The following is a 55,034-nucleotide window of genomic DNA, read 5'->3' on the forward strand; positions in this document are numbered from 1 at the left end:
GTTCAGGGCCATCGGTCAATTCATGATGAGGCTTGCGGGTCAGGGGCTGGGATGCGCGCGCGGCGGCAGACAGATCTTTTCGGGGCTCGATTTCGCAGTTCCGGCAGGCCAGGCGCTGGCGGTGACCGGCGCCAACGGAGCCGGCAAATCCTCGCTGTTGCGGATGATTGCGGGGCTTCTTCCGATTGCTGCCGGGGCTGTGGCGCTTGAGGGCGGCGGGGATGATCTCACCCTTGCCGAACAGGCCCACTATCTCGGTCATCGTGACGCGCTGAAACCGTCTCTCACCGTGCTGGAAAATCTGGAGTTCTGGCGCGACTTCCTCGGCGGTGAAAGCGCTGATGGAACCGGCAGTCTGGAGCAGGTGGGACTCAGCCATGCAACCCATCTGCCGGCGGGATTCCTGTCGGCCGGCCAGCGCAGACGGCTGTCGATTGCGCGGCTGCTTGCGGTCAGACGTCCGGTCTGGCTGCTCGACGAGCCGACCTCCGCGCTCGACATCAAGGGGCAGGCCATGGTCGCCGGCGTGATGGCGGACCATCTGCGCGGCGGCGGAATTATCCTTGCCGCCACCCATGGCCCGCTCGGGATTTCCGCGCTGGAATTGCAGATCGGGGGCGCGGCATGAGCAGCCATCAGCATAACGCACGCGCCTTGGATTACCCCCCTCCCCAACCCTCCCCCGCAAGGGGGGAGGGAGCAACTTCGCACATGGCGCGCGTTCACCGGCCTATCCTTGCCTGGGAATTGAAATCGAGATCCGCAAAGCCCGGATCAGCATTTGAAAGATCACCATCAAGCCCGCCTCGCATGTCCCCTCCCCCCTTGCGGGGGAGGGACAGGGAGGGGGGTGACGCACGCGCAATCCCGCACGACCGCTCCCTCGCAAATGAGAAGGCGCGATGACCGCCCTCGCCGCAATTATTCGCCGCGACGTCAGGATCGCGCTGCGCGCCGGTGGCGGCGCCATGATCGGCGTGCTGTTCTTCCTCTCGGTCGTGGTGGTGATGCCGTTCGCGCTCGGCCCCGATCTGGCGCTGCTGAAGCGCATCGGCCCCGCCATCCTCTGGCTCGGCGCGATGCTCGCCAGCCTGCTGACGCTCGACCGGCTGTTCACCGCCGATCTGGACGACGGCTCGCTCGATCTGATCGCCATGAGCCGCACGCCTTTGGAACTCACATGCGCGGCGAAAGCGCTGGCGCACTGGCTGGCCGCGGGCGTGCCGCTGATTGTGGCGACACCGATCATCGGCATCCTGCTCAATCTCGATGGCGATGCGACCTTCGCGGTGGCCTTGACGCTGCTGGCCGGCACGCCGGCGCTGACTTTTACCGGCATGATCGGCGCAGCGCTCGCAGTCACCCTGCGGCGGGGCGGATTGCTGCTCGCCGTGGTGGTGCTGCCGCTGTCGATCCCGGTGCTGATTTTCGGCGTCGCCGCCTCGAATGCCGCGGTGATTGAGCCTGGCGCGTTCGGCGCTCCGTTCTCGATCCTGTGCGCGCTATCGCTGGTCAGCTTCGTGGTGGGACCTTTCGCGGCCGCGGCCAGCCTGCGGCAGGGGCTCGACTAATGCGACATTGCGCCCGATCAACTCTCACGGAAACAGCGCAGCATAGGGTCGCCGCGCATTGCCTGCGGCGGCGGCGGCCATTATCAGGACCACCATGAACCTTATCGATCTCGCCAATCCCACACGGTTCCTCGCGCTGACCGCGCGCGTGCTGCCATGGCTGGCCGCGGCGACCGCGATCTTGCTCGCCGTCGGCCTGTATCTGTCGGCGCTGGCGCCCGACGATTACCAGCAGGGCGCGACCGTGAAGATCATGTTCATCCACGTGCCCAACGCGTGGCTGTCGATGTTCGTGTGGGGCGTGATGAGCGTGGCCGCGCTCGGCACGCTGGTATGGCGGCATCCGCTGGCGGACGTCGCGGCAAAGGCCGCCGCTCCGATCGGCGCGGCGTTCACCTTTCTCGCGCTGGTGACCGGTTCGCTGTGGGGCCGTCCGATGTGGGGCACCTATTGGGAATGGGACGCGCGGCTGACGTCGGTGCTGATCCTGTTCCTGATGTATCTCGGCATCATGGCACTGTGGCGCGCGGTGGAAGATCCCTCGCGCGCGGCGCGGGCCGCCGCGATCCTGACCTTGGTCGGCGCGATCAACATTCCAATCATCAAGTTCTCGGTGGAGTGGTGGAACACGCTGCATCAGGGCGCGTCGGTGATCCGCGCCGGCGGCCCGACCATGGACCGCGCGTTCCTGATTCCGCTGCTGGTGATGGCGGTGGCGTTTTCGCTGCTGTTCCTGACGCTGCATCTGGCGGCGATGCGCAACGAGGTGCTGCGGCGCCGGGTGCGCACCTTGCAGATCATGCAAGCCAGCCGGCAGGCGGCATGATGTCCTTCGGACCCTACGCCTCCTTCATCGTCACGTCCTACCTGCTGGCCGCCCTCGTGGTCGCCATCCTGATCGTCTGGATCGCGCTCGACTATCGCCGCCAGCAGCGCGCGCTGCGCGATCTCGAAGCCAGCGGCATCACCCGGCGCTCGGCGCAAGCTTCCGGCAAACCGTCATGAGCGACACCGGCGCAGCACGCACACGGCGCGCGCAACGGCGCTCCTGGCTGGTGGCGCTGCCGCTGCTCGCTTTCGCCCTCCTAGCTGGACTGTTCTGGTTTCGGCTGGGTTCGGGCGATCCGGCGCGGATTCCCTCCGCGCTGATCGGCCGCCCCGCGCCGCAGACCACACTTCCGCCGCTGGACGGACTGGTTGCCAACGGCGCGCAGGTGCCCGGACTCGACCCGGCGCAGTTCAAGGGCCATGTCAGTGTCGTCAACGTGTGGGCGTCGTGGTGCGTGCCGTGTCACGACGAAGCGCCGCTGCTGCTGCAGCTCTCAAAGGACCAGCGCATCCGCATCGTCGGCATCAACTACAAGGACAGCCAGGACAACGCCCGGCGCTTTCTCGGCCGTCATGGCAATCCGTTCAGCGCGGTCGGCGTCGACGCCAACGGCCGCGCCTCGATCGAGTGGGGCGTCTATGGCGTGCCCGAGACCTTCGTGATCGGACGCGACGGCACCATCGCCTACAAGCTGATCGGACCGATCACGCTGGACAATTTCGACAGCGTGCTGAAAGCCGAGATCGAGAAGGCGCTGCGCTAAGGCATGATCCCGAAAAGTGGGCACCGGTTTTCGGATCAGATCATGCCCCCCAAAATGCCGCGGCGGCGCATCAAAAATAATTATTCGCTTTTATCTGCCGTTCATTTGACGGCCATGGCGCGGCCACGAATTCCACCATAGCTTCGAAGCGTTGCAATCACTGTCCTGGAGGGACACCCATGCGTTATTCGAAACTTGCTTCATTGACTGCCGCGACCCTCGCTCTCGGTCTGCTCGCTTCGTCGCCGTCGTTCTCCCAGGCGACGCAGCCCGCCACCGGCGGCAAGATGGCGCCTCCACCCGCCGCGACCGCTCCAAAGGCTGACTCGAAGATGGCGCCGGCTGCAAAGACCGAGACCAAGGCCGCGCCGAAGGCCGAGCTGCTCGACATCAATTCGGCGAGCGCCGACGAGCTGAAGGCGCTGAAGGGTATCGGCGACGCCTACTCCGCCGCGATCATCAAGGGCCGCCCCTACAAGGGCAAGGACGAACTGGTGCAGAAGAAGATCGTCCCCGAGAAGACCTACACCGAGATCAAGGACAAGATCATCGCGAAGCAGAAGTAGGCTTCTTCACCTCTCCCCGCCTGCGGGGAGAGGCCGAAGTCTGAGCGCTGCGAAGACTTCGGGTGAGGGGCGAACTTGCCCCACTCACCACTCAGCGTTCCTGGAAATAACCCTCACCCCAATCCTCTCTCCGCAACAGCGGGGCGAGGGAGCAGCATCATCCCTTGGTAATATCGCCGCGCTCGATGTCGCCGGCCTCGTCGGTCGCGGGCGCGATGCTGTGGCGCTTGATCAGCGAGGTTTGCAGCATCGCGAACACCGCCGTGATCGGGATCACGCCGAACGCCTTGAACGACACCCAGAAATCCGTGCTCTGGGTGCGCCAGATAATTTCATTCAGCACCGCCATGCCCGCGAAGAAGATCGCCCAGCGGATGGTCAGAAGCCGCCAGCCTGCCGGCGTCAGATTGAACATCTGGTCGAACATGATGGCGATGAACGAGCGCCCGAGCAGCAGCCCGATGCCGAGCGTTAAGGCGAACAGCGCGTAAATGATCGTCGGCTTGAGCTTGATGAAGGTCTCGTCGTGGAAGATCAGCGTCAGCCCGCCGAACACCAGCACGATCACAGCGGTGACGATGGCCATCAGCGGCACATGGCGCGTGACAATGTAGGACGCCGCAATCGCCGCAACGATGGCGACCATGAAGGCACCGGTGGCGACGAACAGTCCGAACTTGGCGTTCGCCGCAAAGAAGATCACCAGCGGACCGAGTTCGGTCGCGAGTTTGAACAGCGGATGCGGCGCGGGTTTTTCCGAAGCGGCCATTAGTCGTCCTGTCCTGCAATCGCGCGCGCGAAGTCGCGTGCGGTGAACGGCGCGAGATCGTCGATCCCCTCGCCGACGCCGATGAAATGCACCGGCAGCTTGTACTTCTCCGACAGCGCCACCAGAATGCCGCCGCGCGCGGTGCCGTCGAGCTTGGTCATCACCAGACCCGTGACGCCCGCGGTCTTGTGAAACGCATCGACCTGCGACAGCGCGTTCTGTCCCACCGTCGCATCGAGCACCAGCAGCACCGCATGCGGCGCTGACGCATCGACCTTGCCGATCACGCGGCGGACTTTCTCCAGCTCGACCATCAGTTCGGTCTTGTTCTGCAAACGCCCGGCGGTGTCGATCAGCAGCACGTCCATGTTCTGCGCTTTGGCCTCTTCCACCGCCTCGTAGGCGAGGCTCGCGGAATCCGAGCCCTGCGCGCGCGCCACCACCGGAACCTTGTTGCGCTCGCCCCAGACCTTCAGCTGCTCGATGGCGGCGGCGCGGAACGTATCGCCCGCGGCCAGCATCACCTTGCGGCCTTCTGCCGTCAGCTTGGACGTGAGCTTGCCGATGGTGGTGGTCTTGCCCGAGCCGTTGACGCCGACCACGAGAATGACGAACGGCTTGTGCGCAGCGTCGATATTGAGCGGCTTCGCGACGGGCGCGAGCACCTTCTCGACTTCGGCCGCGACAATGGTGGTCACGTCATCCGCCGACACGTCCTTGTCGTAGCGGCCCTTGCCGACGGCCTCGGCAATGCGCGCTGCAACCTCGGTTCCGAGATCGGCGCGCAGCAGCACATCCTCGATGTCGTCAAGCATGGCGCGATCCAGCTTGCGCTTGGTCACCAGCGCGGCGACCGCGCCGCCGATCGAACTGGACGTGCGTTTGAGCCCGGCGGAAAGGCGCTTCCACCAGCTTTGCTTGGGTTGATCCTGCGGACTGTCGTTCATGAGGAGGGTGTGTTACCCGGTTCGGATCACGAACGAAAGTCAACATTGACTCGGGCTTACATGGATACGCCGCAACCGACACCGGAAGAAATGCAGGCCCGCGTGCTTCACCGCGACGGGCTGATGCTGGTGATCGACAAGCCGGCCGGTATCGCCGTGCATAAAGGGCCGAAAGGCGGCCCCAATCTGGAAGCCTCGTTCGACGCCCTCCGTTACGGCCTGCCGCGCCCGCCGGTGCTGGCTCATCGGCTCGACCGCGATACTTCGGGCTGTCTCGTGCTGGGACGCCATCGCAAGGCCACCGCCTCGCTCGGCCTGCTGTTCAAGCATGGCAAGATTTCCAAGACCTATTGGGCGGTGGTCGAAGGCGGGCCTCTGGAGGACGAAGGCGAGATCGACATTCCGCTCGGGCGTTTGGACGCGGAGCGCGGCTGGTGGCAGAAGCCGGACCCCAACGGGTTCCCGTCACAGACAAAATGGAAAGTGCTCGGACGCGGCCAGGACGGACGCGGTGCGCCCCTGACCTGGCTGGCGATGGAGCCGATCACCGGCCGCACCCATCAATTGCGCGTGCACAGTTCGGCGAGCGGCTGGCCCATCGTCGGCGACAACATCTATGGCAACGGCCCGCGCTTTGGTGAGCCGTCGCTGCACCTGCATGCGCGCGAGATCGTGATCCCGCTGTCGAAGAACAAGCCGCCGGTGCGCGTGGTCGCGCCGGTGCCGCTCCATTTGCAGGAGCGATTGAAGGCGTGCGGATGGAACGGCGAAGAGGCCGCTGTTCCAGCAATGGCAACAGCCGCTGTCTGAAGCGCAAATCTGAGAGCGATGTCGTCCCCGCGCAGGCGGGGACCCATAACCCCCGCACGCTGAGATGAAAGCAAGACGATCGCTCCAGCATCGCTCTTGATCCGACAACTCAGGGAGTATGGGTCCCCGCCTGCGCAGGGACGACATGGAGAGAGTTCACGCGATACGCGCAACAACAAACGAGCAAGCAAACAAAAAGGGCTCCGGAAATTCCGGAGCCCTTCGTTGTTTCGGCAGCCGCGTGACGCGGCGGCGATCTTACTTGTCGCGCTTCTTGAGCGCGTTGCCGAGAATGTCGCCCAGCGTCGCACCCGAGTCCGAAGACCCGTACTGCGCGATGGCTTCCTTCTCTTCTGCAACTTCCAGCGCCTTGATCGACACCTGGACCTTGCGAGCCTTCTTGTCGAACTGGATGACGCGGGCGTCAACCTTTTCGCCGACGGCGAAACGCTCGGCGCGCTGGTCGCCGCGATCGCGGGCGAGTTCAGAACGCTTGATGAAGGTGGTGAAGTCGGTGCCGGTGATCTGAACTTCGATACCGGCTTCCTTCACCTCGATGATCTCGCAGGTCACGACGGCGCCCTTCTTGACGTCGCCCGGCTCTGCGAACGGATCGCCCTCGAGCTGCTTCACGCCAAGCGAGATGCGCTCCTTCTCGACATCGACGTCGAGCACCACGGCCTTGACCATGTCGCCCTTCTTGAAGTTGTCGATGACCTGTTCGCCCGGCTGCTTCCAGTCGAGGTCGGACAGATGGACCATGCCGTCGACGTCGCCTTCGAGGCCGAGGAACAGACCGAACTCGGTCTTGTTCTTGACTTCGCCTTCCACGGTCGAGCCGACCGGGAATTTCTCGACGAACACTTCCCACGGATTGCGCATGGTCTGCTTGAGACCGAGCGAGATGCGGCGCTTGGCCGAATCCACTTCGAGCACCTGCACTTCGACTTCCTGCGAGGTCGAAACGATCTTGCCGGGGTGCATGTTCTTCTTGGTCCACGACATTTCCGAGACGTGGATCAGGCCTTCGATGCCCGGCTCCAGTTCGACGAACGCGCCGTAGTCGGTGATATTAGTGACGCGGCCGGTGAAGCGCGAACCCAGCGGGTACTTCGCCTCGATGCCCTGCCACGGATCGTCCAGCAGCTGCTTCATGCCGAGCGAGATGCGGTGGGTCTCGTGATTGATCTTGATGATCTTGACCTTCACCGTCTGGCCGATGGCAAGCACCTCGGTCGGATGGTTGACGCGGCGCCACGCGATGTCGGTGACGTGCAGCAGGCCGTCGATGCCGCCGAGATCAACGAACGCACCGTAATCGGTGATGTTCTTGACCACGCCGTCGATGACCTGACCTTCTTCGAGGTTCTGCACCAGTTCCTGACGCTGCTCGGCGCGGGTCTCTTCGAGAACCGTGCGGCGCGACACCACGATGTTGCCGCGGCGGCGATCCATCTTGAGGATCTGGAACGGCTGCGAGTTGTTCATCAGCGGCGCGACGTCGCGGATCGGACGAATGTCCACCTGCGAGCGCGGCAGGAAGGCGACAGCGCCGTCGAGATCGACGGTGAAGCCACCCTTGACCTGATTGAAGATGACGCCGTGAACCTTCTCGTTGTTGTTGAAGGCCTTCTCGAGCTTGCCCCAGCTTTCCTCGCGGCGCGCCTTGTCGCGCGACAGCACGGCTTCGCCGAGCGCGTTCTCGATCCGGTCGAGGAACACCTCGACTTCGTCACCGACCTTGAGGTCGTTCTCACGGCCGGGGCCGTTGAATTCGCGGAGAGCCACGCGGCCCTCGGTCTTCAGGCCGACGTCGATGACGGCCATGTCTTTCTCGATCGCAACAACAATGCCCTTGATGACGGAGCTCTCTTGCAGGTTGCCGCCTGCGAAGGACTCATCAAGCATCGCGGCGAAATCGTCGCGGGAAGGATTATAGGAAGTAGCAGTCGAAGCCATTTGTTCTCCAAATGCGGAATGCCGGCAGCGGGGTTAAGGGCGTATCGCGCATCCAGTGCCAAAGGTCCGCTGCCTTTGACGACCGCTTCCGCAAGAGAAATTGCGACAGCGGGCCGGCCTGTGCCTGCACGAGCGATACGATGCAAAAATTGGAATGACGCGCGGAAAGCGCGTGGTCTGCTGTCCGGAGCTGAGACGAAGATCGACCTCAAAGACCGGGAGCGGGCATTCCTCCAATGACGGCAGGGAGATCGGTTAGTCCCTAGGCCGGCCCGCTCGGACGGCCTCGACAATGTCGATGGCAGCCCGGACGCCGCTCTCTATATCCAACTGGGAGTTATCCAGCAAGTATGCATCCGGGGCTGCTTTTAAAGGCGCCGCGGCCCTGTTCCGGTCGCGCTCGTCGCGCTTGAGGATGTCCGCCAGCACGACAGCCTCGTCAGCCTGCTCGCCCCGCGCTCGCATTTCCAGGGTGCGCCGGTGAGCGCGGACAGCCGGGTCCGCCACCACGAAAATCTTCACCTGGGCATCCGGGCAGATCACGGTTCCGATGTCCCGGCCGTCCAGCACCGCGCCGGGAGGGCCGGCGGCGAAGTTTCGCTGGAATGTCAGGAGGGCCGCCCGCACCTTATGGTGCGCAGATACCACAGAAGCCGCTTCGCCCACCTGCTGGGTCTTCAAGATCGGATCGCCGAACGCCGCCGGATCGAGTTCCGCCGCCAGTATCGCCGCCCGCGCCTCGTCGGCCAGATCCGCCCCCGCATCCAGCATCGCCTTGGCGACGGCGCGGTAGATCAGCCCGGTGTCGAGATGGCGGAAGTGGTAATGCGCGGCGAGCCGCTTGCCCAGCGTGCCCTTGCCGGAGGCTGCCGGTCCGTCGATGGCGATAATCATGTGTCTCAAGGTCCCCGCTTCATCCCCTCGGGGAAAATTCGTTGCCGCAGCGGCTTATCAGCGACGGCCCGGCCCGTTCAATACCGGCAGCCGCACAACTTTCAAGCGATCAGCGGGATGGAATTCCCGCCCTGCTCGTTTATAAGGGCGCCAAATCCAGGCAGGCAGGGAATTCGCGTCGTCTCGGGCGCCCGCTGGCACTCCGTCGGTGAAACCTCATGGCCACCCCTGCTATCGTCAAACGTGTGCTGCGTACGAACACCGTGCAGTGGATCATCAGCATCCCGATCGCGATCTATTTTCATTTGGTCAACCGCACCAACATCGTCGACAAGCCGCCTTTCCCGATTCCCGAGCCCTACATCCTGGCGATCTGGCATGGCCGGCTGGTGATGCTGCCGATGTTCCGCAACGGCAAGAAGCCGCTGATCGCGCTGATCAGCGGTCATCGCGACGGACAGATCATCAGCAAGGTTGCCTCGCTGTTCGGCATCCAGACCGTGGTCGGATCGACCTCGAAAGGCGGCATGCGCGCCGTTCGTGAGCTGATGCGGTTTGCCCGCGACGGCCACAGCCTGTTCGTGACGCCCGACGGGCCGCGCGGCCCCCGCATGCACAGCAGCGACGGCATCCTCGATCTGGCGCGGCTGACCGGCCTGCCGATTCTGCCCGCGACCATGAGCGCGGGACGCGGCACCACCTTCAACAACTGGGACCGCTTTCTCGTCCCGTGGTTTTTCAGCAAGGTCGTGATCCGCTGGGGCGAGCCGATCTACATGCGCGCCGATGACGACAAGGCGAAAGTCGCCGCACGGCTCGACGCGGCGCTGATCGCGGTCCAGAATGAGGCCGATACGCTGGCGGGCCGCCCGCTGATCGAGCCCGGCTAGTATCTCAGGAAAAATCCGCTCCCAGCCCGCGCATCATCGGAATGAAATCCGGGAAGCTGGTCGCAATAAATCCCGTGTCATCGATTTTGACCGGCGCATCCGACGCCGCGCCCATCACCAGCGCCGACATGGCGATGCGGTGATCCATATGGGTGGCGACAAGACCGCCACCCGGCACGTGGCCCTTGCCGTTGACGATCATGTCGTCGCCGGAAATCTCCACCTCGACGCCGTTAACGCGCAGCATGTCGGCGGTGGCCTCCAGCCGGTCGGATTCCTTGACGCGCAATTCCTGCAGACCGCGCATGGTGGTGACGCCCTCGGCATAGGCAGCAGCCACCGCGAGCACGAGATATTCGTCGATCATCGACGGCGCGCGCTCCGGCGGCACGGTGACGCCGCGCAGCTGCGACGCGCGCACCCGGAATTGCGCCATCGGCTCGCCGGTGTCGTTGCGCTGATGGCTTTCTTCGATCGAAGCCCCCATTTCGCGCAATGTGGTGAAAAGCCCTATGCGCAACGGGTTTGTCATGATGTCCGTCAGCGTGACATCCGACTCCGGCACGATCAGCGCCGCGACAATGGGAAACGCAGCCGACGACGGATCGGCCGGCACGACGACGTTTGCGCCATGCAGCTCCGGCTGGCCGGTGAGTGAAATCTTGCGGCCGTGCGCGCCTTCCCTGACCGTCACGACCTGTGCGCCGAAATGGGACAGCATCAGCTCGGTGTGGTCGCGGCTGGCTTCCTGCTCGATCACCGTGGTCACGCCCGGCGCGGACAGCCCCGCCAGCAGCACCGCAGACTTGATCTGCGCCGACGCCACCGGGGTGCGGTACACGATCGGCAGCGGATCGCGCGCGCCCTGCAGGGTCATCGGCAGCCGCCCGCCATCGCCGCTGGAGATGACCCGCGCGCCCATCAATTCGAGAGGATCGAGAATGCGGCGCATCGGCCGCCCGCGCAGCGACGCATCGCCATCGAAAGTCGCGGCAATCGGGCATCCCGCCACCGCGCCCATGGCGAGCCGGCAACCGGTGCCGCTGTTGCCGAAATCGAGCGGTGCCTTCGGGGCGGCTAAACCGCCAACCCCGACGCCGTGGACCGACCATGCGCCCTCGCCGGTGCGTTCGACCCGGGCCCCGAGCGCCGCCATGGCCTTGGCGGTGTTGAGAACGTCCTCGCCTTCCAAAAGCCCCGAAATACGGGTTTCACCGACCGCCAGGGCCCCCAGAATCAGGGCCCGGTGCGAGATCGATTTGTCGCCTGGAACACGGACGCGGCCGCTCAAAGCGCCTGCGGCACGCGATTCCAGCGGTGTGGGATGGTCGGAATGGGTCAAAACGGCATTTCCTTCAATGTAGGCGGCTCCTACCACGGGCTTTGCGGCGCGTCACGGCCCGGTCATTTATCGTTCAAACCGCTATTGACAGCGGCGGCGCAACTAGCCAAGTGAAGCACCGCTTTTTCAAGACATTCTCAGGACTATAAGCCGTGGCCAAAGCCGATCTCGGAACCAAGCGCATTTGCCCGACCACGGGCAAAAAGTTCTATGACCTCAACAAGACTCCGGTGATCTCGCCGTATACCGGCGAAGTCGTGCCGATTGCGCCGATTCCTCCGCCGCGCACGCGCGCGGATGCAGCCGCACGCGCGGCCGCTGCCAGCGCCGCCAGCATTGTGCCAGAACCGGCCGAGGCGGAAGAGTTGGTGTCGCTCGAAGAGGCCGATGCCGAAGAGAACACCGGCAAGGTCAAGGCCGTGGTGCCGGAATCGGAAGACGATATCGAAGTCGACGACACCCTCACCGACGACGATGACGACGATTCGACCTTCATCGCCGAGGATGAGGAAGACGACGAGGACGTCACCGACATCATCGGCGACGTGTCGGGCGACGAAGAGACTTGAGATAAACTCTCAAGTGTGATTTTTGACGCGTATTCCGCGACAGCGGATTTCGATTTGCGGAATACGCGCAAATTCTAAGAGACGAACACCGCGTTGTCCCACCGCGCGGTGAGGTGTTCGGGGCCATAGCTCAGCTGGGAGAGCGCTTGCATGGCATGCAAGAGGTCGGCGGTTCGATCCCGCCTGGCTCCACCATCCTCCTTCGAGACTCGCGAAAGACTCTCGGCGTTCAACCGTCTCGATCTAGTATCTTGCAGCCAATATCTTGCAGCCATCGAATACGACACCGCGTTCGCTCTCTGAACAGCGCGGCAGCGCAGCATACGCGCGCGCATGGATGCCAGTCGGTGCCGATATTGACGCGGCTCGCCGAATTCTTTCAATGTGCCGGCGGCCGCGCCTGCGGCATCGTCTTCTGTTTCCGCTGATCGAAGGTTGACCCGATGACATCCCAACCCGGAGCGATGGCCGGACTGCGCGTGATCGATCTCACGCGCGTGCTCGGCGGTCCGTACTGCACGCAAATCCTCGCCGACCACGGCGCGGATGTCGTGAAGGTCGAGCCTCCGGCCGGCGACGAGACCCGCGACTGGGGCCCTCCGTTCCACGATGACGACGCGGCGTATTTCATCGGCACCAATCGCAACAAGCGCTCCATCGGTCTCGACCTTGCGTCCGACGGCGGCCGCGCCGTGCTGATGAAGATGCTCGAGACCGCCGACGTGCTGATCGAGAATTTCAAGCCAGGCACGCTCGACAAGTGGGGCATCGGCAACGATTTCCTGCGCGCGAAATTTCCCGCGCTGATCCATTGCCGCATTTCCGGATTCGGCGCGGACGGCCCGCATGGCGGACATCCGGGCTACGACGCGATCATCCAGTCGATGGTCGGCCTGATGGCGTCGACCGGCTCCCCGGAAAGCGGTCCGACCCGCATCGGCGTGGCGCTGGTCGATATGTCGACGGGGCTTTATGCCGCCACCGGCATCCTGATGGCGCTGGCCGAGCGGGCCAGGTCCGGCAAGGGTCAGTTTCTCGAGACGACGCTTTACGAGGTCGGCCTTGCCATCATGCATCCGCACACGGCCAACTACTTCATGCACGGCAAGCCGCCGGCGCTGACCGGCAACGAGCATCCGAATCTGGTGCCCTACGCCGTGTTCCCCGCGCGCGACGGCAACATCTTCATGGGCGTGGGCAACGACGGCACTTTCCGCAAGCTGATGAAGGAACTCGGGCGGCCCGAACTCGGCACCGACCCGCGCTTCGCGCGCAATCGCGACCGCATCGCGCATCGTGACGAACTGCGTGCGGTGCTTGTCGATATCCTCAAGGATCTCGACGCCGAGCCGCTCTGCCGGCGCCTGCTTGCGGCCGGCCTGCCCGCGGGTCCGGTGCAGTCCATCGACAAGGCGCTGTCCAACGAGCACACCAAGTCTCGCGGCGATGTCATCGAGAAGGACTGGTACAAGGGCGTCGCCTCGCCGATCCGCTTCGATCGCACCAAGGCCAGCCTGCGCCGCGTGCCGCCGAAATTCAGCCAGCACACCGACGAGGTTCTGGGTGAGTTCGGTTACTCAGCGAAGGAGATCGCCGATCTTCGCGCCTCCGGCGTGGTGGTCGGGGAGCGGAAACGCTAGCTTCCTCAGCACAACCGGGACTCGGGGCGACGGCCGCTTGACCGTCGCCCCGACCGCAATCAATCGCAGCATCCGCGGATCGCTTTTATCGCGACAGCCAGACCGCCTGTGCCCAAGGTCGAAGCCATTTAGGACTTCCCTCGGACAACCCTCCCCGACTACCATCAGGCGTCACGCGCACGTCATCCGGCGCTGTTACCGCGCAAACGATGATGACGGCTTCAGGGAGATATGATCGATGACAATTCGCCATGCCGGCCTCAAGGCCATCTTCGGCCTCGCCGCTTCCACGATGATTGCTTTTGCAACACCGGCGCAGGCCGTCACCGAGATCCAGTGGTGGCACGCCATGACCGGCGGCAACAACGACATCGTCAACAAGCTCGCGGCGGATTTCAACGCCTCGCAGAGCGACTACAAGGTGGTCCCCACCTTCAAGGGCAGCTATCCGGACACCATGAACGCCGGCATCGCCGCGTTCCGCGCCGGCAACGCGCCGCACATCATCCAGGTGTTCGAAGTCGGCACCGCGACCATGATGAGCGCCACCGGCGCGATCAAGCCGGTCTACCAGCTCATGAAGGACGCCAACGAGCCGTTCGACCCGAAGGCCTATCTGCCCGCGATCACCGGTTACTACTCGACCGCGAAGGGCGACATGCTGTCGTTTCCCTTCAACTCCTCGTCGATGGTGATGTGGGTCAATCTCGATGCGCTGAAGAAAGCCAGCATCGCGGAGATTCCAAAAACCTGGCCGCAGGTGTTCGACGCCGCGAAGAAATTGAAAGCGGCCGGATACACCACCTGCGGATTTTCCAACGCGTGGGCGAGCTGGGCCGTCATCGAGCAGTTTTCCGCCTGGCATAACGTGCCGATCGGCACCAAGGCCAATGGTCTCGACGGCTTCGACACCGTGCTGAAATTCAACTCGCCGCTGCACATCAAGCATCTGCAGAACCTGATCGACCTGCAGAAGGACAAGACCTACGACTATTCCGGCCGCGCCAATGCGAGCGAAAGCCGCTTCGCATCCGGCGAGTGCCCGCTGTTCCTGACCTCGTCAGGCTATTACGCCACCGCCAAGGGCACCGCGAAGTTCGACTTCACCTCCGCGCCAATGCCGTATTATCCGGACGCGGCCGGCGCACCGCAGAACTCGATCATCGGCGGCGCATCGCTCTGGGTGATGGGCGGCAAGAAGCCCGAGGAATACAAGGGCATCGCCAAGTTCTTCACCTTCCTGTCCGACACCAACCGTCAGGCCAAGCTGCATCAGGAATCCGGATATCTGCCGATCACCAAGGCGGCCTATGAGAAGACCAAGGCGGACGGCTTCTACGAAAAGAACCCGACGCTGCAGACGCCGCTGAAGGAACTGACCAACAAGGAGCCGACGGAAAATTCGCGCGGACTTCGTTTCGGCAACATGGTGCAGATGCGCGACATCTGGGCGGAAGAACTCGAAGCCGCGCTCGCCGGCCAGAAGACCGCCAAGGATGCGCTGGATTCGGCGGTCTCCCGCGGCAATGCCATGCTGCGGACCTTCGAGAAAACCGTGAAGTGAATGAGATAAGTTCAAAGCAGGTGCGATCACGTTGACGCAATCGAGGGCCGCGCATACTCCCCTCCCCCCTTGCGGGGAGGGGTCGGGGGTGGGGGTATCGCGTGCATAGAGCTTGTGGCCACCCCCCTCCCCAACCCTCCCCCGCAAGGGGGGAGGGAGCGCTTAGCGTTTCCATCGAAACACCTCGCACCCCCAACCTCTCCTCACTGCGATGGTGGAGGGAGGGGAGTCATTCCTGAATGGACAAATCCGCCGTCTTCCACAACAAGCTGCTGCCGTACCTGCTGCTGATCCCGCAGCTGATCATCACGTTCGTGTTCTTCTACTGGCCCGCCAGCCAGGCCGTCTGGCAGTCGTTTCTGCGCGAAGACGCTTTCGGCCTGTCCTCGGAATTCGTCGGTCTGGAGAATTACGAGGCGCTGTTCGCGCAACCTGAATACTACAAGGCGATGCTGACGACGGCGGTGTTCTCGACCCTCGTCGCGCTGCTGTCGCTCAGTATCGCGCTGATGTTCGCGACCCAGGCCGACAAGGACCTGAAAGCAGCACCGGCCTTCAAGACATTCATGATCTGGCCCTATGCGGTTGCGCCGGCGATCGCCGGCGTGCTGTGGATATTCATGTTTCATCCCTCGCTCGGCACGCTGGCGCGGCCGCTGCGCCTGCTCGGCTTGGACTGGAATCCGCTGCTGAACGGCAACCACGCCATGACCCTGGTGGTGATGGCCGCGGTGTGGAAGCAGATTTCCTACAACTTCCTGTTCTTCCTCGCCGGGCTTCAGGCAATTCCGAAAAGCGTACTGGAAGCCGCCGCCATCGATGGCTCCGGCCCGCTGCGCCGGTTCTGGACCATCGTGTTTCCGCTGCTGTCGCCGACCATGTTCTTTCTGCTGGTGGTCAACGTCGTCTATGTGTTCTTCGACACATTCGGCATCATCGACGCCGTCACCGGCGGCGGCCCGGCGGGCGCGACCACGACCATGGTCTACAAGGTTTACGCCGACGGGCGGCTCGGCGGCGATCTCGGCGGCTCCGCGGCGCAATCCGTGGTGCTGATGGTGATCGTCATCGCGCTGACCGCGATCCAGTTCCGTTATGTCGAACGCAAGGTGCAGTACTGATGGTCGAACATCGCCCGCTGCGCGACTTCGTCGCCTATGCCGTCCTGACCTTCGGCGTGCTTCTCGTCGCGTTTCCGGTCTATCTCGCGGTGATTGCCTCGACCCACGACGCCGCCACGGTGGTCACCGGCAACATGCCGCTCTCGCCCGGCAGCCACACCCTGGACAACTATTACCGGGCGATCTTCGTCGGCGGCTCACGCGCCAGCCGCGAGCCGGTCGGTCACATGCTGATGAATTCGTTTATCTCCGCCGTCGGCATTGCGGTGGGCAAAATTTTCATCTCGATCCTGTCGGCCTTCGCCGTGGTCTATTTCCGCTTTCCATTCCGCAAGACCGCCTTCTGGATCATCTTCATCACCCTGATGCTGCCGGTCGAGGTCCGCATCTATCCCACCTACAAGGTGGTGGCCGACCTGCACATGCTCGACACCTATGCCGGGCTGATCCTGCCGCTGATCGCCTCCGCCACCGGCACGCTGCTGTTTCGGCAGTTCTTCATGACCGTGCCCGAAGAACTGCTGGAAGCCTCGAAGATCGACGGCGCCGGACCGTTCCGCTTTTTCAAGGACACGCTGCTGCCGCTGTCGATCACGACCATCGCCGCGCTGTTCGTGATCCAGTTCATCTACGGCTGGAATCAATATCTGTGGCCGCTGCTGATCACCACGCAGGACTCGATGCAGACCATCGTGACCGGCATCAAGAAAATGCTGACCACCACCGACGAACTGGCGGAATGGCAGTTGGCCATGGCCACCGCCGTGCTGGCGATGCTGCCGCCGGTGGCGGTCGTCATCCTGATGCAGCGGCTGTTCGTGCGCGGCCTGGTCGAGACCGAGAAGTGAAGATGGCGAATAGCGAATGGCGAATAGCGAATAGTGAGTGGTGCATGACGCGTTTCTCCCCTCCCTCCGCAAAGCGGTGGGGAGGGAATATCGCAGCGCTCCCTGCTTGCGGTTTGCCTTTCCCCATGCACCGAGCATCCGATGGCTAACGTCGTTCTACACAACGTCCGGAAGACCTATCCCGGCGGGGTCGATGCGATCAAAGGCATCAACTTCGAAGTCGGCGACGGACAATTCTGCGTCCTTGTCGGTCCCAGCGGCTGCGGCAAGTCCACGCTGCTACGCATGGTGGCGGGGCTAGAGACCATCACCGCCGGCACCATCGATATCGGCGGCCGCGTGGTCAACGAGATCGAGCCCGCCGACCGCGACATCGCCATGGTGTTCCAGAACTACGCGCTCTATCCGCACATGAGCGTCTACAACAACATGGCCTATGGCCTGCGCAATCGCGGCATGCCGAAGCCGGAGATCGATACCCGCGTGCGCGAGGCCGCGCAGATTCTTGAAATCACGCCGATGCTGGACCGCAAGCCGCGGCAACTGTCCGGCGGCCAGCGCCAGCGCGTCGCCATGGGCCGCGCCATCGTGCGGCAGCCGAAGGTGTTTCTGTTCGACGAGCCGCTGTCGAACCTCGACGCCAAGCTGCGCATCGCCATGCGGGTGGAAATCCGCAAGCTGCAGCGCCGCCTGAAGACCACATCGATCTATGTCACCCACGACCAGTTGGAAGCGATGACGCTGGCCGATATTCTGGTGGTGATGAACGGCGGCGTGGTGGAGCAGATCGGCAAGCCGCTCGATATCTACCGCAAGCCCGCCACCACCTTCGTCGCCTCCTTCATCGGCGCGCCGCCGATGAACCTGCTGCCGGTCGCGGCCAACGATCTCGGCGCGCTGCTTGAAGGTCTTGGAGTCGAGGTGCCCGGCGATGCTATTCTCGGCGTCCGGCCGGAAGACTTTGTGCTGATGCAAGGACTGTCGTCCGCCGGACTCGCGCTCGAACTGGTGGTCGACGCCATCGAGCGGGTCGGCGCGGAAACATTCGTCTATGGCACCCGGACGCGCGAGGGCGCGGGCCCGGCCGTCAGCGCTAGGCCCGGCGAACTGCCGCCGGGCGAGATCATCGTCCGTCTGCCCGGCGAGGCCGAGCCTGCCATCGGCGGGCGAATCAAAGTGACGGCGGCCCGCGACAAGCTGCATCTGTTCAGCCCCGACGGCCGCAGCCGATTGGCGGAATAGCTCGAATATTCCCTGTCTACAGACGGTTAAGGGGTTCTTGAACGGCACCCGGAAATCGCCATATTCATTTCAACCGGCCGGCCATAAGGCGGCTGGGAACTTGGAAAGAGCGCCGCAAGGGCTCCAACCTTCAAAGTCGCTTCGAGAGGACTTTGTGTAAATGTCTCGTGTTCCTTCGCTATCGAGTCCGTTCCTTTTGGGATTCGACGAAATCGAGCGTGCGCTCGATCGCGTCGTGAAAGGTGCAGACGGTTATCCTCCTTACAATATCGAGCGGTGCGGCCGTGATACGGGCCAGCCCGAACGCCTGCGGATCACGCTGGCGGTCGCCGGATTTACCCGCGACCAACTCGATGTAACCACTGAGGAAAACCAGCTCGTGATCCGGGGCCGCCAGCAGGACGACAAGACCCGGGAATACATCCATCGCGGCATCGCCGCGCGGCACTTCCAGCGCACCTTCGTGCTGGCGGACGGGATGTATGTCATCGGCGCCGACCTGAAGAACGGCCTGCTGTCGATCGATCTGGCTCGTCCCGAGCCTGAACGGGTCGTTAAGACGATAGCCATCAATGAACACGAATAATGGAACGAGTAGCGGACTCGACCGCTTAACAACTGCAAGGAGTCGAGACCATGACTGGTAATATTGTTTTTGAACCCGCTGTCTCGCTTGAGACGCTGGCCACTCTCGGCGAAGGCCATATCGCCTACGTCAAACAGATTCGCTCGGAAGACGTGCCGGGACTGTTCCCGCAGGCGCCGCAGATCGCGCCGGGCCTGAAGCTGTTCGCGCTTCATGCCGCCGACGGCACGCCCATCATGCTCACCGACAGCCGCGAGGCGGCGATCGCAAATGCATGGAGCAACGAGCTGGAAACCGTTAGCGTTCACTGACGCGCGGCACACGGCACGACGAGCACTTAACGAAACGGCAGCGCGATGGGCGCTGCCGTTTTTATTTTACGTTTATTTTGCGCGTGTCATGCGCGGGCTTGCCCCGCGCATTCATCGATCTTCTTGAAATGGATTCTGAGGGATTGCCGGCGAGCGAAGCGACGCCGTCTTTGAACGGCTATGCCCGGCAATGACAATCCACTACGCCGCAGTGGCCGGCGGCAGCGCCAGCACCGAATACAGCGCCTGAGCATCCTTTGAGGCGCGCAGCTTCTTGGCGATGTCCTGATCGCGCAGCAGCCGTGCGATGCGCGCCAGCGCCTTCAGATGATCCGCGCCGGCGCCTTCCGGAGCGAGCAACAGGAACACCAGATCGACCGGCTGGCCGTCCATCGCTTCGAAATCGATCGGACGATCCAGACGCGCGAACAGGCCGGACAGCTTGTCGAGCTTCGGCAGCTTGCCATGAGGAATCGCGACGCCGTAACCGACAGCGGTGGTTCCCAGCTTCTCACGCTGCAAAAGCACTTCGAAGATCGACCGCTCGTTTTGTCCGGTCAGAACGGCGGCACGCGCGGCGAGTTCCTGAAGCGCCTGCTTCTTGCTGTTGACCTTCAAGGCAGGAAGAATCGCCTCGGGTGCGACCAGATCGGTAATCGTCATGGAACGTTCCGAGGATGAGGTTTAAGTCGTTGTTCAACTTGGTAAATCGGTCTGAGACCGGGCGGCGTCAAGGGCCATTCGAACCAAATTTGGCCCGCAAACCTGAAAGGTCGCGGACCATAGTTAGGCTCTGACGGGGCGTCAATGGCGAACCGGTTCGGGAATCGCCGGCGGATCAACCCAGCCGACATTGCCGTCCGGCCGCCGGTAAATGACATTCACCCGGCCGCTGGAGCCATGCTGGAAAACCACCACCGGCGCGCCGGTCAGATCGAGCTCCATCACAGCTTCACTCACCGAGCATCGCTTCAGCGATGTGGTCGCTTCGGCGATGATCACCGGATTGAACTCGTGGACCTCTTCGTCTTCGTGAGACGGAGCTTCGATGACATAGCTCGGCGCATCAAGCGCAGCGCCATTCAGATCGGCAAATGCAGCCGATGCCGCGTATGTCTTTCGCGAGGAACGATCCTTCAAACGGCTCTTGTATCGGCGCAGGCGCTTCTCGATCAGCAGCAGCGCCTGGTCGGCGCTGGCATAGGCGTCGGCCGCCATCGAATCCGCCTCGAGCGTGATTCCCGAATCCAGATGAAGCGCGCAATCGGTACGAAAGCCGAACCCATCCTTGCTGAGCGTGATGTGGCCCGAATAATTGCCGTCGAAATATTTTCGAAGCACTTCTTCCGTGCGGTCGCTGACGCGATCACGCAAGGCTTCACCGACGCTGATGCTTTTTCCAGAGACCCGGAGTGTCATGTCGTTCCTCGCTTACTTCTTCAGACATATAGTTCGGGCAGGCCGTTCGGAGATATACAGGAGCGTTCCGCTTCTTGACGGCGCAGTCAAGCGGTTGCTGTGTCGCGGGACCGGTCCACGGCGGGCGCCGCAGAAGTCAACGCCGCGCCGAGCATGCTCTGCTTGTCGCGGCGGCGCTGCACGGACGATGGAATACGCATGGCTTCACGATACTTCGCGACGGTACGACGTGCGATATCAATCCCGTCGGCGTGCAATCGTTCCACGATGGTATCATCCGACAGGATGGCGCTGGGACTTTCGGCGTCGATCAGAAGTTTGATGCGGTGCCGCACGGCTTCCGCGGAATGCGCGTCGCCGCCGTCCGCCGAGGCGATGGAGGCGGTGAAGAAATACTTCAATTCAAACGTGCCGCGATTTGTCGCCATGTACTTGTTCGCCGTTACGCGGGAGACGGTCGATTCGTGCATCTGAATGGCGTCGGCGACGGCCTTCAGGTTGAGCGGCCGCAGATGCGCCACCCCTTGCGTGAAAAAGCCGTCCTGCTGGCGAACGATTTCGGTGGCGACCTTGAGGATCGTGCGGGCGCGCTGGTCGAGTGCGCGCACCAGCCAGGTCGCGTTCTGCAGGCAATCGGTAAAATAGGTTTTGTCGCCGTCCTTGCGAATGGTCTTGGACAGTTGCGAATAGTAGACCTGATTGACTAGCACTTTCGGCAAGGTGTCGCTGTTGAGTTCGACATGCCAGCCGCCGTCCGGTCCGGGACGGACATAGACATCCGGGACCACGCTCTGCGTCTTGGCCGAGCCGAACTTCAGGCCGGGTTTGGGATTGAGATGGCGGATTTCCCCGATCATGTCGGCGATGTCTTCGTCATCGACGCCGCAGATCTTTCGCAAAGAAGCGATGTCGCGCTTCGCCAGCAGGTCGAGATTTTCGACAAGCGCCTGCATCGCGGGATCGTAACGATCGCGCTCGCGCAACTGGATCGCGAGACATTCACTCAGATTGCGCGCGCAGACGCCGGGCGGATCGAATTTCTGCAGGACCGCAAGCACTGCCTCGACTTCTTCGCGCGAGGTGCCGAGCTTCTCGTGCGCCTCGCCAAGATCGGCGGGGACGTAACCGGCGTCGTCCACGAGATCGATCAGGTATTGCCCGATCATGCGACGCATCGGGTCCGGAAACGCCACCGCGAGCTGCTCGGCGAGGTGACCGCCGAGCGTGGTTTCGGCGGCGACAAAGGCTTCGAGATTGTAGTCGTCGTCGTTCGATGCCCCGCCGCCCCATTCGGTATAAGCGGTCGGCGCGGCGTCCTGAGCCGAGCGCGCGGCTGCGTCAGCAGGCTCCTCCGGAAAGACATTCTCCATGCCGGTGTCGAGGGATTGCTCGATTTCGGTACGGCTGCCGAGATCGGGCGCCATCCACTCCTCGGTGCCAGGTTCGAAGGCGTCCGCCGAGCGTTCGCCGTCACCGCTGCCAAGGGAAAAGCCGGTATCCTCGCCCTCGGAGAATTCGGTCTGAGCGGCAGGCTCCTGACCCCGGTCGGGGGCGCCATCATGATCGGCGCGCTCAAGCAGCGGATTGCGCTCCAGCTCGTCCTCGACAAAGGCCACCAGGTCGAGATTCGACAATTGCAGCAGTTTGATCGCCTGCATCAGCTGCGGCGTCATCACCAGTGACTGCGACTGGCGGAACTCTAGTCTCTGCGTCAGCGCCATAAAAACCAGTTCCGGTCCAAAAATTGGTCCGTTTCTTGCTTAATCCTTTCTCGAACAGATGTACACGTCTTGACGTTTTGAAAATTTGGAGTAGAGCGCGCTGCGCTGCAATATCGCCGATCAGGGTAAATGCGGCGACCGTGCCCTCCGGCCCGTTTGACCTCCTCACCGCTCCGGCGGATTCCCCGATCCAGAACAAAATCTAGGATTAAAGTCGGAATTCTTCGCCGAGATAAAGGCGGCGCACGTCGGGATCGTTGACGATTTCGTCCGGACTGCCCTCGGTCAGCACCTCCCCCGCATAGACGATGTAAGCGCGGTCCGTGAGGCCCAGCGTTTCGCGCACATTGTGGTCGGTAATCAGCACGCCGATGCCGCGCTGGGTGAGATGCCGAACCAGTTGCTGAATGTCGCCGACCGCGATCGGATCGATGCCCGCGAAGGGTTCGTCGAGCAGCATGTAACTCGGACGCGACGCCAGCGCGCGGGCGATTTCGACACGCCGCCGCTCGCCGCCGGACAATGCGATCGACGGCGATTTCCGCAACCGCGTGATGTTGAATTCCTCGAGCAGCGAATCCAGCTCGCGCTCGCGCTTGCGTTTGTCGGGTTCGACCACTTCGAGGACCGCGCGAATGTTGTCTTCGACGGACAGCCCGCGAAAGATCGAGGCTTCCTGCGGCAGATAACCGATGCCGAGACGCGCGCGCTGATACATCGGCAGCTGCGTCACATCGTGGCCGTCGAGTTCGACGCGGCCGCGGTCCGGCTTGATGAGGCCGGTGATCATATAGAACACGGTGGTCTTGCCGGCGCCGTTCGGACCGAGAATGCCGACGGCTTCGCCGCGCCGGACATAGATGCTGACGCCATGCACGATCTTGCGCGTGCCGAAACTTTTCTCGACGCCGTGAATGGCGAGGTAGCCCGCATGCTGCGCGCGGGACGGCCCGGTGCCATTGGTTGCCGCGCGTGGGCGCGGCGCACTCTCGCGCGGCTGGTCCCTGGACGACTCCCGCGGCAGACTGCGCGGGATCGGCGGCGCGTCATGGATGAATGCGGACGAGTCCTGCGGCGTAAGCGTCGCCGGCTCGCGGGGACTTCCCGCCGCGACGGCCTCGCGCCTGACCGGCGCGGTCTCGCGCGATGTTTCCCGCGCCGGCAAGGGCTTCTCCCCTGCGGCAGGCTTGAAAATGTCGCCCATGCGCGCGGCCAGCGAGGTGATGTCCTGACGCAAGCCGTCCTGCTGCGAACGCGCAAACCCTTGCCGTCCACGCGCCGGGCCTCGACGACGAAAGATGCGCAGGAGATCCACCATGCAGCTTCAAATCAGCCTTTTCAAACCAGCCTGTCAGATCGGCCTTATCACATCGATCGGATCGTTACCGCAGCATGATGGAGCGCGGGCGGATTGCCCATCCCAAAATGTCCGGGCCGGGTGATACAGGCTCGACGCATGCGGTTCAACCATCGCGCTTAGGCGTAACCGGCAAACTATTGAGTTTAAGAGGCTTTCCTGGTGCGCCCGGAGCCGGTGACGGCGTAGAGCCGCCTCCCTTTTCGCCCTGCTGGGGGGCCGACTGGAACACGCCCTGCACACGCCCGCTGTCGGATTCAACCCGGGACACGCCGGTGGTCAGATCGACAACGAGCCGGTCGCCGCGCAGCACGTTCTTGTCTTTCGTCAGCAGCACATTGCCGAACATCGTGACCGTGTTGGCGCGCATATCGAAAATGCCGCGATCACCCGTCACCGTCGAATCCTTCTGGGTGACGACGACGCCGCCCTTTGCCTCGAGCTTGCGGATCGACGAACTGCCGCTGGGTCCCGGCGTCGACGATTTCATCGCCGGCTTCTTGGCGTCGGCGGACTGATCGTTGTCGTAAAACACCACGAGGGTCTTGCAGAGCATGGTGGTGTCGCCCTGCACGACCTTGACGTTGCCGCTGAAGGTCGCCGCCTTGTCCTTGTCTCGCATCTCGAGCGACGCGGCATTGATCTGAATCGGCTTGTCGCGGTTCTGCGAGAATCCCTGCATCGCATTGGGCACGCCGGTTGCCGTGCTCTGCGCGCGGGCCTCCGTTGCGGTGTACAGCGAGACCGCGAGCATTGCGATCGAGAATACGCGCACGGCCATGCGCGCGCGAGCGGTTGCGCTGGAACCCTTGTGGCCCTTCGTCATAAAGCGAATCATTTTGCGGCGGCGTCCTTGGCCGGGGCCTGTGCGGGCGCTTCGTTCGACTGCTCCGGAATCAAAATCATCGAGACATCGCCCTCAAAGCGCACCACCGCGCCGTTTTCCAAAATTCTGAGCCGATTGGCATCGAGCGTACCGTTCAGCAATTTCACGGCCACGGGTTCATCCGACGACACCGTGCCGCCCGCCATATCAACCGTCGCCTGCGTCAGCCGCGCTTCATAGCCCGTGGTGGACTGGAGGAAGATGCTGTCCTTCAGATCGAGCAACTGGGTTTTGGTGTCGAACAAACCGGTGCGCGCATCCATGGTGATGCCTGTCCTGTCTTCCATCTGAACCTTCGCGCGCAATTCGTGCAGTTCGACATTGTTCGGCCGCGTCACGTCCTGCACCGCCGACTTGGCCCAGAGTTCATAGGGCCGCTGATCCGGCGTAAAACCCGCAAGATGCGGCGAGTCCATCGTGATCCGGGTCCCGGACACGCCGAGCTTGCCAATATCGATCGGCAGCTTTGAAAGAATCCTGAACGGATTGAAAAGCGAGATTCCGATAATGGTCAGCATCGCAGCCGCCACCATCACCGGCACCGCCACGCGCAACTGACGCACGCGGCGGCTGTGACGCCTCGCCTTCGCGTAGCGCGCATCCGCAGCAGCCTGATAGTTCTGGCCCTGGATCGAATACAAAGTCTGCTCCGAAGCGCCGGTCTGGTTCCGTCATTCTACGCAATGACGCCCCATTTTGCAGCCCGGCATTTTCGTGCTCCATCAAGCACTTGATGAGATGCGCCATAGGACTCTTGGCAAACAGCGGAAAAGTGACCGAAACCGGGCAACACGGCTGCAAATGGCCGAATGTTGCGGCAAATGGTAAAATCAGGAATGGGCGAAGATGTCGTCGTTTTCCCAGCCCTGCAAATCCAGCTTCGCGCGCGTGGGCAGAAACGCGAAGCACGCCGCGGCCAGCGCCTCGCGGCTCTCTCGCGCCAGCATGGCGTCGAGCTTCTCGCGCAGTGCATGAAGATGCAGCACATCGGACGCGGCATAGGTCAGTTGCGCATCCGTGAGCGTCGCCGCGCCCCAGTCGCTCGATTGCTGCTGCTTCGACAGATCGACGCCGAGCACCTCGCGCACCAGATCCTTCAGGCCATGACGATCAGTGTAGGTGCGTACAAGCCGCGACACGATCTTGGTGCAGTACACCGGCTGCGGCATCACACCGAAGGCGTTGAACAGCACGGCGAGATCGAACCGCGCGTAATGGAAGATCTTGGTGATGTTCGGATCGCCGAACAGCTTTTTCAAATTCGGCGCATCAGTGTGACCCGCCGGAATTTGCACGACGTCCGCAGTGCCGTCGCCGTTCGACAGTTGAATGACGCAAAGCCGGTCGCGGTGCGGATTGAGACCCAGCGTTTCGGTGTCGATCGCAACCGACTGCGTGTAGCGCGAAAGGTCCGGCAAATCGCCGCGATGCAGGCGGATGGTCATGGTCAGCAAGACTTTCGTTTTTCAGGATCGGTCGAATCGAAGGCCTAAACTACCGCTCAAATCCGCCGCAGACGAGAGGAAGAGGCCCCCAAATCACCCCGAAAGCCGAGAAGTTGTTAACCCTGGTTGCTGCTATGCCGCCAGCCGAGGTCCCGCCGCCTGCGCTGTCGTTTGAAATTTTGGCGGGAAGGCTCAAGATCGGGCGGAGTCCGGCGATCATGAAAGGCCCAGACATGAGCATCGAGCAACGCCTGCCCCGCTTCGCGGTCCTCATCGATGCGGACAATACATCGCCGCAGATCGCGGAAGGGCTTTTTGCCGAAATTGCCAGCCTCGGCGAGGCCAGCGTGCGTCGCATCTATGGAGATTTCTCAAGCCCAAGGTTGAAATCGTGGATCAGCATTCTCCAAAAGCACGCCATCGATCCGTATCAGCAGTTCGCTTATACCACCGGAAAGAATGCATCCGACATCGCCTTGGTGATCGACGCCATGGATTTGCTCCACAGCGGGCGATTCCACGGCTTCTGCCTCGTGTCGTCCGACAGCGACTTCACGCGTCTCGCGTCGCGGATTCGCGAGCAGGGCGCGGATGTCTACGGCTTCGGCGCGCAGAAGACGCCAGAGAGTTTTCGTCAGGCGTGTCGAAGATTCATCTATACCGAGAACCTGGTGAGCCGCGCCCCGGCGACGGAAACAAAAGTGCCCTCGCAACCACAGCCGCTCGAGCCGCCAAGCGCCGCCGTACCCTTTCTTCTCAAGGCAATTTCTCCCTCCGAGGAGGCTGGATGGGCCAATCTCGGTTCCGTCGGACGGCGTATTGCAAATCTGTTTCCTGATTTCGACGTGCGCACCTACGGTTGCTCCAAACTGAGCGATCTCGTCCGCAAGACCGACGCTTTCGATATTGAGAAAGCGAAGAGCGGACAGGAGCGAATCAAGGCCAAGGCCAGCCCGGCGAAATCAAGGAGGGCAAGATCGCCGAAGTCCTGACGCGCGAAAGCGTAAACCTCACCGCCATAGGCCCAGCGACGCCCACTTCGATTCCGGAATCGGCTCGCCGATTTTGTAGCTGAACGCCAGCACCTTCATGTGGTCCGGCGTGCCCTTGCAGGTGAAGGAAAACGAATACCAGCGTCCCTTGCTGCGAAAGGCGCCACCCTCGCCGGTGACGGTGTCGCCGGTGTGGACCGGGTGGGAGATCACGTCGGTCTTGGCGCGGTCGGGATGATAGGGATTGGCGTCGCGGTCGATCCGGCTCATGGCCTCGAGATCGCAGACCTGCTCAAGCCGGGTCTCGGGATCGAGCTTCTTGAGGCTTGCCGCGAACCGCGGGTCCATCGCCAAGGCGGGCGCGGCCGAAAACAGCACGGCCCCCAGAATAACGGCTGATTTTTTCACGAAGGCACCATGGAGGGATCAGATGTGGTGCAAAGCCGGGAGACCGGGTCTCCGCGCGAGACAGTCAGTGGTGCCCAGGAAAGGACTCGAACCTTCACGCCTTGCAGCACAGGTACCTGAAACCTGCGTGTCTACCAATTCCACCACCTGGGCATTGGGCCGGTTACTAAGGACAGGCCGCGCGCTTGTCAAATTGCGTCGGAATGGCCTGTACAGCGCCGGAATGATGGCGTATCGCGGAAATCGGCGGGGCCGCCGTCCCGCATCGGTCAATTGCGCAGGAAACCCCCATGTCAGCCCCCATCGATACGCTCGTCACAGTCTTCGGAGGATCGGGTTTTCTGGGCCGCCATGTGATCCGGGCGCTGGCCAAGCGGGATTATCGCATCCGGGTCGGCGTCCGCCGCCCGGACCTCGCCGGCCATCTGCAACCGCTCGGAAAAGTCGGCCAGATTCACGCCGTGCAGGCCAACCTGCGCTATCCGGCCTCGGTGCAGGCCGCGGCGCGCGGCGCCAGCGTGATCGTCAACCTCGTGGGCATTCTGGCCGAGGGCGGCGCGCAGACCTTCGATGCGGTTCAAGGCAAAGGCGCGGACACCATCGCCAGGGCGGCAGCCGAGATCGGCGCGCGTATGGTGCATGTCTCGGCCATCGGCGCGGATGCGAATTCGACCGCGCGCTACGCCCGCACCAAGGCGGCCGGCGAAGCTGCCGTGCTGGCGGCTGTGCCCTCCGCAACCATCTTCCGCCCCTCGGTTGTGTTCGGCCCGGAAGACCATTTCACCAACCGTTTCGCGGCGCTGGCGCGCATGTCGCCGGTGCTGCCGCTGATCGGCGGCGGCCTGACGAAATTGCAGCCGGTCTATGCCGGTGACGTCGCCACTGCCATCGCCGACGCCGTCGACCGCAAGACCAAAGCGGGCGCGACCTATGAACTCGGCGGCCCCGAAGTGATGACCATGCGGCAGATTCTCGAAATCATCCTGCGCGTCACCGAGCGCAACTGCATGCTGGCGCCGCTGCCGTTCCCGCTGGCGAAGTTCCAGGCGGCATTCCTGCAATTCGCTCCGGGCGACTTCAAGCTGACGCCGGACCAGGTCGAACTGCTTCGCCACGACAACGTGGTGTCGGACACGGCCAGGTCCGCAGGATTGACGCTGGAAGGCCTCGGCATCACGCCGGATTCGCTGGAAGCCGTGACGCCGTCCTATCTCTGGCGCTATCGCAAGACCGGACAGTTCGCGCACAAGGGGGCGTGAAAGTAGTTGTGGTCGTCCCGGCGCAGGCCGGGACGACATCTAATTTTTACTTCCCCAGCGCCAGCGCGATCAGCCCGAGCGAGCCGACGATCACGCGCCACCATGCAAACAGCGCGAAGCCGTGGCGGGTGACGTAACCGAGAAACGTCTTCACCACGATGATCGCGGTGATGAACGACATCACGAAGCCGACCGCGATCACGAGACCATGATCCATCGTCATGTCGGCGCGGTTCTTGTAGAAATCATACGCGAATGCTCCGACCATGGTCGGGATCGCGAGAAAGAACGAGAATTCGGCGGCGGCGCGCTTGTCCGCACCGAACAGCATCGCCGCCACGATCGACGCGCCGGAGCGCGAGACGCCGGGAATCATCGCGGCGCATTGCGCGACACCGATGCCGAGATACATCGGCAGCGAGAATGCCGTGGCGTCGTGATGGCGCGGATTGAAATCCTGCTGATCGACCCAAAGCAGCACCGCACCGCCAGCGATCAGCGAGAAACATACCACCCACGGGTTGAACAGCACGTTCTTGATGAAGCTGCCGAACAGCAGCCCCATGATCACTGCAGGGAGAAACGCCAGCAGCACGCCGATGACGAACCGCCGCGCCGCGGGATCGGAAAACATGCCGACAGCAATGCGCCACAATCTGCCGAAATAAATCCAGAGAATGGCGAGAATCGCGCCGAGCTGAATCATCACCGCGAAGGTTTTCCAGAAATTATCCTGATCGAGTTCCATGAACCGTTCCACCAGCAGCAAGTGTCCTGTGGACGAAACGGGCAGAAATTCGGTCACGCCCTCGACGACGCCGAGAACGAGAGCCTTCAGGAGATCAGCTAACATCGGGAGATTTCCGCAATGCTGGAGGGCTTCGCAAACCGCGCCCTTGTCGCCCATTCGCCGTGTTGCCGCAACGGCAAATCCATGAAATTGAGGTCAGGCGAGTGGCGGCTTGCCTGTGTTCCAGGCAGCCGCCGCGGTCGGCGTTAACCGCCATTCGAGACCCTTTGTTAAACTTAAACCGGCTATCAGAAACTTCATGTTCACGCTCTTCCATCACCCATTCTGTCCGCGATCGCGCTTCGTGCGTCTGGCGCTCGGTGAGCACGGACTCGACACGCGGCTGGTGGAGGAACTGGTCTGGGATCGGCGCGAGGCCTTTCTCACGCTCAATCCGGCCGGCGATACGCCGGTTCTGATGGCCGAAGGTACGCCGCCGATGCCGGGAGCCGGCCTCGTGGCCGAGTTTCTCGACGAGATTCACGGCGCGCCGCTGGGCGATCACCGGCTGCTGCCGCGGGCGATGAACGACCGCATCGAGGTGCGGCGTCTGATGTCGTGGTTCAACGACAAGTTCTTCGAGGAAGCCAGCGGGCCGCTGGTCAACGAGAAGGTCTACAAGCGCTTCATGAAACCGGAGCACGGCGGCGGCGCGCCCTCGACCGATGTTCTGCGCGCCGCGAAAGCAAATGTGCGCTATCATTTGGCCTATATCGGCTGGCTGGCGCGGACGCGGAATTTTCTCGCCGGCGACCAGCTCACGTTCGCCGACCTTGCCGCCGCCGCGCATCTGTCGGCGCTGGACTATCTGGGCGATGTGCCATGGAACGAGGACGACGCAGCGAAGGCGTGGTACGTGCGGATCAAATCCCGCCCGTCGTTCCGTCCGTTGCTGGCGGAATGGATGGCGGGCGTCCCGGCGTCGGCGCATTACGTGGATCTCGACTTCTGACGCAGAACCATGCTGCCGATGCGGCTGCGCTGAAGGCCGCACTGACCGCCGAGGCGCACAGCAACGGCTTCAGCGCCATCGGCATTGCCGATCCCGATTCCATTCCCGGCGCGCGCGAGCGACTGCAAGCCTTTCTCGATAACGGATCACACGGTGACATGGACTGGCTCGCCAACGAGCCCGCGCGCCGCGCCAGTCCGCGCGTGCTGTGGAGTGATGTGCGCTCGGTCATCATGCTGGGGATGAATTACGGGCCGGACGAAAATCCGCTGGCCCTGCTCGAACAAAAAACCCGCGGCAGCATTTCGGTCTATGCGCGTGGCGACGACTATCACGACCTCATCAAGAAGCGGCTCAAGACAGTGGCGCGCTGGCTGCTGGCGACAGCCGGCGGCGACGTCAAAGTTTTTGTCGACACCGCCGCCGTGATGGAGAAGCCGCTGGCGCATGCGGCCGGTCTCGGCTGGCAGGGCAAGCACACCAACCTGGTGTCGCGTGACTACGGCTCATGGCTGTTTCTTGGCGCGATCTTCACCACGCTTGAACTGCCACGCGATCAGGCCGACGGCGACACTCATTGCGGCTCCTGCCAGGCCTGTCTCGACATCTGCCCGACCGATGCGTTTCCCGCACCGTACCGGCTGGATGCTCGCAAATGCATTTCGTATCTCACCATCGAACACAAAGGCCCGATCCCGGTCGAGTATCGGGAAGCCCTCGGCAACCGCATCTATGGCTGCGACGATTGCCTGAGCGTGTGTCCTTGGAACAAGTTCGCGCAAGCGGGCTTCGAGGCCAAGCTCGCCGCGCGCGACGAACTGCGTGCGCCCTCGCTGATCGATCTGGTGCGTCTCGACGACGCTGCGTTCCGGGCGATGTTCACAAAGTCGCCGGTCAAGCGGATCGGCCGCAATAGATTCCTGCGCAATGTGCTGATCGCGATCGGCAACAGCAAGGATGTTTCATTGGCCGCCGAGGCGCGCCGCCTGCTCGATGACGAGAACCCCTTGGTGCGGGGGGCGGCGGTATGGGCGCTGTCGCGGTTGTTGCCGCGGGAAGAATTTGCCGCGCTGGCCGCGAATTCAAGTGATGGCGATGAAGACGTGCAGGCGGAGTGGGCGGCGGCGCGGCATTCTTTCACGAACGACGGGAGAGACTCCCTCTCCCCGCTTGCGGGGAGAGGGTTGGGGTGAGGGGCAAATCCTTTCGCATAACTCGACAAGCCCCTCACCGACATGCTGCGCATGCCGACCTCTCCGTAAACGGGGAGAGGTAAGAGGCGCACCGCTCACTCCACCAGATGCCGCGCCATCTCCGGCCGCGCCTTGAGCGCCGAGCCCTGCTTGGCGACAATCTTCGCGATCCGCTCCGGCGCGAAATTCATGTCGAGAAACCCGGTCGCGACATTGGCAACCTCGCTATATTCCGCGATCAATCCGTCGCGCAGCTTCATGATAGCGACGCCCTCGAACATCGCCCGCGCGCCGTTGGCTTCCGGCAGCAGCGATTTGTAGCTGAACGTATAACGCGCATAGAGCGTCCGGCCATCGCTGACCGGATCGTGCATGTCCCAGCGGAAATCGGTCGCCGTGCCGTAGAACCAGTCGTCGATCATCACGGCAATTTTCGCACGGCCCGTGAACGCGCCGTAGAACACGTCGTGATAGACGCCGTCTTCCGCAAAAAGGGCGGCGAAGGCTTTGCCGTTGCGCTGTTCGACGGCGCGGCAGAAATCATGAAGAAGTTTTTCGGTGTGCATGATGTTCTCCCTCTCGAACTTTTTTAATTGGCCAGTTCACTCACCGCGCCCAGCATACGCGCAATATCCTGCGGCCGGGACAGGCGGTGATCGCCATCCTGCACCAGTGTCAGCACCACGTCGTCGCTCGGCAGACAATGCGTGAGCGCGAAGGCGTGACGCCATGGCACGTCGGGGTCCTGCGCGCCTTGCAGAATGCGGACCGGGCAGCCGGCATCGATGGTGCCGCCGAGCAGCAGATGATTGCGGCCCTCTTCGATGAGATTGCGAGTGATGGGATAGGCCTGATCGCCATACTCCGAAGGGCGATGCCACACGCCCCTGGTCATGATCTCGTCGCGGATCTCCGGCGAGAAATTTCTCCACATCAGGTCTTCGGTGAAATCCGGCGCAGGCGCGATCAGCACCAGTCCTGCGAGCGTCGCGCGCGACGCCGCCTCGCGACGCCTTGTCAGCGCGCGCGCCAGCAAGAGAGCCATCCAGCCGCCCATGGACGAGCCGACCACGACCTGCGGCCCTTCGCAGAAAGCATCGAACACCGCGACGCTTTCCTCGTGCCATTGCCCGATCGTACCGTCGACAAACGCGCCACCGGATTCGCCGTGCCCTGAATAATCGAAGCGCACGCAGGCGCGTCCGTGTTCCGCCGCCCATTCATCGAGCGCCTGCGCCTTGGTTCCTTTCATGTCGGAATTGAAGCCGCCGAGCCAGAACACCCCCGGCGACGCGCCGGCGCGCTTGCGAACCGCGATGTGCCGCTTTGCGCCGGTCGCACCGACATCGATGAAACTGAGCGGCGCCTCGGCGGAACTGTCCGATGACTGTGTCATGAAAAATGCCCCAAACCCGGCTGTTATGGCGGTCCGCGGCACAATCCGTCAACGCGAGAGCCGATCCGCGCCTGAAACGCGAAGTTTCGCGGTCATAACATGCAAGCAGCCCGATCCGGCGGCGGGTATGGAGCTTGCGGAGAGGACCGCGTGCCTCTATGTGGAGCGGGCTGAGGACAAAGCCGGGGCAGACAATTGTCGGGTATTTTACGTTTTTATGGCTGATCCCGTTCTTCCGCGGCAGCGCCGGAAAATGCGCGCTGCTGCCTTGTTGCGCTTGCCCGGCAGACCTTAATCCTTCAAACTCACCGCTTCGTTCACAACATCGGAGATTTACCCATTCGCCGTCCCAACAGAGCCCCGCCCGCCGCCGCCAAAGACGGGCCGCGCACCAACGATGAAATTCGCAATGCCCAGATCCAGCTGATCGACCAGAACGGTACCAACGTCGGTATCACTGAGACGTCGCTCGCGGTGAAGATGGCGATGGACGCAGGCATGGACCTGGTCGAAATCTCGCCGAACACCACTCCTCCCGTTTGCAAGATCATGGACTACGGGAAGTTCAAGTATTCGGCGCAGAAGAAGGCCGCCGAGGCCCGCAAGAAGCAGAAGATCGTCGAAATCAAGGAGATCAAGCTCCGCCCGATGATCGACGATCACGACTACGACGTGAAGATGCGGGCGATGCTGCGCTTCTTCGAAGAAGGCGACAAGGTCAAGATCACGCTGCGCTATCGCGGCCGCGAAATGGCGCATCAGGAAATCGGCACCAAGCTGCTCGACAAGGTAAAGGCGGCCGTCGCCGACGTCGCCAAGGTCGAACAGGATGCCCGCTTCGAAGGCCGCCAGGTCGTCATGGTTCTTGCGCCGCGCTAAAGCGCGAACGAACGATCGCGCAATTCATCGACAAAGAAAAACGGCGCCGCATGAGCGGCGCCTTTTTTATGTTGCTCAGCCGCGAACGTCTTACGAATTGCGGGCGGCTTCCCAGCGTCCCGAGCACGCCGTGCTCGACGATTTGCCGCTCCACTGGCCGGAACCGGAATTGGCCGACAGCTTCCCGCTACCGCTCGCCTTCTGGTCGCCCCGCGCAATCGTGACGCTGACCGTACCGGCTTCACCGACGTGACCGGAAATATCGAAGCTGCCGTCTCCGGCATAGCTGACGCGGCCACCTTCGACCCTGACGGGATAGCTGTAGGCCGGATCGCAATTGCCGGCCTGGGTGATGATGGTGACCCGCCATGCGCCGTCGAACGACGCGCCCGCTTTGGCCGGGCCTGACAGCGCGACCACAGCCAGACCGGCGGCGGCGACCGCGCCGAGAGCGAACAGCATGGCGGCCGGATTCAAGGAAAAGGCGGTCGCTTGGCGTGTGATGGCCATTTGGGTGTCCCTTCGCGTTTGATGAGCTGGCCGGGGGTATAGTCAGAAAGGGCCGGGACTTCCAGTGCAATGCAGCATCACTCGGTGAGTCAGGATAGGCTATCTAAAAATGCAGGTATCGTAATAAGTTAGAGCTGAAACGAAGCGCCCCGATCCGCTGGTCTGGTCGAAACCGCGCTGCCGCTCCACGAAGCCAGCCTCGCAGAAACCGCGGCGGCCGCGCCCGCCGAAAACCGCAAAAATCCGCGTTAATCGTTGCCAATTCGCACTTCGTCTGCCATAAGCCCAACCTTCGTCGCCCGGCTGATTAAGGGCTGCCGTGGCGACGCCAATGCTGACTTTCTCCACACGGGATTAAGTTGAGCATTATCAACGCTCTAGCGAGCATTTTAGCCGCCAAAGCGCCTTTCGGGGCATATTTTTGTTGCGGCCACAGGAGAGCCAAATGCCCAAGCTGAAGACCAAATCGGGCGCCAAAAAGCGCTTCAAAGTGACCGGCACCGGAAAAGTGGTGTCCGCCCATGCAGGCAAGCGCCACGGCATGATCAAGCGGACCAAAAAACAGATTCGTCAGCTCCGCGGCACGCGGATTCTGTTCAAGACCGACGGCGACAACATCAAGAAATATTTCTTGCCGAACGCCTGAGCGGTTCAACGAAGCCGCGTTCGCGCGGCCATCTGTTTTCACCTTTCAAGATCCACTTCTTTTCTGATCAAGGAGATCGGTCATGTCTCGCGTCAAACGCGGTGTGACGGCTCACGCCAAGCACAAGAAAGTCTACAAGGACGCCAAGGGTTTCCGCGGCCGTCGCAAGAACACCATTCGCGCCGCCAAGGCTGCGACCGACAAGGCCAAGCAGTATGCCTTTATCGGCCGCAAGCTGAAGAAGCGCACCTTCCGCGCGCTCTGGATTCAGCGCCTGAACGCAGCCGTCCGCCCGTTCGGCATGACCTACAGCGTGTTTATCAACGGCCTCGCCAAGTCGGGTGTCGTTGTGGATCGCAAGGTGCTGTCGGATCTCGCGATCCACGAGCCGGCGGCGTTCCAGGCGATCGCTGAAAAGGCCAAGGCCGCTCTCGCGGCTTAAACCTTGCCCCTCTTGCACGAGGCCGACACGACCGGAGCGTAACAACGCTCCGCTGCGTTCGGCTGGGCTGATTGATCCCCGCCGGACGGTTCAACCGAAACCGTTCCGCTGGGGCTTGCAATGTCCGACCTCGCTAAACTCGAAACCGAAATTCTGGGCGCGATTGCCGCGGCCTCCGACGAGGCGGCGCTCGAAGCCGTGCGCGTCGGCGCGCTCGGCAAGAAAGGCTCGATCTCTGCGCTGCTGGCCACGCTCGGCAAGATGTCGCCGGACGAGCGCAAGACCGAAGGCGCGAAGATCAATCTCGCCAAGGACAAGGTGACCGAAGCGCTGACCGCGCGCCGCGACATTCTCAAGAACGCCGCGCTCGACGCCCGCCTCGCCTCCGAAGTCATCGACGTCACGCTGCCCGTGCGCGAGACGCCCGCCGAGCAGGGCCGCATTCATCCGCTCAGCCAGGTGATGGACGAACTTACCGCGATCTTCGCCGACATGGGATTCTCCATTGCGGAGGGTCCGGACATCGAGACCGACGACTACAACTTCACCAAGCTGAATTTCCCCGAAGGCCATCCGGCGCGGGAAATGCACGACACCTTCTTCTTCAATCGCAAGGAAGATGGCGAGCGCCTGCTGCTGCGCACGCATACGTCGCCGGTGCAGGTCCGCACCATGCTGACCCAGAAGCCGCCGATCCGCGTGATCTGTCCGGGCCGCACTTACCGCATCGATTCCGACGCGACCCACACGCCGCAATTCCATCAGGTCGAAGGGCTCGTGATCGACAAGGGCTCGCATCTCGGCCACCTGAAATGGATTCTCGCGGAATTCTGCAAGGCGTTCTTCGAGGTCGACACCATCAACATGAAATTCCGTCCGTCATTCTTCCCCTTCACCGAGCCGTCGCTGGAAGTCGACATCCAGTGCCGCCGCGACAAGGGCGAGATCCGCTTCGGCGAAGGCGAGGACTGGCTGGAAATTCTCGGCTGCGGCATGGTGCATCCGAATGTGCTGCGCGCCTGCGGCATCGACCCCGACGTGTATCAGGGCTTCGCCTGGGGCATGGGCATCGACCGCATCGCGATGCTGAAATACGGCATCAACGACCTGCGCCAGATGTTCGAGAGCGATACGCGCTGGATCAACCACTACGGCTTCAAGCCGCTGGATGTCCCGACTCTGGCGGGAGGGCTGTCATCATGAAATTCACCCTCTCCTGGCTGAAAGAGCATCTCGACACCGACGAGCCGCTGGACAAGCTCGCCGACAAGCTCACCATGATCGGGCTCGAGGTCGAGCATATCGAGGACAAGGCGAAGGCGCTGGCGCCGTTCGTCATTGCAAAAGTGATTTCCGCCGAGCAGCATCCGAACGCCGACCGGCTGCGCGTGTGCATGGTCGATTACGGCCAGATCGCAAAAGGCGACAAGCCGCTGCAGGTCGTCTGCGGCGCGCCGAACGCGCGCGCGGGACTTGTGAGCGTGTTCTCACCGCCGGGCACGTATATCCCGGGCAAGAACATCACCCTCAGCGTCGGCACCATTCGCGGCGTCGAAAGCCACGGCATGCTGTGCTCGGCCGCCGAGCTTGAACTCTCCGAGGATCACGACGGCATCATCGAACTTCCCGCCGACGCACCGATCGGCAAGCCTTACGCCGAGTGGGCCGGACTCGGCGATCCGGTGATCGAGATCAATCTCACCCCGAACCGGCAGGACTGCACCGGCGTGCACGGCATCGCGCGCGATCTCGCCGCCGCCGATATGGGCAAGTTCAAGGATCAGGCCCCGAAGCAGATCAAGGGCGAATTCCCCTCGCCCGTGCAGGTGACCATCGAGGACCCGTCGCTGTGTCCCGGCTTTGCATTGCGGCTGGTGCGCGGCGTGAAGAACGGCCCGTCGCCGGAGTGGCTGCAAAAGCGCCTGACCTCGATCGGTCTTCGCCCGATCAACGCGTTGGTCGACGTCACCAACTTCATGACCTTCGACCGCGCGCGCCCGCTGCATGTGTTCGATGCGAAAAAGGTGAAGGGCAACCTCACCGTGCGCCGCGCCCGGACCGGCGAGACGCTGCTGGCCCTCGACGGCAAGACCTACGCGCTCGATGACAGCATGTGCGTGATCGCCGACGACAACGGCGTCGAATCGCTCGCCGGCATCATGGGCGGCGAGGCGTCGGGCTGCGACGAGACCACCACCGACGTGCTGATCGAATCGGCGCTGTGGAACGAAATCAACATCGCCCAGACCGGGCGTAAGCTCGGCGTCAATTCCGACGCGCGTTATCGTTTCGAGCGCGGCGTCGATCCGGCCTTCATGGTGCCGGGTCTGGAGATGGCGACCAAGCTGGTGCTCGATCTTTGCGGCGGCACGCCGTCGGAGATCGTGGTCGCAGGCGCAGCCCATGGCGACGACCGCGTCATTGATTTTCCGATTTCCGAGATCAAGCGCCTCGCCGGCATCGAGGTGCCGCTGCCGGAAATCCGGATGATCCTGACCCGTCTGGGATTCATGATCGCGGGCAATGGTCCGGTGGTGAAGGTCGCGGTGCCGTCATGGCGCTCCGACGTTCATGGCAAGGCCGACATCGTGGAAGAAATCGTGCGCATTGTCGGCGTCGACAGCGTACCGCTGACGCCGTTCGAGCGTGGCGATGCGCCGCGCAAGCCGGTGCTGACGCAGTTGCAGCTGCGCACCCGCCGCGCCAAGCGCGCGCTGGCCGCGCGCGGCATGACCGAGGCCGTGACATGGTCGTTCGTCTCGAAACCGCAGGCAGACCTGTTCGGCGGCGGCGGCGCGGCGCTCGCGCTGGCCAATCCGATCGCAGCGGATTTGTCCGACATGCGGCCCTCGCTGATCTCGGGGCTTGTCGCAGCAGCGCAGGCCAATGCAGACCGCGGGTTCTCCGATGTGGCGCTGTTCGAGGTCGGACAGATCTTCAAGGGCGACGGGCCGGAAGATCAGTTCATGGCGGCCAGCGGCGTGCGCCGCGCGCTCGCCTCCTCGAAAGGCATCGGCCGCTACTGGTCCGGCTCCGCCACCGTCGATGCGCTCGATGCCAAGGCCGATGCGCTGGCCGTGCTGGCCGCCGCGGGCGCGCCGACGCAGGGCCTGCAGATCGCAGGCAGCAAGGAGTCCAAGAACTATCCGGCGTGGCTGCATCCCGGCCGCTCCGGCGCGATCCAGATCGGGCCGCAGAACGTGCTCGGCTACTTCGGCGAGCTGCACCCGCGCGCGCTGGAAGCCCTCAAGGCCGATGGTCCGCTGGTGGCTTTCGAGATCATCCTCGAGCGCATTCCCGATGCCAAGGCCAGGCCAACTCGTGCCAAGCCGCTGCTCGAACTGTCGCCGTTCCAGCCGGTGTCGCGCGACTTCGCCTTCATCGTCGATCGCAACGTCAAGTCAGGCGACATCGTGCGCGCTGCGCAGGGTGTCGATAAAAAGCTGATCACCGGCGTGGCGGTGTTCGATGTCTATGAAGGCAAGGGCATCGACGACTGCAAGAAGTCCATCGCCATCGCGGTGACGTTGCAGCCGCGCGAAAAGACCCTGACCGATCAGGAGATCGATGCGGTGGCTTCGAAGATCGTGGCCGAAGTGACAAAGAAAACCGGCGGCGTGCTGCGGGGATAATCTAAACGGCGCGGCGCGTGGCCGCGTTTCCCGGCAACAGCAGATCGCAATAGGCATAGCCGTCGCGCGTGACGACCTCGCCCGGAGTCACAGGCAGCGGGCGACCGAATATCGGCGCTGCGGTGACGCAGGTGTGAAACTCGCCGTTCTCTCCGCACGGATCGACGCCGTCCGGCAGATCCGCCAGCAGCGCGTCGTCGAATTCGCGGCCTGCAAACGATGCCGGAAGTTTCGCAAGATCGACGGTGGCAAGCCGCGCCTTCAGACCACTGGCGATCATTTCGCGCGCCAGCTGCGCAGTCGGCCGCTGCCAGAGCGGGAACACCGGCGTGATGCCGGTACCAGCCAGTTTGGCCTCGCGGTAGGCACGGATGTCTTCAAGGAACAGGTCGCCGAAAATCATATGCGTCACGCCGCGCTGGCGCACCTGCGCCAGCGCCTCGGTCATGCGCTGCTCGTAAATCTCGTTGGGACAGGGATACGGAATCGGCACGATCAGCGGCGGCAGCCCGGCCGCATCGAGTTGTGCGCGGAGAATCTCCTCGCGCACGCCGTGGATCGAGACCCGCCCGAATGTTTCGGTGACGGTCGTCAGCGCGCCGACCACCTCGAACGTTCCCGCCTTGCGCACCGCCTGCAGCGCGAAGGCGCTGTCCTTGCCGCTCGACCACGAGATCAGCGCTTTCATTAGTTGCGCGGCCAGTTCATGCTGCGTCGGGTGGGAGCCGCGGGCTCCGCCGTGGCGCGCGACTGGCTGCGCCGCGACTTCTTCGCCTGTTCCGCCACCGGCGCGTCTTTCAGCGCGCCGATCTTGCGCAAGGCCGCTTCGGCCGCCCGCTCGCCGGATTCCCATGCGCCGCCGACCGTGCCCCATTGCGTTTCGTGCGCGGCCTCGCCGGCAAAGAACAGGCTGCCCAGCGGCTCCATCAGAACCTTGCGCGCGGGCTGGCCACCGGGCGACGCCGCCGACATCGCGCCGTAGATGTGCGGCATGTCGTTCCATCGCGTCGCCATGGTGCGCTTGACGATGTTCTTGATGTCGGAACCGAACAATTTGGTCAGCCACTCGGTCGCGAACGCCACCATCGCGGCTTCGCCACGCGCGGACAGTTCAGCACCGAACGATCCCGCGACATCGACCTGACAGAGCGAGGAGCCGCCGAGATTGGCCAGCAGAAGCCCAGTGCTGCGGTCGCTGCTCTGCTCGATCACAATGTCGTCGCGCGACAATCCGAGCGGATTGCCCGGCAGTTCGAGCGCGATGTGATCGTAGCTGCCGAGAGTGAGTTTCGATGCGGCGTCCTGCTGACGCTTGGGCAGATCCGGGGCAAACTTGATCTTGCCCGACAACAGCGCGTTGGTAGACGCCGTCATAATGACGGCTTTCGCGGTAAGCGTTCCCGCGGTCGTCTCGATCTGCGCGTCGCGGCCGCTCCAGACGATACGCGTCACCGGCGTGGAGAGGATCAGCGGCAGTCCCTCGCCGAGCTTGGCGACCAGCGCGCCGAGCCCCTGACGGCAAGCGGAGGGACCGTCACGCTGCGCCATCGTCACCAGATCGAGCGTGGACAAATCCTTCAGGTCCTTGCCGGTGGCCATGGCGCCGAGCAGAAAATCCGTCGTCCCCGCCCATACGCCGAGATCCTTCGGCAGCCCGGCGGCGGCGGGCATATCGGCCTTGCCGCGGACAGCGTCGCCCATGGCGCGATTGGCGCGCACCAGCGTTGCCAGAAAATCCTCGGCTTCTCCGGCGCGCGCATTGCGGCGGCCGATCCGAATGCGCTGGCCACGCGGGGCCGGATACATCTCCATCCCCACGCCGCGCGCAAGTTTTGCAATGGGGCTGCTATCCGCGTTGTAGAGCCAGCGTCCGCCGCGGTCGAACGGCGCATCGAACGACGTCGCGTCGGTGACGCAGCGCCCGCCGATATGGGATGCGGCTTCGATCACCACCACCTTGCGGCCAGCGGCGGCAATGCGCCGCGCCGCAGCGGTGCCGGCAGCCCCCGCGCCGATCACCGCGATCTCGGCCTCGCGCGGCGGGGGCGCGGCGAATGCGGGCGGCAGGGAGGAGGATGCCATCACCGCCGCCGTACCGGCCAGAAGATCGCGCCGGGTAATTGTCATCTCATGGTTTCCGGAATTCGACCAAAAGCGAGAACATCTTGCGAACTTGCCGCATTGAAGGCCTCGCGGCAACGGTCATGGTGAATGTTTGATGAGCGGTGGGCTTGACCCATGAACTAAATTGAAATTGCTTTCGACAACACTAGTGATCCGGTTCTGACATTCGTACCGTATTCTTCGCAGGCACTTTACGAATGTCAGAACCAAAGGATCACTAGAATCATAGCTTTCTGGTGTCCTTTCGTATCCGACGTTCGCTCGGAAAACGCTGCGAAATAAAGCGAACGTCGAATACGGGACACCAGGCCAACAAGAAAGCGGCCAGAACGTGCCGCTCAGGGAGACAATAATGGGCTTCGTGCTCGATACCGTCGGCAAGGTCATCGCCGGCTACCTCCAGAAAGAGGTGCCCGGCTACGAACCTTTTACGCCGAGCGATCCGGAGCGACTGCGCGGCCTGATCGAGGCCGGCGACGTGCTGCTGGTCGAGGGCAACAACCGCGTTTCCGGTATTATCAAGTATCTCACGCAGTCGACATGGTCCCATGCCGCACTCTATGTTGGCCCGATCGATGGCGCGACGGAGCCCGATGGCGAACCGCACGTCCTGATCGAGGCCAATATCGGCGAAGGCGTTACCTCCGCGCCGCTGTCGAAATATTTTCCCTATCACACCCGCCTCTGCCGCCCGGTCGGGTTGTCCTACGAGGACCGCCACACGGTCTGCCGTTACGCCATTAACCGCATCGGCTTCGGCTACGATACCAAGAACATTCTCGACCTGATGCGCTACCTCATCCCGCTGCCCATCCCGCAGCGCTGGCGGCGGCGCATGATCTCGCTGGGCTCGGGCGATCCCACCAAGATCATCTGCTCAGCCCTGATCGCGCAGGCGTTCGGCGCCGTGCGATATCCGATACTGCCGAAAATTACCCAGGCCGCCAGCCGTCAGGCGCGGCGGGAGATTCTTCATATCCGCGATTCGTCGCTCTACATGCCCCGCGACTTCGACATCTCGCCCTATTTCGAGATCGTCAAACCGACCATCGTCCTTGGCTTCGATTACACGGCGCTGCACTGGGCCGACACGACCAAGCCGTCCCCGGAGGTGGCGGACGAGACTGATCCCTTTCCAGAGGGAATCTTCGAAGCGCCAGAAGCGACGCTCGCGCCGTCTGACGAGACGCCAGCAGAAACGTCAACGCAAGGCAATCGGACCGGCGAACTAGCGGTATAATGCGCCTTATATTTGCCCGGCACTTGCCCGAGACCTTCCCCATATCTAACTCTCGCTAGGTTTTTTAGCGTTTGTGGAGGAAGGCCCATGCTTGACGCCGTCTACAAGGCGTTGTCCCAGATCCTGTCGCCGCCGATGCGCTCCATCCTGTGGAGGTCGGTCGGTCTCGCGCTGGTGCTGATCGTGGTGGCGGCGATCTCGCTGCAGCGGGTGCTGAGCTGGCTCGCCGGATCGGGAGAGGTCTGGGCGGAAACGATGGTCGGGTCCGACTATCACACCCTCATCAACATTCTTGCGTGGATCGTCTCGATTGCCGCAGGCCTCGGCGTTGTGGTCGGCGCGGTATTTCTGATGCCGGCAATCACGTCGCTGGTCGCCAGCGTATTCGTCGACGACGTCGCCGACATCGTCGAGCGCGAGCATTATCCGGCCGAACGTCCCGGCGTGGCGCTACCGGTCGGCCGCGCCGTCATCGAAGGCTCCAAGACCGCGCTGCTCACGATCCTGGTCTATCTGATCGCGCTGCCGTTCGTGTTCATCGCGGGGGCAGGTTTCATCGTGTTCTTCATCGCCACCGCATGGCTACTCGGCCGCGAGTATTTCGAACTCGCCGCCATGCGCTTCCGCACACCGGAAGAAGCCAAACTGATGCGCAAGCAGAACGGCGCGATCGTCTTCACGGCAGGCCTGTTCATCGCAGCCTTTGTGTCGATCCCGATCGTCAATCTCGCAACGCCGCTGTTCGGCATGGCCTTCATGGTCCACATGCACAAGCGGTTGTCCGGTCCGCGACCCGAACTGATCGAGCCAACGCGGCGGACCAGCGTGCCGACGGCGTAGAGCCGCGAGATCGTCATTTCGAGCAATTGCGAGCGAACCCGGAATCTCGCCGTTGCTTCCGATGAACTCTTCGGGATTCCGGATCGGTCTGCTTCGCGGACGCGTCCGGAATGACAACGCGTTGGGTCAGACGACCGTCTTCTCCGGCCACCGGCACAGATCGTTGATGATGCAGACCTCGCAGCGCGGCTTGCGCGCGACGCAGGTGTAGCGCCCGTGCAAAATCAGCCAGTGATGGGCGTGGCGTTTGAACTCGGCGGGAATGATCTTCTCCAGACCCAGTTCCACTTCCAGCGGCGTCTTGCCCGGCGCGAGACCGGTGCGATTGCCGACCCGAAACAGATGCGTGTCGACCGCAATGGTCGGCTCGCCGAAGGCGATGTTGAGCACCACATTAGCGGTCTTGCGGCCGACGCCGGGCAGCGATTCCAGCGCTTCACGGCTGCGCGGCACCTGGCTGCCGTACTCGGCGATCAGCCGCTCCGACAGCGCGATGACGTTCTTCGCCTTGTTACGATAAAGACCAATCGTCTTGATATAGTCGCGGACCTTTTCCTCGCCGAGCGCCACCATCTTTTCCGGCGTATCGGCGACCGGAAACAGGTGGCGCGTCGCCTTGTTGACGCCGACGTCGGTCGCCTGCGCCGACAGTGCCACCGCTATCAGCAGCGTGTACGGGTTGAGATGTTCGAGCTCGCCCTTCGGCTCGGGATTGGCCTTGCGGAAACGGCTGAAGGCCTCGACCACCTCCGCTTCCGTCCAGGGCTTGGATTTCGATGATTTCCGCGCCGGTTTCACCGGCTTGACTGCGCGGATTTGGGGCAGTGACTTTGAACGGGTCGTGATCGCCTTTTTCGCCATGATCCCGGTATAATAAGCTGCGATGGACACCTGCAATGACTTTGATCCCGCGCGGGACGCAGAGACCCCTCTGTTCTGTGCGCGACTGACGCCGCACCGCTCGTTGACCCGCGGCGGATTTCTGGCGCTGATGGGATTCGTTACCCTCGTCAGTTTCCTGGCAGGGCTCGCATTCCTGCTGATGGGCGCATGGCCGGTGTTCGGATTCTTCGGGCTCGACGTCTTGATTATTTACTGGGCGTTTCGGCAGAATTTCCGCAGCGCCGCCGCCACCGAAGATATTTTCGTCACACCCTATGAAATCCGCGTCCGGCGCGTCAGCCATCGCGGCCATATCGCCGAATGGACACTGAATCCGCTGTGGGTGCGGCTCGAGCGGATAGAAGACGACGAATTCGGCATCGAGAAACTCTATCTGGTCTCGAGGGGACGGCGGTTCTCGATTGCCAGCTTCCTCGGGCCTGACGAAAAAGCCAGCTTCGCCAAGGCGTTGCTGGCTGCGCTGCACGCCGCGAAACGCGGGCCGAGCTATCACCACATCGCCTGAACGAGGCCGGTGTCGGAAACAGAAATCGGGTGGTTGCGGCAAGACAAGCGGCCTACATCCGGATCATGATGAACAACGCCTCAACCGGTGCGCCATGATCAACACCGCAATGACGAAATCCGTTCTGACCGACCTGCAACTCGCCAAGCCGTCGAAGCAGGGCGCGGCGCTGCGCGACTACGATTCAGTTCGCCGCGCCATCGGCTTCATTTCGGAGCAATGGCGCACGCAACCGACCATCGAGGCGATGGCCGACGCCGCGCATCTCACACCCGACGAACTGCACCACCTGTTCCGCCGTTGGGCCGGATTGACGCCGAAGGATTTCATGCAGGCGCTGACCCTCGACCACGCCAAGCGGCTGCTCCGCGATTCCGCCAGCGTGCTCGACGCCGCCTATGATTCCGGCCTCTCCGGTCCGGGACGGCTGCATGATTTATTCGTCACCCACGAAGCAATGTCGCCGGGTGAATGGAAGAAGGGCGGCGCGGGCATGGTGCTGCGCTACGGCTTTCATCCCTCGCCGTTCGGCATGGCCGTGGTGATCGCCAGCGAGCGTGGGCTTGCGGGGCTGGCCTTTGCTGACGAGGGCGAGGAAATGCCGGCGCTGGCCGACATGCAGCGGCGCTGGCCGCTGGCGACCTATATCGAATCCTTCGCTGGGACCGCGCCATTCGCCAAGCGCATCTTCGATTCCTCGCAATGGCGCGATGACCAGCCGCTGCGCGTGGTGCTGATCGGCACCGATTTCGAGGTGCGGGTGTGGGAGACGCTCCTGAAGATTCCTATGGGACGCGCTACCACTTACTCAGACGTCGCCAGCAAGATCGAGAAGCCGAAAGCGTCACGCGCTGTCGGAGCAGCGGTCGGCCGCAATCCGATCTCGTTCGTGGTGCCGTGCCATCGCGTGCTGGGAAAAAGCGGTGCACTCACCGGCTATCACTGGGGCATCACCCGCAAGCGCGCGATGCTCGGCTGGGAAAGCGGACAGGCGGGGGGTATTTAACCCGCCAGATCCTTGACCGACGCCACGGTGGAATCTGCGTTGAGCCGGTAGACAACCGGGGCGCCGGTGCCGAGTTCACGCTTCAGAATCTGCTCAGGCGTCAGCTTTTCCAGCACCATGATCAGCGCACGCAGCGAATTACCGTGCGCCGCCACCAGCGTGCGCTGGCCACGCAGCACGCAGGGGAGAATCTCCTGCACATAGTAGGGCAGCGTGCGCGCCAGCGTGTCCTTGAGGCTTTCGCCGCCGGGCGGGGGCACGTCGTAGGAGCGACGCCAGATCAAGACCTGTTCCTCGCCCCACTTGGCGCGGGCGTCATCCTTGTTGAGACCGGACAGGTCGCCGTAGTCGCGCTCGTTCAGCGCGAGATTCTTCGTCACCGGAATGCCGCTCTGGCCCATCTCCTTCAGCGCGAGATCGAGCGTGTGCTGGGCGCGCGTCAGCGCCGAGGTAAACGCGACATCGAACGACAGCCCCTGCTCTTTCAGCTTGCGGCCGGCAGCCACGGCTTCCTTGACGCCCAATTCGGTGAGGCCAGGGTCTTTCCAGCCGGTGAAAAGATTCTTCAGATTCCATTCGCTCTGGCCGTGACGCACGAGCACGAGAAGACGGTCGCTCATTCTTTCAGTTCCAACTCTCAGGGTGTTATTTGGCGCCGATGCCGAGCACATCGGCCATGGTGTAGAAGCCCGGCCTCTTGCCCTGCGCCCACATCGCCGCCTTCAGCGCGCCGCGCGCAAAGATCATGCGGTCTTCCGACTTGTGCGCAAGCTCGATGCGTTCATAGGGACCGGCGAAAATCACCGTGTGGTCGCCGGTGGCAGTGCCACCGCGCAGCGTCGCAAAGCCGATGTCGCCACGATTGCGCGCGCCGGTGTGGCCGTCGCGCGCGCGCACCGAGCGCTGTTCGAGATCGACGCCACGGCCGTCCGCAGCAGCCTGCCCAAGCAGATAGGCCGTGCCCGAGGGCGCATCGATCTTCTGGCGGTGATGCATTTCGAGAATCTCGATGTCGAAATCTTCGTCCAGTGACTTCGCCACCTGCTTCACCAGCGCCGCCAGCAGATTGACGCCAAGGCTCATGTTGCCGGACTGCACGACGATGGCCTGCGAGGTCACGCTTCTGATCACCGCATTGTCCGATGCCGTGAGACCGGTGGTGCCGATGACATGGACGAGGTTGCGCTGGGCGGCGATGGCGACGTTGGCGATGGTCGCCGCCGGAACGGTGAAATCGAGGATGCCATCGGCCTCCTTCGACAACGTCCAGAGGTCGCCCGAGATTTCGACGCCATTGGTGGGAAGCCCCGCCAGCAGGCCGGAATCCTGGCCCAGCAGCTCGGAACCCGGCGCTTCCAACGCACCGGCCAGCACGGCGCCGGGCGTCTCGGCGATGGCGCGGATCAGGGTCCGCCCCATTTTGCCTCCGGCTCCAGCAACGATCAGGCGCATATCGGCCATATCCAGCCCTCAAAAGCGGTTTTCAAGCGTGTTCTGGCGGTATAGCGGCGCAAAGCCACGGCGGCAACCTGAGCAGGGGGCGCTTCTCGGAGACCCTTAACGCAAAGCCGTTCCGCTTCGCATTAGCGAACGCTATGAAGGTCATGCCGGGGTCACGCAGCCGTCCTACTGCTGCCAGCCCAAATGCTCCGAGGGACAACCGTCATGCACCTGCCGCCCGCTATTTCCGCCGCGATGCTTGCGATCGCGGTCCTCCTCTCGCCCGCGCAGGCTTCGGAAAACATCGGCGGCGAAAACGCCTTCTCCTTCGTGGCGCTGGGCGACATGCCCTACAATCTGCCCGACGACTATGCGAAATTCGACCGCCTGATCGCGGCCGTAAACCGGCTGAAGCCCGCCTTCACTCTGCACATGGGTGACATCAAGTCCGGCGCACTTCCATGCACCGACGAGGTGCTCAAGAAAGCCTACGACCAGATCCAGACCTTCGAGAGCGCGCTGGTCTATACCATCGGCGATAACGAATGGCTCGACTGCCACCGCAAGGCCGCCGGCGGCTACAACCCGCGCGAGCGGCTGGCGAAGCTGCGCGAGATGTTTTTCGCAACACCGTCAAGATCGCTCGGCAAGACTCCGCTCGACCTGGAAAGCCAGGCATTGCTGATGCCGGAATTCTCGACCTATGTGGAGAACACGCGTTTTGACAAAAACGGCGTGATGTTCCTCACCGCCCATGTGCCCGGATCGAACAACGGCTTCGAGGCGCAGGACCCCGAAGCAGCGCCGGAATTTTTCGCGCGTGACAAGGCCAATGTCGCATGGATCGAGGCGGGCTTTGCGAAAGCGAAAGCGGACAATGCCAAGGCCGTGGTCATGTTCGTGCAGGCGGAATTCAACGAGGCGCGTTTTCCGAACGGCGCGATGCCGCGTCAATCGGGCTTTACGAGAACACTCGATGCGATCGAGGCCGGCGCGACAAATTTCGGCAAACCCGTGCTGCTGATCCACGGCGACGAACACTATTTTTCGATCGCACCGCTGCGCAACAGCAAGGGCAGGCCGATACCCGGCGTCAACAAGCTGATGGTCTATGGCGACACGCTGGTCCACGCGGTGCGGGTGGTGGTCGATCCCGACAGCAGCAACGTGTTCGGATTCATCCCGCTGATTGTTCCGGAAAACGGAATGGGGAAATAGGCGGAGAGTAACTTCGTGCCGTCACCCTGAGGTGCCGAAGCGAAGCGGAGACTTCGAAGGACGACGCGTTGTTCCGGATGGTCATCCTTCGAGGCTCGCAAGAGCCCGCACCTCAGGATGACGGCACAGCTTTTGTCGTGTTAATCGAAACGCATCGCGTTCAAGGCTGCTCGCCGTCATAGCCTTCGATGATGACGATCTCGCCATTGGAATGCGGCGTGCGGGCTTTGACCAGCGTCTGATACTCCGGCGATTTGTAGCAGGCGAGTGCGGTCGCGTAGTCCTTGAACTCGATCACCACGTTGCGCGAGCGCGCCGGGCCTTCGTGCCCCTCGTGAGTGCCGCCGCGCACCAGGAATTTCGCGCCGTATTTCTTGAACACCGCGCCATTGTGCGCAACGTAATCCCTTTTGTAAGCATCGAGGTCATGCACATCGATGCGCGCGATCCAGTAACCCTTGGCCATTTTGGTCTCCCTTTTTGTTTTTAGCCGCCTGCCTGAACGATCTCGGCGACGATTGCCTCCGCCGCCACCTTCGGATCGGACGCTTCCACAACGGGACGGCCGACCACGAGGTAATCTGCGCCGGCGGAAATCGCGCGGCCCGGCGTCATGACGCGCTTCTGGTCGCCGACGACGCTGCCTGCGGGCCGAATGCCCGGCGTCACCAGCGCCATCTGCGCACCGATGATTCCGCGCACGGTGGTAGCTTCCTCTCCGGAACAAACCAGTCCATCGATACCAAGCGCCTGCGCCTGCAATGCGCGTGCTTCCACCAGATCGGACACGCCGAAGCGATAGCCCGCCGCATGCAGATCGTCGTCATCGTAAGAGGTCAGCACCGTGACCGCGAGAATTTTCAGCGACGGTCCGCGCGCATCGACCGCCGCCTTCATGGTCTGCGGATAGGCGTGCACCGTAGCGAAGGTCGCACCAAGTTTTGCGATGCTCTCGATGCCCTTCGCAACTGTGTTGCCGATATCGTGCAGCTTGAGATCGACGAAGACTTTCTTGCCGCGGTCGGCCAATTTCGGGACCAACGACAGGCCGCCGGCATAGGCGAGCTGATACCCGATCTTGTAGAACGTCACGCTGTCGCCGAGCCGCGCGATCAATGCTTCCGCCGCCTCGACGCTGGAGAGATCGAGGGCCAGGATCAGCCGGTCGCGGGGATCGATAGGGGTTGGCTTCATATCGTCTCACATGGTCTGCTGGGCGGCTTCAATCAACTGGCGCAGGGTTCCGCGCAACATCTCGGCGTCGGACGGGTCCTTCAGGCGATCCATCTCGTCAAAAGCCTGGTCGGCGAAGGACAGCGCCATCTGCTTCGGGATGACGGTGGCGCCGCAGCCGAGCGCCAGAATCTGCCGCAACGCCATCAGCACGCGCAATCCACCGAACTTTTCCTCGGAGGCAGCGCCGATGGCAAACACGCGGTCGCGAAATGCCTGACCGAAGATCTCGTTGCGGTCGCGCGCCCGCGTTGCCCAGTCGATGGCGTTTTTCAGCAGCGGCGGCACCGAGGAGTTGTATTCCGGGGTGATGATGAAAACGCCGTGATGCGCGCCGATCATGCGTTTGAGATTGAAGGCGTTGGCCGGCACGCCGGATTTCGCCTCAAGATCACCGTCGTAGATCGGCAGCGGGTAGTCGGCGAGAGAAATCAGCGTGACATTCACATCGAGCAGCGCCAGCTCCTTGGCCGCCACGGCCGCCAGTCTCGCATTGAACGAGCCGGTCCGCAGCGAGCCGGGAATGACGAGGATTTTCAGCGCGGCCATGATGTCCCTTCGCCTTCAAACAGAACCGAGGCGGCTCATGGCGAAAGCGCAGAGAGTTTATAGCTTGGCGGATTTAGAGACGCAAAAAGAGGGCTGAAAAGACCGATCCTATTTAATGGGCATGATCTGGTCCGAAAACCGGTGCCCACTTTTCGGGATCATGCCCTAACCCTTGCGATAGACCCAGACGCGCGCCGGCGGCAGGTTCATCCAGATCCGCTCGGAGGCCTGGGTGTGAATCCCCGGCAGCGATTTCGGGATCGGCGGCGCCACCGAATAGGTGAACTGGATGAAGGGGGCACCCGGCTCCATTTTCAGGAACGCGTCGCGCATCAGCTTCATGCGGATCATCATCGGCTTGGTGACGAGCGGCAGGCCGGACACCATCGCGGCCGCAGGCTCCTTCATCTCCGACAGCGTCTGATCGAGATTGTAGGCGTCGCCCTGGATTACGGTCGCCTGCGGATAGCGCTCGCGCAACAACGCGCAGAAGCCGGGATCGAACTCCACCAGCACCAGACGCTTCTCGGCAACGCCGTGGGCAATCAGCGCATCGGTAATGGCGCCGGTGCCGGGGCCAAGCTCGATGACAGGTCCAGCGGAATGCGGATCAACGTAACGGGCGACGGTGCGCGCCAGAACCTTGCTGGAGGGCATCACCGCGCCCATGTGCAGCGGCTTTTCAATCCACGAGCGGAGAAAGCGGACCTCGTCGAGACGAAGCGGCTTTTTCAACGCACGCGCAGAGGATTGGGGGGCCATGATACTTCCAGCGGAGCCCGGGGACGGGCGAGGCGTCAAATTTCCTTCACAAAGGGGTACAGACGCAAGCAAAAAGCGTCAAGGACCGGTACTCAGGGCGTATTCGCACGGGTTCCGAAGAAGTCCTTGACCATCTTGAAGAATCCGGCCGCCTCGGGCTGGGTTTCACCCGACGACAGCTTCTCGAATTCCGCCAGCAGCTCTTTCTGCTTCTTGGTCAGGTTCTGTGGCGTCTCGACCACGACCTGCACATACATGTCGCCCATCTGCCGGGAACGCAGCACCGGCATGCCCTTGCCGGCGACGCGGAAACGGCGGCCCGACTGGGTGCCGGACGGCACTTTCACCTTGGTCTTGGTCTTGTCGATGCTCGGCACTTCGAATTCGCCGCCCATCGCCGCCGTCACCATCGATACCGGAACCCGGCAGTGCAGGTCGGCGCCGTCGCGCTGGAAGAACTGGTGCGAGGCCAGTGACAGGAAAATATAGAGATCGCCCGCAGGACCGCCCTGCACGCCCGCCTCGCCTTCACCGGCGAGACGAATGCGAGTGCCGTCCTCGACACCCGGCGGGATATTGACCGACAGCGAGCGGTCCTTGGTGACGCGGCCCGAGCCGGAGCACGACGCACACGGCGTCTCGATCATCTGGCCGCGACCCTGACAACCCGGGCAGGTCCGCTCCAAGGTGAAGAAGCCCTGCGCCTGGCGGACGCGACCCGCGCCGCCGCACATTGAGCAGGTCTTCGGCTTGGTGCCGGCCTTCGCGCCGGTGCCGGAACATGTTTCGCAAGTCACCGCGACCGGAATGTCGATCTGCGCGGTCTTGCCGGAGAAAGCTTCCTCCAGCGTGATTTCCATATTGTAGCGCAGGTCCGCGCCGCGCTCGCGGCCGCCCCGGCCGCCGCGCTGTCCGGCCATGCCGAACAGATCTTCGAAAATATCGGAGAACGAGGACGCGAAGCCCGCACCGAAACCGGCGCCGTGACCGCCGCCATTGCCTTGCTCAAAGGCGGCATGGCCATAGCGATCGTAAGCGGCACGCTTGTTGCCGTCCTTCAGGATCTCGTAGGCCTCGGAGATTTCCTTGAACTTGTGCTCGCAGGACGGATCGCCCGGATTCTTGTCCGGGTGCCATTTCATCGCGAGCTTGCGGAAGGCCGATTTCAGTCCGGCTTCGTCGACAGTGCGCTCGACTTCCAGTGTCTCGTAATAACAGGCCTTAGACATGGCTGATCTGGTTCATGCGAGTCTGGATTTATCTGATGCGGTTCACCACGAAAAACCTCCCCCGCGAAGGGGAGGTTGACCGTGTACGGGTTACGCGGACTTCTTGTTGGTCTTATCGTCGTCGACTTCGGTAAACTCGGCGTCAACGACATCGTCCTTCGCGGCATCCTTGGCGGCGTCCGCCTCGGCCTGCTGCGTGTACATCGCCTCGCCCAGCTTCATCGAAGCCTGAGCCAGCGTGTTGGTCTTGGTCTTGATCGCCTCGGCGTCGTCGCCCTTCAAGGCTTCCTTGAGATCCGCCAGCGCATCTTCGATCGCCTTGCGCTCGGGCTCGCCGACCTTCGCACCATGCTCGGCCAGCGCCTTCTCGGTGGAATGCACCAGCGCGTCGGCATGGTTCTTGGCGTCGACAGCCTCACGCCGCTTCTTGTCCTCGGCCGCGTTGGCCTCGGCATCCTTGACCATCTTCTCGATGTCGCTGTCGGACAATCCACCGGACGCCTGAATGCGAATCTGCTGTTCCTTGTTGGTCGCCTTGTCCTTCGCCGAGACGTTGACGATGCCGTTGGCGTCGATGTCGAACGTGACCTCGATCTGCGGCATGCCGCGCGGCGCAGGTGGAATTCCCATCAGGTCGAACTGACCGAGAATCTTGTTGTCGGCCGCCATCTCGCGTTCACCCTGGAATACGCGAATGGTGACAGCGCCCTGATTGTCCTCGGCAGTCGAGAACACCTGGCTCTTCTTGGTCGGGATCGTGGTGTTGCGCTCGATGATGCGCGTGAACACACCACCCAGCGTTTCGATGCCGAGCGACAGCGGCGTCACGTCGAGCAGCAGCACGTCCTTGACGTCGCCCTGCAGCACGCCGGCCTGAATGGCGGCGCCGATGGCGACCACCTCGTCGGGGTTGACGCCCTTGTGCGGCTCTTTTCCAAAGAGCTGCTTCACCACTTCCTGAACCTTCGGCATGCGCGTCATGCCGCCGACCAGAACAACTTCGTTGATCTCGGCCGCGGACAGGCCGGCATCCTTGAGCGCCTTGCGGCAAGGCTCGATCGTCTTCTGCACGAGATCGTCGACCAGCGCTTCGAACTTGGCGCGGGTCAGCTTCATGGTCAGATGCTTCGGACCGGACGCATCCGCCGTGATGAACGGCAGGTTGATTTCGGTCTGCGTCGTCGACGACAATTCGATCTTGGCCTTTTCAGCAGCCTCTTTCAGGCGCTGCAGAGCGAGCTTGTCGTTGCGCAGGTTGATGCCCTGCTCCTTCTGGAATTCGTCGGCCAGATAGCTGACCAGACGCATGTCGAAATCTTCACCGCCGAGGAAGGTGTCGCCGTTGGTGGACTTCACTTCGAACACGCCGTCGCCGATCTCGAGGATCGAGACGTCGAAGGTGCCGCCGCCGAGATCGTACACCGCGATGGTGCCCTGCTTGGTCTTGTCGAGACCGTAAGCAAGCGCCGCCGCAGTCGGCTCGTTGATGATGCGCAGCACTTCGAGACCGGCGATCTTGCCGGCGTCCTTGGTGGCCTGACGCTGGGCGTCGTTGAAATAGGCAGGAACGGTGATGACCGCCTGATCGACCTTCTGGCCGAGATGGGCTTCCGCGGTCTCTTTCATCTTTTGCAGGATGAAAGCGGAGACCTGCGACGGCGAGTAGGTCTGGCCATCGGCCTCAACCCAAGCATCGCCGTTGCCGGCCTTTACGATCTTGTAGGGGACGAGCTTCTTGTCCTTTTCGACCGTCGGATCGTCGTAGCGGCGGCCGATGAGGCGCTTCACGGCGAAGATGGTCTTTTCCGGATTTGTCACCGCCTGGCGCTTGGCCGGCTGGCCGACGAGGCGTTCACCGTCGTCAGTGAGGGCGACAATGGACGGGGTCGTCCGCATGCCCTCGGCATTCTCGATCACTTTCGGCGTTTTGCCGTCCATCACAGCGACACACGAGTTCGTGGTGCCGAGGTCGATCCCAATGACCTTTCCCATGGTCCTCTAGTCCTTCTTTTTGCGGCAGGTTGGCTGGGCCCTGACGGCGCACCAATCCAAACCCCCAATATCAAATGTTCGCGACGTCGCGACGCTCCGCCTCATATAGGAGGGGCCCCTAGGCCTGCAAGGACCGGCCCTTGTAAACAGCAGGGAAAATGAATTTTCACGCAGAAGGCCGGATCCCACCGCCGGACGTGGAGCCGGGGACAATGCGTCAATTTGCAACGATTCAGGGGTTGATCTCATGGCCCGGCGCAGAAACAGTTCGACCCGCGCCGCACGCGATGAAACTTCCACTCCGCTTCACCAAACCGCCTCAATGCGGCATCAGTCAGGTCTCATGAAAACGATCGTCCGCGTCCTCACCCTCGTCGCCCTCACCGCCGCTGGCCACTCAGCCATCGCCGCCGATGCGGTATTCCCCCCCGGCGCGCGCGTTGGACTGGTGCCGGCCGAAGGGCTCGCCGTGGCCAAGGAATTTCTCGGCTTCGAAGCCGAAGACCAGAAGATCAAGGTCGGGGTCGCCGAGATTCCCCCCGCGGCATTCGAGGCCGTCGAAACGGCGCTGAAAGAAGGCAAGACCGCCGGCCCCGGACCAAAGCCCGAAGCCTTCGAGACAGCGGCTGGCAAGGCTTACATCACATCCGACACCGGCAAGGACGGCGCCACCGCGATCCGGATGTATTCGCTGATCGTATCCGGCGGTGAGAAGTTCACGGGCTATGTCATCGCCCAAGTCCGCGACGATGCAGCAAAACCCTTGTCCGAGGAAATCATTCGCAAGATGCTGTCGTCGGTCGCCCTGCGCAAGGAAGTCCCGGTCGAAGAACAGCTCAGCCTGC

At 62.8% G+C, this 55,034-nt stretch carries 59 protein-coding genes and 2 tRNA genes (1 of these 61 only partly in view); 32 read left to right on the forward strand and 29 right to left on the reverse strand.

The window, feature by feature from the left end:
* The first annotated feature begins 25 nt into the window (after positions 1-25).
* The 6 genes from ccmA to LVY71_RS00295 all read left to right on the forward strand — a co-directional run bounded on the left by ccmA (position 26) and on the right by LVY71_RS00295 (position 3,729).
* Positions 26-628: a heme ABC exporter ATP-binding protein CcmA gene (ccmA, locus tag LVY71_RS00270; protein ID WP_235099968.1), complete on the forward strand. Its 603-nt coding sequence runs from the start codon at positions 26-28 to the stop codon at positions 626-628.
* Positions 629-902: 274 nt separating this feature from the next.
* The gene (gene ccmB / locus LVY71_RS00275; RefSeq protein WP_235097210.1) at positions 903-1,571 is read left to right on the forward strand and encodes a heme exporter protein CcmB; all 669 of its coding nucleotides are present in this window, start codon (positions 903-905) and stop codon (positions 1,569-1,571) included.
* A 94-nt stretch (positions 1,572-1,665) separates the two neighbouring features.
* Entirely contained in the window at positions 1,666-2,397 is a 732-nt protein-coding gene (locus LVY71_RS00280; protein WP_235097212.1) for a heme ABC transporter permease, read from the forward strand.
* On the forward strand, positions 2,394-2,576 hold the full coding sequence (gene ccmD, locus LVY71_RS00285; protein ID WP_235097213.1) for a heme exporter protein CcmD: 183 nt from the start codon (positions 2,394-2,396) through the stop codon (positions 2,574-2,576). The genes LVY71_RS00280 and ccmD overlap by 4 nt, the downstream gene beginning before the upstream one ends.
* Positions 2,573-3,163, forward strand: a complete 591-nt coding sequence (locus LVY71_RS00290; protein WP_235097214.1) for a DsbE family thiol:disulfide interchange protein — start codon at positions 2,573-2,575, stop codon at positions 3,161-3,163. Before ccmD ends, LVY71_RS00290 begins: the two co-directional genes overlap by 4 nt.
* Before the next feature lie 179 nt (positions 3,164-3,342).
* Complete coding sequence (locus LVY71_RS00295) at positions 3,343-3,729, forward strand: ComEA family DNA-binding protein (RefSeq protein WP_235097215.1); 387 nt, start codon at positions 3,343-3,345, stop codon at positions 3,727-3,729.
* A gap of 157 nt (positions 3,730-3,886) precedes the next feature.
* Here the strand turns inward: LVY71_RS00295 and LVY71_RS00300 are convergent, their stop codons facing one another.
* Together LVY71_RS00300 and ftsY are read right to left on the reverse strand one after the other, a co-directional pair.
* The gene (locus LVY71_RS00300) at positions 3,887-4,498 is read right to left on the reverse strand and encodes a septation protein A (protein ID WP_235097216.1); all 612 of its coding nucleotides are present in this window, start codon (positions 4,496-4,498) and stop codon (positions 3,887-3,889) included.
* Positions 4,498-5,445, reverse strand: a complete 948-nt coding sequence (gene ftsY / locus LVY71_RS00305; RefSeq protein ID WP_235097217.1) for a signal recognition particle-docking protein FtsY — start codon at positions 5,443-5,445, stop codon at positions 4,498-4,500. Before ftsY ends, LVY71_RS00300 begins: the two co-directional genes overlap by 1 nt.
* 60 nt (positions 5,446-5,505) lie before the next feature.
* Here ftsY and LVY71_RS00310 point away from each other — a divergent pair, with 60 nt between their 5' ends.
* Positions 5,506-6,255, forward strand: coding sequence for an RluA family pseudouridine synthase (locus tag LVY71_RS00310; protein ID WP_235097218.1), 750 nt, complete (start codon positions 5,506-5,508; stop codon positions 6,253-6,255).
* A gap of 258 nt (positions 6,256-6,513) precedes the next feature.
* On the opposite strand, the gene rpsA is transcribed toward LVY71_RS00310, so the two are convergent.
* Both rpsA and cmk read right to left on the reverse strand, forming a co-directional pair.
* Positions 6,514-8,214 carry a 30S ribosomal protein S1 gene (gene rpsA, locus LVY71_RS00315; protein WP_235097220.1) on the reverse strand — a complete coding sequence of 567 codons (1,701 nt, stop codon included), beginning with the start codon at positions 8,212-8,214 and terminating at the stop codon, positions 6,514-6,516.
* Positions 8,215-8,469: 255 nt separating this feature from the next.
* Positions 8,470-9,108: a (d)CMP kinase gene (gene cmk / locus LVY71_RS00320; RefSeq protein ID WP_235097221.1), complete on the reverse strand. Its 639-nt coding sequence runs from the start codon at positions 9,106-9,108 to the stop codon at positions 8,470-8,472.
* 218 nt (positions 9,109-9,326) lie between these two features.
* On the opposite strand from cmk, the gene LVY71_RS00325 reads away from it, so the two are divergent.
* On the forward strand, positions 9,327-9,998 hold the full coding sequence (locus tag LVY71_RS00325; RefSeq protein WP_235097222.1) for a lysophospholipid acyltransferase family protein: 672 nt from the start codon (positions 9,327-9,329) through the stop codon (positions 9,996-9,998).
* Between the two features lie 4 nt (positions 9,999-10,002).
* Here LVY71_RS00325 and aroA read toward each other — a convergent pair whose 3' ends face one another.
* On the reverse strand, positions 10,003-11,340 hold the full coding sequence (gene aroA / locus LVY71_RS00330; RefSeq protein ID WP_235097223.1) for a 3-phosphoshikimate 1-carboxyvinyltransferase: 1,338 nt from the start codon (positions 11,338-11,340) through the stop codon (positions 10,003-10,005).
* Between the two features lie 152 nt (positions 11,341-11,492).
* Between aroA and LVY71_RS00335 the strand changes: the two genes are divergently transcribed.
* The 9 genes from LVY71_RS00335 (at position 11,493) to LVY71_RS00375 (ending at position 19,221) form a co-directional block, all read left to right on the forward strand.
* A complete protein-coding gene (locus LVY71_RS00335) occupies positions 11,493-11,909 on the forward strand; it encodes a TIGR02300 family protein (RefSeq protein ID WP_235097224.1) in 417 nt (138 codons plus the stop codon).
* A 119-nt stretch (positions 11,910-12,028) separates the two neighbouring features.
* A tRNA-Ala gene (locus tag LVY71_RS00340) sits at positions 12,029-12,104 on the forward strand.
* A 248-nt stretch (positions 12,105-12,352) separates the two neighbouring features.
* Positions 12,353-13,549, forward strand: a complete 1,197-nt coding sequence (locus tag LVY71_RS00345; RefSeq protein WP_235097225.1) for a CaiB/BaiF CoA transferase family protein — start codon at positions 12,353-12,355, stop codon at positions 13,547-13,549.
* 238 nt (positions 13,550-13,787) lie between these two features.
* Positions 13,788-15,113 carry a sn-glycerol-3-phosphate ABC transporter substrate-binding protein UgpB gene (gene ugpB, locus LVY71_RS00350; protein WP_235097226.1) on the forward strand — a complete coding sequence of 442 codons (1,326 nt, stop codon included), beginning with the start codon at positions 13,788-13,790 and terminating at the stop codon, positions 15,111-15,113.
* Positions 15,114-15,352: 239 nt separating this feature from the next.
* Entirely contained in the window at positions 15,353-16,234 is an 882-nt protein-coding gene (gene ugpA / locus LVY71_RS00355; RefSeq protein WP_235097227.1) for a sn-glycerol-3-phosphate ABC transporter permease UgpA, read from the forward strand.
* Positions 16,234-17,082, forward strand: a complete 849-nt coding sequence (ugpE, locus tag LVY71_RS00360) for a sn-glycerol-3-phosphate ABC transporter permease UgpE (protein WP_235097228.1) — start codon at positions 16,234-16,236, stop codon at positions 17,080-17,082. Before ugpA ends, ugpE begins: the two co-directional genes overlap by 1 nt.
* Positions 17,083-17,223: 141 nt before the next feature.
* The gene (locus tag LVY71_RS00365) at positions 17,224-18,324 is read left to right on the forward strand and encodes a sn-glycerol-3-phosphate import ATP-binding protein UgpC (protein WP_235097229.1); all 1,101 of its coding nucleotides are present in this window, start codon (positions 17,224-17,226) and stop codon (positions 18,322-18,324) included.
* Positions 18,325-18,484: 160 nt separating this feature from the next.
* Positions 18,485-18,910: an Hsp20 family protein gene (locus LVY71_RS00370; protein WP_235097230.1), complete on the forward strand. Its 426-nt coding sequence runs from the start codon at positions 18,485-18,487 to the stop codon at positions 18,908-18,910.
* A 50-nt stretch (positions 18,911-18,960) separates the two neighbouring features.
* Positions 18,961-19,221: a BQ00720 family protein gene (locus tag LVY71_RS00375; RefSeq protein ID WP_235097231.1), complete on the forward strand. Its 261-nt coding sequence runs from the start codon at positions 18,961-18,963 to the stop codon at positions 19,219-19,221.
* A gap of 201 nt (positions 19,222-19,422) precedes the next feature.
* Here the strand turns inward: LVY71_RS00375 and ptsN are convergent, their stop codons facing one another.
* From ptsN to LVY71_RS00410, 7 genes are all read right to left on the reverse strand, one after another.
* Complete coding sequence (gene ptsN / locus LVY71_RS00380) at positions 19,423-19,884, reverse strand: PTS IIA-like nitrogen regulatory protein PtsN (RefSeq protein ID WP_006023259.1); 462 nt, start codon at positions 19,882-19,884, stop codon at positions 19,423-19,425.
* 141 nt (positions 19,885-20,025) lie between these two features.
* Positions 20,026-20,640, reverse strand: a complete 615-nt coding sequence (hpf, locus tag LVY71_RS00385) for a ribosome hibernation-promoting factor, HPF/YfiA family (RefSeq protein ID WP_235097232.1) — start codon at positions 20,638-20,640, stop codon at positions 20,026-20,028.
* An 86-nt stretch (positions 20,641-20,726) separates the two neighbouring features.
* Complete coding sequence (gene rpoN / locus LVY71_RS00390) at positions 20,727-22,361, reverse strand: RNA polymerase factor sigma-54 (RefSeq protein WP_235097234.1); 1,635 nt, start codon at positions 22,359-22,361, stop codon at positions 20,727-20,729.
* Positions 22,362-22,569: 208 nt separating this feature from the next.
* Positions 22,570-23,679, reverse strand: a complete 1,110-nt coding sequence (lptB, locus tag LVY71_RS00395; RefSeq protein WP_235097235.1) for an LPS export ABC transporter ATP-binding protein — start codon at positions 23,677-23,679, stop codon at positions 22,570-22,572.
* Between the two features lie 145 nt (positions 23,680-23,824).
* On the reverse strand, positions 23,825-24,499 hold the full coding sequence (locus tag LVY71_RS00400; RefSeq protein WP_502797564.1) for an LptA/OstA family protein: 675 nt from the start codon (positions 24,497-24,499) through the stop codon (positions 23,825-23,827).
* Between the two features lie 53 nt (positions 24,500-24,552).
* Positions 24,553-25,245: an LPS export ABC transporter periplasmic protein LptC gene (gene lptC / locus LVY71_RS00405; RefSeq protein ID WP_235097236.1), complete on the reverse strand. Its 693-nt coding sequence runs from the start codon at positions 25,243-25,245 to the stop codon at positions 24,553-24,555.
* A 189-nt stretch (positions 25,246-25,434) separates the two neighbouring features.
* On the reverse strand, positions 25,435-26,049 hold the full coding sequence (locus tag LVY71_RS00410) for a ribonuclease D (RefSeq protein ID WP_235097237.1): 615 nt from the start codon (positions 26,047-26,049) through the stop codon (positions 25,435-25,437).
* A 233-nt stretch (positions 26,050-26,282) separates the two neighbouring features.
* Here LVY71_RS00410 and LVY71_RS00415 point away from each other — a divergent pair, with 233 nt between their 5' ends.
* Positions 26,283-27,041: an NYN domain-containing protein gene (locus LVY71_RS00415; RefSeq protein WP_235099970.1), complete on the forward strand. Its 759-nt coding sequence runs from the start codon at positions 26,283-26,285 to the stop codon at positions 27,039-27,041.
* An 18-nt stretch (positions 27,042-27,059) separates the two neighbouring features.
* Here the strand turns inward: LVY71_RS00415 and LVY71_RS00420 are convergent, their stop codons facing one another.
* Positions 27,060-27,389 carry a DUF930 domain-containing protein gene (locus LVY71_RS00420; protein WP_249788418.1) on the reverse strand — a complete coding sequence of 110 codons (330 nt, stop codon included), beginning with the start codon at positions 27,387-27,389 and terminating at the stop codon, positions 27,060-27,062.
* Positions 27,390-27,517: 128 nt separating this feature from the next.
* A tRNA-Leu gene (locus tag LVY71_RS00425) sits at positions 27,518-27,602 on the reverse strand.
* Between the two features lie 137 nt (positions 27,603-27,739).
* Between LVY71_RS00425 and LVY71_RS00430 the strand changes: the two genes are divergently transcribed.
* Positions 27,740-28,708: a complex I NDUFA9 subunit family protein gene (locus LVY71_RS00430; RefSeq protein WP_235097239.1), complete on the forward strand. Its 969-nt coding sequence runs from the start codon at positions 27,740-27,742 to the stop codon at positions 28,706-28,708.
* Between the two features lie 46 nt (positions 28,709-28,754).
* Here LVY71_RS00430 and LVY71_RS00435 read toward each other — a convergent pair whose 3' ends face one another.
* Positions 28,755-29,561 carry an undecaprenyl-diphosphate phosphatase gene (locus tag LVY71_RS00435; RefSeq protein WP_235097240.1) on the reverse strand — a complete coding sequence of 269 codons (807 nt, stop codon included), beginning with the start codon at positions 29,559-29,561 and terminating at the stop codon, positions 28,755-28,757.
* Positions 29,562-29,757: 196 nt separating this feature from the next.
* Here LVY71_RS00435 and LVY71_RS00440 point away from each other — a divergent pair, with 196 nt between their 5' ends.
* Positions 29,758-30,450 (forward strand): glutathione S-transferase family protein, encoded by a 693-nt coding sequence (locus LVY71_RS00440; RefSeq protein ID WP_235097242.1) that lies wholly within the window; start codon positions 29,758-29,760, stop codon positions 30,448-30,450.
* The gene (gene queG, locus LVY71_RS00445) at positions 30,399-31,643 is read left to right on the forward strand and encodes a tRNA epoxyqueuosine(34) reductase QueG (protein WP_235097243.1); all 1,245 of its coding nucleotides are present in this window, start codon (positions 30,399-30,401) and stop codon (positions 31,641-31,643) included. Before LVY71_RS00440 ends, queG begins: the two co-directional genes overlap by 52 nt.
* Positions 31,644-31,738: 95 nt before the next feature.
* On the opposite strand, the gene LVY71_RS00450 is transcribed toward queG, so the two are convergent.
* Positions 31,739-32,209 (reverse strand): nuclear transport factor 2 family protein, encoded by a 471-nt coding sequence (locus tag LVY71_RS00450; protein ID WP_235097244.1) that lies wholly within the window; start codon positions 32,207-32,209, stop codon positions 31,739-31,741.
* 23 nt (positions 32,210-32,232) lie between these two features.
* The gene (locus tag LVY71_RS00455) at positions 32,233-33,039 is read right to left on the reverse strand and encodes an alpha/beta hydrolase (protein ID WP_235097245.1); all 807 of its coding nucleotides are present in this window, start codon (positions 33,037-33,039) and stop codon (positions 32,233-32,235) included.
* A 339-nt stretch (positions 33,040-33,378) separates the two neighbouring features.
* Here LVY71_RS00455 and infC point away from each other — a divergent pair, with 339 nt between their 5' ends.
* Entirely contained in the window at positions 33,379-33,918 is a 540-nt protein-coding gene (infC, locus tag LVY71_RS00460) for a translation initiation factor IF-3 (protein WP_235099971.1), read from the forward strand.
* Positions 33,919-34,008: 90 nt separating this feature from the next.
* Here the strand turns inward: infC and LVY71_RS00465 are convergent, their stop codons facing one another.
* Positions 34,009-34,428: a hypothetical protein gene (locus LVY71_RS00465; RefSeq protein ID WP_235097246.1), complete on the reverse strand. Its 420-nt coding sequence runs from the start codon at positions 34,426-34,428 to the stop codon at positions 34,009-34,011.
* Between the two features lie 445 nt (positions 34,429-34,873).
* Between LVY71_RS00465 and rpmI the strand changes: the two genes are divergently transcribed.
* The 4 genes from rpmI (at position 34,874) to pheT (ending at position 39,148) form a co-directional block, all read left to right on the forward strand.
* Positions 34,874-35,074: a 50S ribosomal protein L35 gene (gene rpmI, locus LVY71_RS00470; RefSeq protein ID WP_011508684.1), complete on the forward strand. Its 201-nt coding sequence runs from the start codon at positions 34,874-34,876 to the stop codon at positions 35,072-35,074.
* Positions 35,075-35,156: 82 nt separating this feature from the next.
* Positions 35,157-35,516: a 50S ribosomal protein L20 gene (gene rplT / locus LVY71_RS00475; protein WP_235097247.1), complete on the forward strand. Its 360-nt coding sequence runs from the start codon at positions 35,157-35,159 to the stop codon at positions 35,514-35,516.
* Between the two features lie 120 nt (positions 35,517-35,636).
* The gene (gene pheS, locus LVY71_RS00480; protein ID WP_235097248.1) at positions 35,637-36,719 is read left to right on the forward strand and encodes a phenylalanine--tRNA ligase subunit alpha; all 1,083 of its coding nucleotides are present in this window, start codon (positions 35,637-35,639) and stop codon (positions 36,717-36,719) included.
* Positions 36,716-39,148 (forward strand): phenylalanine--tRNA ligase subunit beta, encoded by a 2,433-nt coding sequence (gene pheT, locus LVY71_RS00485; protein ID WP_235097249.1) that lies wholly within the window; start codon positions 36,716-36,718, stop codon positions 39,146-39,148. The genes pheS and pheT overlap by 4 nt, the downstream gene beginning before the upstream one ends.
* A 1-nt stretch (position 39,149) precedes the next feature.
* Here pheT and LVY71_RS00490 read toward each other — a convergent pair whose 3' ends face one another.
* Positions 39,150-39,836, reverse strand: a complete 687-nt coding sequence (locus LVY71_RS00490) for a Dph6-related ATP pyrophosphatase (RefSeq protein ID WP_235097250.1) — start codon at positions 39,834-39,836, stop codon at positions 39,150-39,152.
* Positions 39,836-41,275 carry a flavin monoamine oxidase family protein gene (locus LVY71_RS00495; protein ID WP_235097252.1) on the reverse strand — a complete coding sequence of 480 codons (1,440 nt, stop codon included), beginning with the start codon at positions 41,273-41,275 and terminating at the stop codon, positions 39,836-39,838. The genes LVY71_RS00490 and LVY71_RS00495 overlap by 1 nt, the downstream gene beginning before the upstream one ends.
* Before the next feature lie 349 nt (positions 41,276-41,624).
* Between LVY71_RS00495 and LVY71_RS00500 the strand changes: the two genes are divergently transcribed.
* Both LVY71_RS00500 and LVY71_RS00505 read left to right on the forward strand, forming a co-directional pair.
* Positions 41,625-42,512 carry a YiiX/YebB-like N1pC/P60 family cysteine hydrolase gene (locus tag LVY71_RS00500; RefSeq protein WP_235097253.1) on the forward strand — a complete coding sequence of 296 codons (888 nt, stop codon included), beginning with the start codon at positions 41,625-41,627 and terminating at the stop codon, positions 42,510-42,512.
* Positions 42,513-42,599: 87 nt separating this feature from the next.
* Positions 42,600-43,352 (forward strand): sulfate transporter family protein, encoded by a 753-nt coding sequence (locus LVY71_RS00505; protein ID WP_235097254.1) that lies wholly within the window; start codon positions 42,600-42,602, stop codon positions 43,350-43,352.
* A gap of 126 nt (positions 43,353-43,478) precedes the next feature.
* Here LVY71_RS00505 and nth read toward each other — a convergent pair whose 3' ends face one another.
* Positions 43,479-44,213, reverse strand: a complete 735-nt coding sequence (gene nth / locus LVY71_RS00510) for an endonuclease III (protein ID WP_235099972.1) — start codon at positions 44,211-44,213, stop codon at positions 43,479-43,481.
* 22 nt (positions 44,214-44,235) lie between these two features.
* Here nth and LVY71_RS00515 point away from each other — a divergent pair, with 22 nt between their 5' ends.
* Complete coding sequence (locus LVY71_RS00515; protein ID WP_235097255.1) at positions 44,236-44,760, forward strand: DUF2244 domain-containing protein; 525 nt, start codon at positions 44,236-44,238, stop codon at positions 44,758-44,760.
* Between the two features lie 94 nt (positions 44,761-44,854).
* A complete protein-coding gene (locus LVY71_RS00520) occupies positions 44,855-45,766 on the forward strand; it encodes a methylated-DNA--[protein]-cysteine S-methyltransferase (RefSeq protein WP_235097256.1) in 912 nt (303 codons plus the stop codon).
* Here the strand turns inward: LVY71_RS00520 and LVY71_RS00525 are convergent.
* The gene (locus LVY71_RS00525) at positions 45,763-46,386 is read right to left on the reverse strand and encodes a 2,3-bisphosphoglycerate-dependent phosphoglycerate mutase (RefSeq protein WP_235097257.1); all 624 of its coding nucleotides are present in this window, start codon (positions 46,384-46,386) and stop codon (positions 45,763-45,765) included. The two genes, LVY71_RS00520 and LVY71_RS00525, sit on opposite strands and share 4 nt — an antisense overlap.
* A 25-nt stretch (positions 46,387-46,411) precedes the next feature.
* Positions 46,412-47,227, reverse strand: coding sequence for a 4-hydroxy-tetrahydrodipicolinate reductase (gene dapB / locus LVY71_RS00530; RefSeq protein ID WP_235097258.1), 816 nt, complete (start codon positions 47,225-47,227; stop codon positions 46,412-46,414).
* A 204-nt stretch (positions 47,228-47,431) separates the two neighbouring features.
* Here dapB and LVY71_RS00535 point away from each other — a divergent pair, with 204 nt between their 5' ends.
* Complete coding sequence (locus LVY71_RS00535) at positions 47,432-48,424, forward strand: hypothetical protein (RefSeq protein ID WP_235097259.1); 993 nt, start codon at positions 47,432-47,434, stop codon at positions 48,422-48,424.
* A gap of 160 nt (positions 48,425-48,584) precedes the next feature.
* Here LVY71_RS00535 and LVY71_RS00540 read toward each other — a convergent pair whose 3' ends face one another.
* The 6 genes from LVY71_RS00540 to dnaK all read right to left on the reverse strand — a co-directional run bounded on the left by LVY71_RS00540 (position 48,585) and on the right by dnaK (position 54,189).
* Complete coding sequence (locus LVY71_RS00540) at positions 48,585-48,890, reverse strand: DUF1330 domain-containing protein (RefSeq protein ID WP_235097260.1); 306 nt, start codon at positions 48,888-48,890, stop codon at positions 48,585-48,587.
* A 20-nt stretch (positions 48,891-48,910) separates the two neighbouring features.
* Complete coding sequence (pyrF, locus tag LVY71_RS00545) at positions 48,911-49,618, reverse strand: orotidine-5'-phosphate decarboxylase (RefSeq protein WP_235097261.1); 708 nt, start codon at positions 49,616-49,618, stop codon at positions 48,911-48,913.
* 6 nt (positions 49,619-49,624) lie between these two features.
* On the reverse strand, positions 49,625-50,206 hold the full coding sequence (locus tag LVY71_RS00550; protein WP_235097262.1) for an NADPH-dependent FMN reductase: 582 nt from the start codon (positions 50,204-50,206) through the stop codon (positions 49,625-49,627).
* A gap of 165 nt (positions 50,207-50,371) precedes the next feature.
* Positions 50,372-50,968: a class I SAM-dependent methyltransferase gene (locus tag LVY71_RS00555; RefSeq protein WP_235097263.1), complete on the reverse strand. Its 597-nt coding sequence runs from the start codon at positions 50,966-50,968 to the stop codon at positions 50,372-50,374.
* Positions 50,969-51,060: 92 nt separating this feature from the next.
* Entirely contained in the window at positions 51,061-52,197 is a 1,137-nt protein-coding gene (gene dnaJ / locus LVY71_RS00560) for a molecular chaperone DnaJ (protein WP_235097264.1), read from the reverse strand.
* A 90-nt stretch (positions 52,198-52,287) separates the two neighbouring features.
* Positions 52,288-54,189, reverse strand: coding sequence for a molecular chaperone DnaK (dnaK, locus tag LVY71_RS00565; RefSeq protein ID WP_235097265.1), 1,902 nt, complete (start codon positions 54,187-54,189; stop codon positions 52,288-52,290).
* A 343-nt stretch (positions 54,190-54,532) separates the two neighbouring features.
* Between dnaK and LVY71_RS00570 the strand changes: the two genes are divergently transcribed.
* Positions 54,533-55,034, forward strand: the 5' portion of a protein-coding gene (locus LVY71_RS00570) for a hypothetical protein (RefSeq protein WP_235097266.1). Its footprint extends 437 nt past the window's final position; only the first 502 of its 939 coding nucleotides appear in the window; its start codon is at positions 54,533-54,535; its stop codon lies off the right edge, out of view.

The organism is Bradyrhizobium sp. G127 (assembly GCF_021502575.1).
Classification (GTDB): domain Bacteria; phylum Pseudomonadota; class Alphaproteobacteria; order Rhizobiales; family Xanthobacteraceae; genus Afipia.

Coding starts and splice junctions, on each gene's coding strand:
- LVY71_RS00420 (WP_249788418.1), bottom strand. CDS start 27,389: ATGGACCCGCGGTTCGCGGCAAGCCTCAAGAAGCTCGATCCCGAGACC.
- pyrF (WP_235097261.1), bottom strand. CDS start 49,618: ATGAAGCCAACCCCTATCGATCCCCGCGACCGGCTGATCCTGGCCCTC.
- LVY71_RS00430 (WP_235097239.1), top strand. CDS start 27,740: ATGTCAGCCCCCATCGATACGCTCGTCACAGTCTTCGGAGGATCGGGT.
- LVY71_RS00455 (WP_235097245.1), bottom strand. CDS start 33,039: ATGACACAGTCATCGGACAGTTCCGCCGAGGCGCCGCTCAGTTTCATC.
- LVY71_RS00500 (WP_235097253.1), top strand. CDS start 41,625: ATGGGCTTCGTGCTCGATACCGTCGGCAAGGTCATCGCCGGCTACCTC.
- LVY71_RS00295 (WP_235097215.1), top strand. CDS start 3,343: ATGCGTTATTCGAAACTTGCTTCATTGACTGCCGCGACCCTCGCTCTC.
- ccmA (WP_235099968.1), top strand. CDS start 26: ATGAGGCTTGCGGGTCAGGGGCTGGGATGCGCGCGCGGCGGCAGACAG.
- LVY71_RS00555 (WP_235097263.1), bottom strand. CDS start 50,968: ATGGCCCCCCAATCCTCTGCGCGTGCGTTGAAAAAGCCGCTTCGTCTC.
- LVY71_RS00435 (WP_235097240.1), bottom strand. CDS start 29,561: ATGTTAGCTGATCTCCTGAAGGCTCTCGTTCTCGGCGTCGTCGAGGGC.
- LVY71_RS00410 (WP_235097237.1), bottom strand. CDS start 26,049: ATGACCATCCGCCTGCATCGCGGCGATTTGCCGGACCTTTCGCGCTAC.
- LVY71_RS00525 (WP_235097257.1), bottom strand. CDS start 46,386: ATGAGCGACCGTCTTCTCGTGCTCGTGCGTCACGGCCAGAGCGAATGG.
- LVY71_RS00550 (WP_235097262.1), bottom strand. CDS start 50,206: ATGGCCGCGCTGAAAATCCTCGTCATTCCCGGCTCGCTGCGGACCGGC.
- lptB (WP_235097235.1), bottom strand. CDS start 23,679: ATGGTGGATCTCCTGCGCATCTTTCGTCGTCGAGGCCCGGCGCGTGGA.
- LVY71_RS00345 (WP_235097225.1), top strand. CDS start 12,353: ATGACATCCCAACCCGGAGCGATGGCCGGACTGCGCGTGATCGATCTC.
- rplT (WP_235097247.1), top strand. CDS start 35,157: ATGTCTCGCGTCAAACGCGGTGTGACGGCTCACGCCAAGCACAAGAAA.
- dnaK (WP_235097265.1), bottom strand. CDS start 54,189: ATGGGAAAGGTCATTGGGATCGACCTCGGCACCACGAACTCGTGTGTC.
- LVY71_RS00465 (WP_235097246.1), bottom strand. CDS start 34,428: ATGGCCATCACACGCCAAGCGACCGCCTTTTCCTTGAATCCGGCCGCC.
- hpf (WP_235097232.1), bottom strand. CDS start 20,640: ATGACACTCCGGGTCTCTGGAAAAAGCATCAGCGTCGGTGAAGCCTTG.
- ugpE (WP_235097228.1), top strand. CDS start 16,234: ATGGTCGAACATCGCCCGCTGCGCGACTTCGTCGCCTATGCCGTCCTG.
- LVY71_RS00535 (WP_235097259.1), top strand. CDS start 47,432: ATGCACCTGCCGCCCGCTATTTCCGCCGCGATGCTTGCGATCGCGGTC.
- dapB (WP_235097258.1), bottom strand. CDS start 47,227: ATGGCCGATATGCGCCTGATCGTTGCTGGAGCCGGAGGCAAAATGGGG.
- dnaJ (WP_235097264.1), bottom strand. CDS start 52,197: ATGTCTAAGGCCTGTTATTACGAGACACTGGAAGTCGAGCGCACTGTC.
- ptsN (WP_006023259.1), bottom strand. CDS start 19,884: ATGACGATTACCGATCTGGTCGCACCCGAGGCGATTCTTCCTGCCTTG.
- LVY71_RS00325 (WP_235097222.1), top strand. CDS start 9,327: ATGGCCACCCCTGCTATCGTCAAACGTGTGCTGCGTACGAACACCGTG.
- ugpB (WP_235097226.1), top strand. CDS start 13,788: ATGACAATTCGCCATGCCGGCCTCAAGGCCATCTTCGGCCTCGCCGCT.
- nth (WP_235099972.1), bottom strand. CDS start 44,213: ATGGCGAAAAAGGCGATCACGACCCGTTCAAAGTCACTGCCCCAAATC.
- LVY71_RS00370 (WP_235097230.1), top strand. CDS start 18,485: ATGTCTCGTGTTCCTTCGCTATCGAGTCCGTTCCTTTTGGGATTCGAC.
- LVY71_RS00520 (WP_235097256.1), top strand. CDS start 44,855: ATGATCAACACCGCAATGACGAAATCCGTTCTGACCGACCTGCAACTC.
- ccmD (WP_235097213.1), top strand. CDS start 2,394: ATGATGTCCTTCGGACCCTACGCCTCCTTCATCGTCACGTCCTACCTG.
- cmk (WP_235097221.1), bottom strand. CDS start 9,108: ATGATTATCGCCATCGACGGACCGGCAGCCTCCGGCAAGGGCACGCTG.
- rpsA (WP_235097220.1), bottom strand. CDS start 8,214: ATGGCTTCGACTGCTACTTCCTATAATCCTTCCCGCGACGATTTCGCC.
- LVY71_RS00540 (WP_235097260.1), bottom strand. CDS start 48,890: ATGGCCAAGGGTTACTGGATCGCGCGCATCGATGTGCATGACCTCGAT.
- rpoN (WP_235097234.1), bottom strand. CDS start 22,361: ATGGCGCTGACGCAGAGACTAGAGTTCCGCCAGTCGCAGTCACTGGTG.
- LVY71_RS00505 (WP_235097254.1), top strand. CDS start 42,600: ATGCTTGACGCCGTCTACAAGGCGTTGTCCCAGATCCTGTCGCCGCCG.
- rpmI (WP_011508684.1), top strand. CDS start 34,874: ATGCCCAAGCTGAAGACCAAATCGGGCGCCAAAAAGCGCTTCAAAGTG.
- LVY71_RS00440 (WP_235097242.1), top strand. CDS start 29,758: ATGTTCACGCTCTTCCATCACCCATTCTGTCCGCGATCGCGCTTCGTG.
- queG (WP_235097243.1), top strand. CDS start 30,399: ATGGATGGCGGGCGTCCCGGCGTCGGCGCATTACGTGGATCTCGACTT.
- LVY71_RS00515 (WP_235097255.1), top strand. CDS start 44,236: ATGGACACCTGCAATGACTTTGATCCCGCGCGGGACGCAGAGACCCCT.
- LVY71_RS00290 (WP_235097214.1), top strand. CDS start 2,573: ATGAGCGACACCGGCGCAGCACGCACACGGCGCGCGCAACGGCGCTCC.
- ftsY (WP_235097217.1), bottom strand. CDS start 5,445: ATGAACGACAGTCCGCAGGATCAACCCAAGCAAAGCTGGTGGAAGCGC.
- ugpA (WP_235097227.1), top strand. CDS start 15,353: ATGGACAAATCCGCCGTCTTCCACAACAAGCTGCTGCCGTACCTGCTG.
- LVY71_RS00300 (WP_235097216.1), bottom strand. CDS start 4,498: ATGGCCGCTTCGGAAAAACCCGCGCCGCATCCGCTGTTCAAACTCGCG.
- pheT (WP_235097249.1), top strand. CDS start 36,716: ATGAAATTCACCCTCTCCTGGCTGAAAGAGCATCTCGACACCGACGAG.
- LVY71_RS00400 (WP_502797564.1), bottom strand. CDS start 24,499: ATGGCCGTGCGCGTATTCTCGATCGCAATGCTCGCGGTCTCGCTGTAC.
- LVY71_RS00310 (WP_235097218.1), top strand. CDS start 5,506: ATGGATACGCCGCAACCGACACCGGAAGAAATGCAGGCCCGCGTGCTT.
- LVY71_RS00495 (WP_235097252.1), bottom strand. CDS start 41,275: ATGACAATTACCCGGCGCGATCTTCTGGCCGGTACGGCGGCGGTGATG.
- LVY71_RS00450 (WP_235097244.1), bottom strand. CDS start 32,209: ATGCACACCGAAAAACTTCTTCATGATTTCTGCCGCGCCGTCGAACAG.
- LVY71_RS00415 (WP_235099970.1), top strand. CDS start 26,283: ATGAGCATCGAGCAACGCCTGCCCCGCTTCGCGGTCCTCATCGATGCG.
- LVY71_RS00365 (WP_235097229.1), top strand. CDS start 17,224: ATGGCTAACGTCGTTCTACACAACGTCCGGAAGACCTATCCCGGCGGG.
- LVY71_RS00375 (WP_235097231.1), top strand. CDS start 18,961: ATGACTGGTAATATTGTTTTTGAACCCGCTGTCTCGCTTGAGACGCTG.
- ccmB (WP_235097210.1), top strand. CDS start 903: ATGACCGCCCTCGCCGCAATTATTCGCCGCGACGTCAGGATCGCGCTG.
- pheS (WP_235097248.1), top strand. CDS start 35,637: ATGTCCGACCTCGCTAAACTCGAAACCGAAATTCTGGGCGCGATTGCC.
- LVY71_RS00490 (WP_235097250.1), bottom strand. CDS start 39,836: ATGAAAGCGCTGATCTCGTGGTCGAGCGGCAAGGACAGCGCCTTCGCG.
- LVY71_RS00280 (WP_235097212.1), top strand. CDS start 1,666: ATGAACCTTATCGATCTCGCCAATCCCACACGGTTCCTCGCGCTGACC.